The organism is Polaribacter pacificus (assembly GCF_038024035.1).
In the GTDB taxonomy this organism is placed as follows: domain Bacteria; phylum Bacteroidota; class Bacteroidia; order Flavobacteriales; family Flavobacteriaceae; genus Polaribacter; species Polaribacter pacificus.
The window spans coordinates 1440577-1498247 of sequence record NZ_CP150664.1 but is presented as its reverse complement, the minus strand read 5'-3'; the positions used below and the strand labels follow the sequence as shown (position 1 = coordinate 1498247).

General features: G+C 35.1%; 49 protein-coding genes (2 of these 49 only partly in view). 24 read left to right on the top strand and 25 right to left on the bottom strand.

All coding sequences use genetic code 11. The features are described 5' to 3' along the window. On the bottom strand, positions 1 to 441 hold the 5' portion of the coding sequence (locus tag WHC90_RS06770; protein WP_229664883.1) for a glycosyltransferase family 9 protein. It extends 594 nt beyond the left edge of the window; 441 of the gene's 1035 nt are visible here — the first part of the coding sequence; it begins with the start codon at positions 439 to 441; its stop codon lies beyond the left edge, outside the window. 127 nt (positions 442 to 568) lie between these two features. Here WHC90_RS06770 and WHC90_RS06765 point away from each other — a divergent pair, with 127 nt between their 5' ends. From WHC90_RS06765 to WHC90_RS06740, 6 genes are read left to right on the top strand one after another with little or no spacing between them, the layout of a single operon-like run. Continuing rightward, positions 569 to 1435 (top strand): YicC/YloC family endoribonuclease, encoded by an 867-nt coding sequence (locus WHC90_RS06765; RefSeq protein WP_188597722.1) that lies wholly within the window; start codon positions 569 to 571, stop codon positions 1433 to 1435. A gap of 51 nt (positions 1436 to 1486) precedes the next feature. Further along, the gene (gmk, locus tag WHC90_RS06760; protein WP_188597721.1) at positions 1487 to 2068 is read left to right on the top strand and encodes a guanylate kinase; all 582 of its coding nucleotides are present in this window, start codon (positions 1487 to 1489) and stop codon (positions 2066 to 2068) included. Between the two features lie 2 nt (positions 2069 to 2070). Further along, positions 2071 to 2652 carry a nicotinate (nicotinamide) nucleotide adenylyltransferase gene (gene nadD, locus WHC90_RS06755; RefSeq protein WP_188597720.1) on the top strand — a complete coding sequence of 194 codons (582 nt, stop codon included), beginning with the start codon at positions 2071 to 2073 and terminating at the stop codon, positions 2650 to 2652. Positions 2653 to 2700: 48 nt separating this feature from the next. Beyond that, positions 2701 to 3573 (top strand): M23 family metallopeptidase, encoded by an 873-nt coding sequence (locus WHC90_RS06750; RefSeq protein WP_188597719.1) that lies wholly within the window; start codon positions 2701 to 2703, stop codon positions 3571 to 3573. Further along, entirely contained in the window at positions 3573 to 5069 is a 1497-nt protein-coding gene (locus tag WHC90_RS06745) for a GH3 auxin-responsive promoter family protein (RefSeq protein ID WP_188597718.1), read from the top strand. The genes WHC90_RS06750 and WHC90_RS06745 overlap by 1 nt, the downstream gene beginning before the upstream one ends. Before the next feature lie 50 nt (positions 5070 to 5119). Further along, a complete protein-coding gene (locus WHC90_RS06740; RefSeq protein WP_188597717.1) occupies positions 5120 to 5680 on the top strand; it encodes an MOSC domain-containing protein in 561 nt (186 codons plus the stop codon). On the opposite strand, the gene WHC90_RS06735 is transcribed toward WHC90_RS06740, so the two are convergent. The 6 genes from WHC90_RS06735 to WHC90_RS06710 form a co-directional block, all read right to left on the bottom strand. Beyond that, a complete protein-coding gene (locus WHC90_RS06735) occupies positions 5673 to 6908 on the bottom strand; it encodes an RNA polymerase sigma factor (RefSeq protein WP_188597716.1) in 1236 nt (411 codons plus the stop codon). The two genes, WHC90_RS06740 and WHC90_RS06735, sit on opposite strands and share 8 nt — an antisense overlap. Further along, positions 6908 to 7255, bottom strand: a complete 348-nt coding sequence (locus WHC90_RS06730; protein ID WP_188597715.1) for a YciI family protein — start codon at positions 7253 to 7255, stop codon at positions 6908 to 6910. Before WHC90_RS06730 ends, WHC90_RS06735 begins: the two co-directional genes overlap by 1 nt. A gap of 87 nt (positions 7256 to 7342) precedes the next feature. Beyond that, a complete protein-coding gene (locus WHC90_RS06725) occupies positions 7343 to 7618 on the bottom strand; it encodes a hypothetical protein (RefSeq protein ID WP_188597714.1) in 276 nt (91 codons plus the stop codon). Between the two features lie 73 nt (positions 7619 to 7691). After that, entirely contained in the window at positions 7692 to 8099 is a 408-nt protein-coding gene (mscL, locus tag WHC90_RS06720) for a large-conductance mechanosensitive channel protein MscL (protein ID WP_188598577.1), read from the bottom strand. Positions 8100 to 8151: 52 nt separating this feature from the next. After that, positions 8152 to 9252, bottom strand: coding sequence for an alanine racemase (gene alr, locus WHC90_RS06715; protein WP_188597713.1), 1101 nt, complete (start codon positions 9250 to 9252; stop codon positions 8152 to 8154). Next, entirely contained in the window at positions 9245 to 9868 is a 624-nt protein-coding gene (locus WHC90_RS06710; protein ID WP_188597712.1) for a thymidine kinase, read from the bottom strand. The genes alr and WHC90_RS06710 overlap by 8 nt, the downstream gene beginning before the upstream one ends. Before the next feature lie 108 nt (positions 9869 to 9976). On the opposite strand from WHC90_RS06710, the gene WHC90_RS06705 reads away from it, so the two are divergent. Together WHC90_RS06705 and WHC90_RS06700 are read left to right on the top strand one after the other, a co-directional pair. Further along, complete coding sequence (locus WHC90_RS06705; RefSeq protein ID WP_188597711.1) at positions 9977 to 10804, top strand: hypothetical protein; 828 nt, start codon at positions 9977 to 9979, stop codon at positions 10802 to 10804. Positions 10805 to 10815: 11 nt separating this feature from the next. After that, positions 10816 to 11214, top strand: a complete 399-nt coding sequence (locus WHC90_RS06700; RefSeq protein ID WP_188597710.1) for a DUF6165 family protein — start codon at positions 10816 to 10818, stop codon at positions 11212 to 11214. A gap of 27 nt (positions 11215 to 11241) precedes the next feature. Here WHC90_RS06700 and WHC90_RS06695 read toward each other — a convergent pair whose 3' ends face one another. After that, positions 11242 to 11592 carry an arsenate reductase family protein gene (locus WHC90_RS06695; protein ID WP_188597709.1) on the bottom strand — a complete coding sequence of 117 codons (351 nt, stop codon included), beginning with the start codon at positions 11590 to 11592 and terminating at the stop codon, positions 11242 to 11244. A 109-nt stretch (positions 11593 to 11701) separates the two neighbouring features. Here WHC90_RS06695 and WHC90_RS06690 point away from each other — a divergent pair, with 109 nt between their 5' ends. Both WHC90_RS06690 and WHC90_RS06685 read left to right on the top strand, forming a co-directional pair. Further along, on the top strand, positions 11702 to 12157 hold the full coding sequence (locus WHC90_RS06690; RefSeq protein ID WP_188597708.1) for a DinB family protein: 456 nt from the start codon (positions 11702 to 11704) through the stop codon (positions 12155 to 12157). A 16-nt stretch (positions 12158 to 12173) separates the two neighbouring features. Continuing rightward, positions 12174 to 13322 carry a cystathionine gamma-synthase gene (locus WHC90_RS06685; protein ID WP_188597707.1) on the top strand — a complete coding sequence of 383 codons (1149 nt, stop codon included), beginning with the start codon at positions 12174 to 12176 and terminating at the stop codon, positions 13320 to 13322. A gap of 3 nt (positions 13323 to 13325) precedes the next feature. Here WHC90_RS06685 and WHC90_RS06680 read toward each other — a convergent pair whose 3' ends face one another. The 3 genes from WHC90_RS06680 to WHC90_RS06670 all read right to left on the bottom strand — a co-directional run bounded on the left by WHC90_RS06680 (position 13326) and on the right by WHC90_RS06670 (position 16520). Next, positions 13326 to 14108 (bottom strand): THC0290_0291 family protein, encoded by a 783-nt coding sequence (locus tag WHC90_RS06680; RefSeq protein ID WP_188597706.1) that lies wholly within the window; start codon positions 14106 to 14108, stop codon positions 13326 to 13328. A 53-nt stretch (positions 14109 to 14161) separates the two neighbouring features. Next, on the bottom strand, positions 14162 to 15766 hold the full coding sequence (locus WHC90_RS06675; protein WP_188597705.1) for an Ig-like domain-containing protein: 1605 nt from the start codon (positions 15764 to 15766) through the stop codon (positions 14162 to 14164). A gap of 64 nt (positions 15767 to 15830) precedes the next feature. Further along, entirely contained in the window at positions 15831 to 16520 is a 690-nt protein-coding gene (locus WHC90_RS06670; protein WP_188597704.1) for a ComF family protein, read from the bottom strand. 51 nt (positions 16521 to 16571) lie between these two features. On the opposite strand from WHC90_RS06670, the gene WHC90_RS06665 reads away from it, so the two are divergent. Then, positions 16572 to 17135 carry a class I SAM-dependent methyltransferase gene (locus WHC90_RS06665; RefSeq protein ID WP_188597703.1) on the top strand — a complete coding sequence of 188 codons (564 nt, stop codon included), beginning with the start codon at positions 16572 to 16574 and terminating at the stop codon, positions 17133 to 17135. Positions 17136 to 17180: 45 nt separating this feature from the next. Next, positions 17181 to 18722, top strand: a complete 1542-nt coding sequence (locus WHC90_RS06660; RefSeq protein WP_188597702.1) for a glycine--tRNA ligase — start codon at positions 17181 to 17183, stop codon at positions 18720 to 18722. Between the two features lie 91 nt (positions 18723 to 18813). Here the strand turns inward: WHC90_RS06660 and WHC90_RS06655 are convergent, their stop codons facing one another. The 5 genes from WHC90_RS06655 to WHC90_RS06635 all read right to left on the bottom strand — a co-directional run bounded on the left by WHC90_RS06655 (position 18814) and on the right by WHC90_RS06635 (position 24361). Continuing rightward, on the bottom strand, positions 18814 to 19029 hold the full coding sequence (locus tag WHC90_RS06655; protein WP_188597701.1) for a YgaP family membrane protein: 216 nt from the start codon (positions 19027 to 19029) through the stop codon (positions 18814 to 18816). Positions 19030 to 19101: 72 nt separating this feature from the next. After that, a complete protein-coding gene (locus WHC90_RS06650) occupies positions 19102 to 19605 on the bottom strand; it encodes a DUF3575 domain-containing protein (RefSeq protein ID WP_188597700.1) in 504 nt (167 codons plus the stop codon). Positions 19606 to 19702: 97 nt separating this feature from the next. Continuing rightward, positions 19703 to 23077 carry a hypothetical protein gene (locus WHC90_RS06645; protein ID WP_188597699.1) on the bottom strand — a complete coding sequence of 1125 codons (3375 nt, stop codon included), beginning with the start codon at positions 23075 to 23077 and terminating at the stop codon, positions 19703 to 19705. A 32-nt stretch (positions 23078 to 23109) separates the two neighbouring features. Continuing rightward, a complete protein-coding gene (locus WHC90_RS06640; RefSeq protein ID WP_188597698.1) occupies positions 23110 to 23604 on the bottom strand; it encodes a methylated-DNA--[protein]-cysteine S-methyltransferase in 495 nt (164 codons plus the stop codon). Then, positions 23597 to 24361 carry a TatD family hydrolase gene (locus WHC90_RS06635; RefSeq protein ID WP_188597697.1) on the bottom strand — a complete coding sequence of 255 codons (765 nt, stop codon included), beginning with the start codon at positions 24359 to 24361 and terminating at the stop codon, positions 23597 to 23599. Before WHC90_RS06635 ends, WHC90_RS06640 begins: the two co-directional genes overlap by 8 nt. Positions 24362 to 24451: 90 nt before the next feature. Here WHC90_RS06635 and WHC90_RS06630 point away from each other — a divergent pair, with 90 nt between their 5' ends. Continuing rightward, positions 24452 to 24955, top strand: coding sequence for a retropepsin-like aspartic protease (locus WHC90_RS06630; protein ID WP_188597696.1), 504 nt, complete (start codon positions 24452 to 24454; stop codon positions 24953 to 24955). Between the two features lie 167 nt (positions 24956 to 25122). Further along, entirely contained in the window at positions 25123 to 25344 is a 222-nt protein-coding gene (locus WHC90_RS06625) for a hypothetical protein (RefSeq protein ID WP_188597695.1), read from the top strand. Between the two features lie 89 nt (positions 25345 to 25433). On the opposite strand, the gene WHC90_RS06620 is transcribed toward WHC90_RS06625, so the two are convergent. Together WHC90_RS06620 and WHC90_RS06615 are read right to left on the bottom strand one after the other, a co-directional pair. Then, positions 25434 to 26621 carry a pyridoxal phosphate-dependent aminotransferase gene (locus WHC90_RS06620; protein ID WP_188597694.1) on the bottom strand — a complete coding sequence of 396 codons (1188 nt, stop codon included), beginning with the start codon at positions 26619 to 26621 and terminating at the stop codon, positions 25434 to 25436. Positions 26622 to 26654: 33 nt separating this feature from the next. Further along, positions 26655 to 27749: a fatty acid desaturase family protein gene (locus WHC90_RS06615; RefSeq protein WP_188597693.1), complete on the bottom strand. Its 1095-nt coding sequence runs from the start codon at positions 27747 to 27749 to the stop codon at positions 26655 to 26657. A gap of 126 nt (positions 27750 to 27875) precedes the next feature. Here WHC90_RS06615 and rsmG point away from each other — a divergent pair, with 126 nt between their 5' ends. After that, complete coding sequence (gene rsmG / locus WHC90_RS06610; RefSeq protein WP_188597692.1) at positions 27876 to 28505, top strand: 16S rRNA (guanine(527)-N(7))-methyltransferase RsmG; 630 nt, start codon at positions 27876 to 27878, stop codon at positions 28503 to 28505. 71 nt (positions 28506 to 28576) lie between these two features. On the opposite strand, the gene WHC90_RS06605 is transcribed toward rsmG, so the two are convergent. The 4 genes from WHC90_RS06605 to pruA form a co-directional block, all read right to left on the bottom strand. Further along, positions 28577 to 29104 carry a thioredoxin family protein gene (locus tag WHC90_RS06605; protein WP_188597691.1) on the bottom strand — a complete coding sequence of 176 codons (528 nt, stop codon included), beginning with the start codon at positions 29102 to 29104 and terminating at the stop codon, positions 28577 to 28579. A gap of 23 nt (positions 29105 to 29127) precedes the next feature. Further along, positions 29128 to 32349 carry a S41 family peptidase gene (locus WHC90_RS06600; RefSeq protein WP_188597690.1) on the bottom strand — a complete coding sequence of 1074 codons (3222 nt, stop codon included), beginning with the start codon at positions 32347 to 32349 and terminating at the stop codon, positions 29128 to 29130. A 4-nt stretch (positions 32350 to 32353) separates the two neighbouring features. Then, positions 32354 to 35179 (bottom strand): M16 family metallopeptidase, encoded by a 2826-nt coding sequence (locus WHC90_RS06595; RefSeq protein WP_188597689.1) that lies wholly within the window; start codon positions 35177 to 35179, stop codon positions 32354 to 32356. 173 nt (positions 35180 to 35352) lie between these two features. Continuing rightward, positions 35353 to 36978 carry an L-glutamate gamma-semialdehyde dehydrogenase gene (gene pruA / locus WHC90_RS06590; RefSeq protein ID WP_188597688.1) on the bottom strand — a complete coding sequence of 542 codons (1626 nt, stop codon included), beginning with the start codon at positions 36976 to 36978 and terminating at the stop codon, positions 35353 to 35355. Between the two features lie 115 nt (positions 36979 to 37093). Here pruA and WHC90_RS06585 point away from each other — a divergent pair, with 115 nt between their 5' ends. Beyond that, positions 37094 to 37774: an NRDE family protein gene (locus WHC90_RS06585; protein WP_188597687.1), complete on the top strand. Its 681-nt coding sequence runs from the start codon at positions 37094 to 37096 to the stop codon at positions 37772 to 37774. Between the two features lie 24 nt (positions 37775 to 37798). On the opposite strand, the gene WHC90_RS06580 is transcribed toward WHC90_RS06585, so the two are convergent. The 3 genes from WHC90_RS06580 to WHC90_RS06570 all read right to left on the bottom strand — a co-directional run bounded on the left by WHC90_RS06580 (position 37799) and on the right by WHC90_RS06570 (position 40586). Beyond that, complete coding sequence (locus WHC90_RS06580; protein WP_188597686.1) at positions 37799 to 38899, bottom strand: DUF3667 domain-containing protein; 1101 nt, start codon at positions 38897 to 38899, stop codon at positions 37799 to 37801. Beyond that, complete coding sequence (gene apaG, locus WHC90_RS06575; RefSeq protein WP_188597685.1) at positions 38899 to 39285, bottom strand: Co2+/Mg2+ efflux protein ApaG; 387 nt, start codon at positions 39283 to 39285, stop codon at positions 38899 to 38901. Before apaG ends, WHC90_RS06580 begins: the two co-directional genes overlap by 1 nt. 71 nt (positions 39286 to 39356) lie before the next feature. Next, positions 39357 to 40586, bottom strand: a complete 1230-nt coding sequence (locus tag WHC90_RS06570; protein ID WP_188597684.1) for a DUF5103 domain-containing protein — start codon at positions 40584 to 40586, stop codon at positions 39357 to 39359. A gap of 203 nt (positions 40587 to 40789) precedes the next feature. Between WHC90_RS06570 and WHC90_RS06565 the strand changes: the two genes are divergently transcribed. The 8 genes from WHC90_RS06565 to WHC90_RS06530 all read left to right on the top strand — a co-directional run. Further along, entirely contained in the window at positions 40790 to 42142 is a 1353-nt protein-coding gene (locus WHC90_RS06565) for a Na(+)-translocating NADH-quinone reductase subunit A (protein WP_188597683.1), read from the top strand. 4 nt (positions 42143 to 42146) lie between these two features. Next, positions 42147 to 43355, top strand: a complete 1209-nt coding sequence (locus WHC90_RS06560; protein WP_188597682.1) for an NADH:ubiquinone reductase (Na(+)-transporting) subunit B — start codon at positions 42147 to 42149, stop codon at positions 43353 to 43355. Between the two features lie 2 nt (positions 43356 to 43357). Further along, a complete protein-coding gene (locus WHC90_RS06555; protein WP_188597681.1) occupies positions 43358 to 44104 on the top strand; it encodes a Na(+)-translocating NADH-quinone reductase subunit C in 747 nt (248 codons plus the stop codon). A gap of 1 nt (position 44105) precedes the next feature. Next, positions 44106 to 44750: an NADH:ubiquinone reductase (Na(+)-transporting) subunit D gene (locus WHC90_RS06550; protein ID WP_188597680.1), complete on the top strand. Its 645-nt coding sequence runs from the start codon at positions 44106 to 44108 to the stop codon at positions 44748 to 44750. 72 nt (positions 44751 to 44822) lie between these two features. Further along, complete coding sequence (gene nqrE / locus WHC90_RS06545) at positions 44823 to 45563, top strand: NADH:ubiquinone reductase (Na(+)-transporting) subunit E (protein ID WP_188597679.1); 741 nt, start codon at positions 44823 to 44825, stop codon at positions 45561 to 45563. Next, a complete protein-coding gene (gene nqrF / locus WHC90_RS06540; protein WP_188597678.1) occupies positions 45563 to 46873 on the top strand; it encodes an NADH:ubiquinone reductase (Na(+)-transporting) subunit F in 1311 nt (436 codons plus the stop codon). Before nqrE ends, nqrF begins: the two co-directional genes overlap by 1 nt. Positions 46874 to 47404: 531 nt before the next feature. After that, positions 47405 to 55327 carry an MBG domain-containing protein gene (locus tag WHC90_RS06535; protein ID WP_188597677.1) on the top strand — a complete coding sequence of 2641 codons (7923 nt, stop codon included), beginning with the start codon at positions 47405 to 47407 and terminating at the stop codon, positions 55325 to 55327. A 254-nt stretch (positions 55328 to 55581) separates the two neighbouring features. Beyond that, on the top strand, positions 55582 to 57671 hold the 5' portion of the coding sequence (locus WHC90_RS06530) for an MBG domain-containing protein (protein ID WP_188597676.1). 4018 nt of this gene lie beyond the right edge of the window; the window shows 2090 of its 6108 coding nt (coding positions 1-2090); the start codon lies at positions 55582 to 55584; its stop codon lies beyond the right edge, outside the window.

The window sequence follows — 57671 nt, the reverse complement described above, 5'->3', positions numbered from 1 at the left end:
TTGCTTAAACACATCCGCATAGCGTTGGTGAGTGCTTTTTAGTTGCTTAAAAATTTTATTTTTAGACCTCGTCAATGCTTTTTTTTCTGCTCTTCCTTTGTCAATAGCAGCAACTTTTTTTAGAGAGAAGCGGAAAAATAAACGAAGGATTTTTGAGCGTAAAACATTGTGTAAGTCAGCAACATGTGTTATTTCTTCTTTTTGGAGTTGTCTAAACAGTCTCCATAGCCCAAGAATGCCTTTGTGTTTGTGCTTTACATCAACCTCAAAAAACCGGACCGTTTTTAATGATTCAAAAACAGGAGCAAGGTGGCCTTTTGAGATCATGGTAATTTGTGCATCAGGGTGCTGATCAATTAGGGCTCTTAATACAGGGACAGTCATGGCTACATCTCCCATGGCCGAAAGACGTATCACTACAATATGCTTTGTTTTGTTCAAAATATAACTGTTTTACAGATTGTAAAAATAAGAATTTCTTTAAGACGAATGACGTAGGATTCTAAAGGCTTCAAAAGAGAAAATCAGCAAATAATATGTACCTTTGTTGCTTTATAAAATATTGAGAATGATACAATCCATGACGGGATACGGTAAAGCAGTTTTGCAATTACCAACTAAAAAAGTAAGCATAGAAGTAAAATCTTTGAATAGCAAAAGCTTAGATTTAAATGTTCGAATCCCTTCTTATTACAAGGAGAAGGAGCTTGATGTTCGAAAAAGAATTGCGGCGAGTTTGGTTCGCGGGAAGGTTGATTTTTCTATCTATGTAGAAATGACTTCTGATGAAACCAGTACCAAAGTTAATGGCCGTATCGTTAAACAATACATGGATGACCTGCGAAGTGTTTTGCCAACCAATGAACTTTCAGAAATTGAATTGCTAAAGATGGCAGTTAAAATGCCTGATGCATTAAAAACTGAACGTGAAGAGTTGGATGAATCAGAATGGCAGTTAATTGATGCAGGTATTAATGAAGCACTTAAAGAGATCACCCAATATAGAACTGATGAAGCAGCCTCTTTAGAAGTTGATTTTAGAACGAGAATCCAAAATATTTACAGCTATCTAGAAGAAGTAAAAGCATTGGATGAAGAGCGAATAGAGCACGTAAAGCAGCGTTTGCAAAAAGCCATTTCAGATTTAAAGGTTGAGCTTGATGAAAATCGTTTTGAACAAGAGTTAATCTATTACTTAGAAAAGTTAGACATTAATGAAGAAAAAGTGCGTTTGGCAAATCATTTAGATTATTTTCTAAAAGAGCTTGATGGTACAACTTCTAATGGCAAAAAACTAGGTTTTATCGTTCAAGAAATGGGTCGTGAGATCAATACCACAGGGTCAAAAGCAAATTATGCTCCTATGCAAAAGGCCGTAATTCAAATGAAGAACGAATTAGAGCAGATTAAAGAGCAAATACTTAACGTATTGTAAGAAGAAACAACAAAAAGTAAAAGACAGTTTTGACTGTCTAAATTAAAGTATATGAAAGATTTTAAAGGAAAATTGTTTGTTTTTTCTGCACCTTCTGGATCGGGTAAAACAACCATAGTTCGCCATTTATTACAACAAGAACAGTTTCAGTTAGAGTTTTCTATTTCTGCAACTTCTAGAGAACCTAGAGGAGAAGAAATTGATGGAAAAGACTATTATTTTATCAGCTTACCAGAGTTTAAAAATCATATTAAGAATGATGATTTTTTAGAGTGGGAAGAAGTATATCGCGATAATTTTTACGGAACCTTAAAAAGTGAAGTAGCGCGTATTTGGGCCCAAGGAAAACACGTAATTTTTGATATTGACGTAGCTGGAGGCCTGCGAATCAAAAAGAAATTCCCAGATCAAACCTTGGCTGTTTTTGTAAAACCACCTAGTATTGATGAGTTGAAAATTCGTTTAAAAAAACGAAAAACAGAGAGTGAAGAAAAAATAAACATGCGGATAGCTAAGGCTTCTGTTGAGTTGGCAACCGCTCCGCAGTTTGATAAGATTATAAAAAACTACGATCTAGACGTTGCTTTGAAAGAAGCAGAGCAGCTTGTTGGAGATTTTTTAAATAAGGACTAAGTATGAAAGTTGGATTGTATTTTGGTAGTTTTAACCCTATTCATGTCGGGCATTTGATTATTGCTAATCACATGGTTGAATACTCTGATCTTGAAGAGGTTTGGATGGTTGTGACTCCTCATAATCCCTTTAAAAAGAAAAAAACCTTATTAGACAATCATCATCGTTATGAGTTGGTGTTTCGCGCTACAGAAAAGTATCCGCATTTAAAGCCTTCTGATATCGAGTTTAAGCTGGAACAGCCTAATTACACGGTTCACACCCTAGCTCATCTTACTGAACTCTATCCTCAGCATGAATTTTGCTTGATTATGGGTGAAGACAACCTGAAGAGTTTTCACAAATGGAAAAACTATGATACAATTCTAGCGCACCATAATGTGTATGTGTATCCAAGAATTTCAAATGGAAGTTTAGAGTCTTCATTGTTAAGTCATCCAAAAATTTTTAAAGTAGACGCTCCAATTATTGAAATTTCATCTACATCGATACGCAAAGGAATTCGCGAACAAAAAAATGTACAACCGCTTTTAACAGAGTCGGTATGGAGCTATATAGATCAAATGAATTTTTACAGAAAATAGATTCAGTAATATTTCGTTGTATATTTGTGTAATTCTAATAGTTGAACTGTGGCAAAAAAACCGAAGAAAAAAGGAAACTTCAGACAGAAAATAACCAACAAATACAGGATGGTTGTTTTAAACGAAGAAACGTTTGAAGAACGATTTTCTATAAAATTATCACGGCTAAATATTTTTGTAATCAGTGGTTTTTTCTCTATCTTATTAATTGCAGGAACAACAGTTCTTATTGCTTACACTCCTATTAGAGAATACATCCCAGGATACTCTTCTAGCCAGCTTAAAAAAGAAGCTTCGGATTTACTTTATGAGGCAGATTCATTAAAAATGCGTTTGCAAATTATAGAAAAATACACCCAATCAATTATTCCTGTTTTAAAAGGAGATCAAACAGTAGAAGACGTTAATTTTGATTCTATTAAACAGAATCCAGTTCCAAGTACTTTTGATCTTAAAAAACTAAATGCAACCAAAGAGGATTCTCTGTTTAGAGAAAAGATTGAGAGCAAAGACAGATTTCCTTTATTTGATAAGGCTTCCACTAAAATTGATGTCGTTTTTTTTGCGCCCATTACTGGAAACGTAACCCAAGGATTTGATCTAGATAATAAGCATTTTGCAATTGATATTGTAGCAGAAACTGGAACCCCAGTAAAAGTGATAGAAGACGGAACTGTTGTCTTCTCCGAGTGGACAGCAGAAACCGGTTATGTAATTATAGTCGATCATTCTAATGGTTTTATTTCTGTTTATAAACACAATGGAGCTTTGCTAAAACAACAGGGTGATTTTGTGAAATCAGGAGAAGCCATTTCTAGTGTTGGTTCTACAGGTGAGTTAAGTACAGGTCCTCATTTACATTTTGAATTATGGTATAATGGTTATCCTGTAAATCCGTCTAATTATATTGATTTTCAATAATGAGCCTAAAATCTATTTTTGCCATTCCCTTTGCAAAGTTGGCTACCAAAAAAGTCTATAAATGGGCTAATAAGCCCTTTCAAACTCAAGAAAAAGTTTTTCAAAAACTAATCGCTGATGCAAAACAAACAGCCTTTGGAAAGGACCATGATTTTGAAAATATAAAAACCTACGAAGATTTTAAGAAACGCGTTAAAGTTTCTGATTATGAGGGCTTAAAGCCCTATGTGGATCGAATTGTTTTAGGAGAACAGGATGTGTTATGGCCAGGAAAACCTTTGTATTTTGCAAAAACTTCTGGAACGACTTCTGGAGCTAAATACATTCCGATTACCAAAGAATCGATGCCTACACATATCAAAGCTGCAAGAAATGCCTTGTTGTTTTACATCTTAGAAAAAAAGGATGCAAGCTTTGTAGATGGTAAGATGATTTTCTTACAAGGGAACCCAGTTTTAGAAGATAAAAATGGTATTCAGCTAGGTAGACTTAGCGGAATCGTAGCTCATTTTGTTCCAAATTACTTGCTTAAGAATAGATTGCCAAGCTGGGAGACCAACTGCATAGAAGACTGGGATACCAAAGTCAATGCCATTGTAGATGAAACCATAGATGAGAACATGACCGTAATTAGCGGTATTCCATCTTGGGTGCAAATGTATTTTGAAAAGCTCATCGCTAAAACAGGGAAGCCTATTGCCGAGATTTTCCCAAACTTTAATTTCTTTGTGTATGGGGGTGTCAATTTTGAACCCTATAAAAACAAGTTTGAAAGTCTTATCGGTAAAAAGATTGATTATGTAGAGCTGTATCCTGCTTCTGAAGGATTTATTGCTTATCAAGATTCTCAAACAGCACCTGGCATGTTGTTGCAATTAAACTCTGGAATTTTTTATGAGTTTATACCTGCAACAGAGTTTTATGATGAAAACCCAACAAGGATTTCTATAAAAGAGGTACGGTTAGGTGTAAATTATGTGATTATTTTAAACACCAATGCTGGTCTTTGGGGCTATAATATTGGTGACACTGTTGAATTTACTTCATTACAACCTTACCGAATTAAGGTTACTGGAAGAATCAAGCATTTTATCTCTGCCTTTGGAGAGCACGTAATTGGAAAAGAAGTAGAAAAAGCTTTAAAAGATTCAATAAAAGATACCGCTATAAACATTAGTGAATTTACTGTTGCTCCTCAGGTGAATCCAGAGAGTGGTTTGCCCTATCATGAATGGTTTATCGAGTTTGAAAATGAACCTGAAAATTTAGATGATTTTACCCAAAAAGTTGATGACTCTATGCAAGCACAAAACATTTATTATCAAGATTTAATTGCAGGTAAAGTCTTGCGAACGCTGGTTATTAGAAAGGTTAAGAAAGGTGGGTTTCATGAGTATATGAAATCGATAGGTAAGTTTGGAGGGCAAAATAAGATTCCACAATTGTCTGATAACCGTAAAATAGCAGATGTTTTACAAAATTTCTTAATTGAATAAATAGCTTAAAAGAACTTCTTTATTTACCTTAAATTTTAGTAAACAAATAGATGAAAATCATTTCAACAAATACAGGAGAACAACGAGAGATCGAGTGGAAAGGAAAACAGGTAACTACCGGGATTTTTAAATTTTCTGTTGATGAACCCATTTTTCTAGATCTAGAAGATGTTAGAGGAGATGCTATTTGTAATCGAGAAAATCACGGAGGAATTGATCAGGCAATTTATGGGTATTCTTTAAAACACTACGAGTATTGGAAGACAAAATATCCTAATTTAGATTGGCAGTTTGGTATGTTTGGAGAAAATTTAACCATTGATGATCTTGATGAAACGAAGACTCATGTTGGCGACGTTTTTAAAGTAGGAGCTGCGATGTTAGAGGTGACAAAGGCTCGAAATCCCTGTATGAAACTAGGAGTTCGTTTTAACGATATGAGCATAGTAAAACAATTTTGGAATACAAGCATGTGTGGTGTCTATTTTAAAGTACTACAAACAGGTCTTGTAAAATCTGGAGAAGTGTTCGAGCAAATTAAAAGCTGTCCTGAAAACCCAACAATTGCAGAGGTTTATCAGGCAAAGAAAATAGAAAAAGGAATCAATTAATCGTGAGCTTCTTTTTTTCTAAAAATTCCTTTTCTAAACGGTTAGTTACTTTTTCTAAAGCAATATTTAGTTGAATGATTGCCTCCTTTTTGTTGTTTGTGGCAACAAAGTAATCTGCTTTTGCACTGTAAAATAAATACGAACGTTGTTCTAAATCTTCTGGGTTTAACTGCTCAAAATAATAGTTTGCTTTTATGTAATTTTTACTTTGTAAACAAACGACGCCCATAATTAACAAATGAGAAGCAGTTGGTTGTAGTTTGTGTAAACACTCATACCAAGTTAGTATCTTTTTCCAATTGGTTTGCTCAAAACTAGGAGCTTTTATATGTTCGGCTATAATTGCAGCCTCATAGTGATAAGTAGAAAATTCATTATTTTCTACAGCTTTATTCATCATTGTGTTTCCCATCTGAATTAAAGGAAAAGACCATTTGTTTCGATCTTGATTTTTTAAATCCATGAGTTCGTTTTCTGTATTTATTTTGGCATCCAACCTGGCTGCATGGAAACACATTAGGGCAAATAAAGCATAACTTGCTGGAATGTTTGTGTGCTTATTTTTTAGAAGGTATTTACACAATCGCATTGCTTCTCCGCAAAGCTCTTTTTGTATCAAGACTTCTTTTTTGTTTGAGTGAAACCCTTCGTTAAAAATAAGGTATATCACCTCTAAAACACTTTCGATACGATGGGGTAATTCTTGTCCTTGAGGAATTTTAAACGCTAAATCAGATTCCTGAATGAATTTCCTAGCTCTAAAAAGCCTTTTTTTAATAGTTTCTTCTTTGGTAAGTAAAGCAGATGCAATTTCTTTAGAGCTAAATCCAGATATGGTTCTTAAGGCAAAAGAGATGCGGTCTTTTGGATTAAGTTTTGGATGACAAGCCGTAAATATCATTCGCAATTGAGCATCTTCTATTTCGGCATCCAAAAAGAGCTCATTAACAGCTATGGATTCAAGTCCGCTTTTGAGTTCCGGCAAATGTTTTTTCTCTGCTTGAATTTTTCTAAAAATATCTAGAACTCTATTTTTTGCTGCTTTTGTTAACCAAGCCTCTGGATTGTCGGGTTGTTTTTTTCTCCAGTTTATACTAGCCTTCAGAAAGGTGTCTTGAACTGCATCTTCAATAATTTCTAGATTAGATAGTCCAAAAATTCGTGTTAAAACAGAGACCATCTTTCCGTGATGGTGTCTAAAAAGATGGTCTAAGTTTTTAGAGTTCATCAGTGATCAAAAACCATAATTTCACGAATTTCAACTGTGCCTCCTAGATCATAGTCAGGAAAATCTTGTGCTATTTCTTGTACAGCATCAAAATCAATGGCTTCAACTAAATAATACCCGCCTACAATTTCTTTAACTTCAGCCGAGCTAAGATCTGTTACCGTCCTGTTTTGTCCTACAATACGTCTTATTTGTGGAGTTAAAGCTTCGCCTCCTTTTAAAACACCAGCTTGTTCCATCTTATTGCCCCAAGCAAACCATTTTTCCATACGGCCTTGCATTTCTTCTTGAGAAAGCCCTAAGTCTGCATAATCAGCACCGATAAAAATCATCATAAAATTTTTCATAATTTAAAGTTTTAAGTTATTTATTATAAGACGTTTGTTAAAACCAAAAAGAGGACATTTTTTTTATTAATTTTAGTAGCTACTCATTTAAAAGAAACTTCCAATCGTAATAACAGCGCAAATTCCTAATGCCAGAAGGCTAAATAGCAGTAAGAAATTCTTGGAATTCTTTAAGGTGAATTTTATTCCAATTACTAAAAACACCACTTGCGCAATCAGAAATGGAATGGTGAGCATTTCTCTGAAAACGCCAAGGATTACAAGATCTATTTTGTAGTAATTAATCAGAAAAATTAGAGCAAAATACAGCACAATCATAAAATTTATAATTGTCAATTTTTTAGTTGTGAGTAAGCTTTTCATTTACATGTTTTTATAAATATAAAAAAACCGAAGCAATTTGCTTCGGTTTTCTGAATTCTTTAAAAAAGAAATTTTATTTCTTAGCTAATAAATCTCTAATTTCTGCCAATAAATCTTCTTGACTTGGCCCTGCCGGAGCTGCTGGAGCTGCTGGCTCTTCTTTTTTCTTAGTTGAATTGATTCCTTTTATGATCATGAACATCACAAAGGCAACAATAATAAAGTCGATTACGTTGGTTAAAAAATCACCATATAGTATGGCAACTTCACCAGTTACTTTCCCTGTTGCATCAGCAACACCTTCTGTAAGGACATATTTTAAATCTCTGAAATCAGCTTTAAAGATTAATCCAATTAAAGGAGAAACAATTCCTCCGGTAAATGAAGTTACTACTTGTTTAAAAGCGGCACCCATAACAAAACCAACTGCAATATCAACAAGGTTTCCCTTCATTGCAAACTCTTTAAATTCTTTTAGCATTCCCATTACTGTATCTGTTTAATAGTTAATTGGTTGTAAATTTAAGAAAATTTTAACATTTGAGCAATCTTTTTATTCTTGGAGACAGATTTGTGAGAAGCTCATAAGAGATTGTATTGGTTTTTTGAGCCAGTTCTTCTAGTTTTTCTTGAGAATCAAAAACGACAATTTCATCACCTTCATTACACTCAATATGAGTCACATCAACCATAATCATATCCATACAAACGTTTCCGACAACCGGAGCATATTCCTTGTTAATATAAATCCCGCCAACCCCATTGCCAAAAGTTCTAGGGAAACCATCAGCATGTCCAATTGGTATGGTTGCAGTTCTCATTGGCTTGGTCGCGATATAAGCTCTGTTGTATCCTACAGATTCATCTGGCTCAATTAGATGAATTTGAGAAATAACAGATTTTAATGTTAAAACATTTTTAAGCTGTCGGGTTGTTTCAGTGTCGTTAGCAAAGCCATATAAGCCAATTCCCAGTCGCACCATATCAAATTGTGCCTCAGGATAATTTATGATTCCAGAGGTGTTGAGGAGGTGTAAAAAAGGGCTGTCTGTTAAGTTTTCTTTTAGTTGTTTGGCGATAGATTTAAAATCATTGATCTGATTTTTAGTAAACTCCTTTTCTTGCAGATCTTCACTTGCAGCCAAATGAGAGAAGATCGAAGTAATTTTCAAACTAGCTGTTTCTTTAATTTTTGAAAGTAAAACAGGAATGTCTGTATGCCAAAAACCGATTCGGTTTAATCCTGTATTAAACTTTAAATGGATTGGATATTTGGTAAGGTTCTGCTGCTTGCAAAGGGCAACAAAAGCATCGAATATTTTAAAATTATAAAGATTAGGTTCTAGTTGATACTCTTGAACTTTTTTTAAATTTTGAATTTGTGGATGTAAGATCAAGATGGGTTTTGTAATGCCTGATTCTCTTAAATTGATCCCCTCATCAGTATAGGCTACGGCAAAATAATCGACCTCCTTTTCTATGCTGCCCGCAATTTTAACAGCATCACTACCATACCCAAAGGCCTTTACGACGACTAATATTTTTGTGGTAGGAAGTAATTTGTGTTTAAAAAAAGACAAATTATAACGTAGGGCACTTTTATCAATCTCTAAAACAGTTACATGATTATTCATCTTCTTTTGATGGATTTGGGAGTCCTTTTTCTTCTTGTTGTTTTCTAAGAGCTTTGTAATAAGCTGCACGGCTTAATGGTTCATATTGCTCAACTTCACCCAATAATACTAGCCTGTCATTGTTTGCTTTTCTAAAACTATAATGTGCTAGATTTCCTGTGTGGGTACAAACTGCATGTACTTTGGTTACATATTCTGCAGTGGCCATTAAAGCAGGCATCGGTCCAAAAGGATTGCCCTTAAAATCCATGTCTAATCCTGCAATAATTACTCGAATGCCTCGATTGGCTAAATCATTACAAACTGAGACAATCTCATCGTCAAAAAATTGAGCTTCATCAATCCCTATAACATCAACATCGTTTGCAAGCAATCGAATATTTGCGGCGGCTGGTACAGGTGTAGATCTTATTTCGTTGGAATCATGGGATACCACCATTTCATCATCGTAGCGCGTGTCTACGGTAGGTTTAAAAATTTCTACCCGTTGTTTTGCGAATTTTGCTCGTTTAAGTCTGCGGATAAGCTCTTCAGTTTTACCAGAGAACATCGACCCACAAATAACTTCTATCCAACCAAATTGTTCTGTATGATTTACTGTATTTTCGAGAAACATTTTGTAATTTTAAAACTTGAAAATCATCAATACAAATTTGACTGATAATTCAATTCGAACAAATTTATTAAAAAAAAGATGCGTTTCATTATTTAATCAATCAATCTTATGCACAAAAAATTAGCAGCAGACTTAACCAGTATAGCACACAGTATCTTACAGCTTAAAAATAAAGATGATATTTTTGTTTTAAAACAAAAAGCATATCAAGTTTATGAAAAACTTGCACTTCTTGCTTATGTAGAAGAATACATCAATACAACACCAAACGCAACTGAATCGAAAGAAGAACTGATTGCTAAAATAGAAGAAGCTGCAAAAGAAAAATTGATTACTTCAGTTATAGAAGAAGAGTCAGAAGTTGTACTAGAGGAAAATGAAGTCACTCTAGAGATAGAGAATACTAATTTGGAGGTAGAAATAGAGGTTGAGGAAGAGGAGCAGGAAACAGAAATACAATTAGAGATAGAAGAGACAGTTCTAGAACAGCCTTTTGATGAGTTAGAAGCCTTGTTTGATGAGGTTCCAGAACTAGAAGTAACCAATCTAGAGGAAGAAAAGGAAGATGAGCAGAAGGTAGAAGAAGAAAAGGTCGAAAAGAAGATTCCTACCTTAGATGAAGAATTATCAGATACGATTTCTATTGACGTTGCAGCGGACTTGTTTGGAAAACCAACAGAAGTCAACCCGTCTGCACCTCAAACGAGCCCAGCTTTACAAATTGGATTAAATGATCGAATTGCTTTTGTAAAACACCTTTTTGCTGGGAGTCAAGAAGATTTTAACAGGGTTATTTCTCAATTAAATACAGTAAAAACACAAAAAGAAGCTAAGAAGTTTGTTAATAAGATGGTCAAACCAGATTACGATTGGACCGATAAAGAAGAGTATGAAACCCGTTTTATGGAGATCGTAGAACGAACTTTTAACGATTAAAAACCTACTAGATGAAAATAGAAGTATCCAATGGAGAAATTTTAGATAAGTACAGCATTTTAGAGATAAAATTGGTTAAAATAGCAGATGCAAAAAAACGTATCAATATTCAAAATGAATACCAATCTTTAACCCCAGTAGTTGAGCAAATTTATAAAGAGGCAAAAGACCAAGAAGTTTTAAAAAAATTGTATGCTAATTTGTTGACTGTTAATAAAAAACTCTGGAAAATAGAAGACGATATTCGAGAGTGTGAGTTGGCTAAAGATTTTGGAGAGACTTTTATTGCGTTGGCTAGAGCCGTATATTACACCAACGATGATCGCTCTGTTGTGAAAAAAGAAATCAATGAGTATACGGGTTCAGCCTTGGTAGAAGAAAAATCATACGAAGACTACAAAGAATCATAAAAAGAGAAGCATTAATTAAATGCTATGTCATTGGCCGAGTTTTGCTTTTAGAAGCTCAATTTCCTTAGGACTATTGCCAATAAAAATTGTATCATCTACAACAAAAACAGGTCTTTTTAAAAAGGTATATTCATCTAATAGATACTGTCTGTAATCAGTTTCGGTTAGATCTTGATTTTTCAAATCCATAGATTTGTATAGCTTCGCTCTTTTGTTAAACAAGGCTTCATACGATTTTGATAACTGATGCAGTTCTTCAAGTTGTTTGACCGAGATAGGGTTGGCTTTTATTTCTTGTTTTTCGAATCCAGCCAAGTTGATTTCTTTTAAAATGCGTCTGCAGGTGTCACAAGTTTGTAAATAATATACTTTTTGCATGCTGATGAAGATTTATATTACAAAGAAAGTAAAAATCAATAGTCTTTGCTATTTTTACAAAAAATAACTGTGACCAAAATTTGGCATAGAACAGTATAAAACTCAATTTATGAAAACCCAATTTGAAATATTATCCGTATCAAGAACCTTGGTAGAAAAGGAAATAGACGGATTAAGTATAGAACAATTAAACCATATTCCAACTGGTTTTAAAAATAACATTACTTGGAATGTTGCACATCTGGTGGTTACTCAACAATTGCTTCATTATAAATTATCAGGAGTTAACTGTTTAGTGCCAGAAGAATTAATTGCAAATTATAGAAAGGGCACTTTTCCTACGACTCCTTTTTCTGATGAAGAGTTTGATGAGGTAAAAGATTTACTAATTGGATTGCCAGACACTTTAGTTGAAGATTACGAAGCTGGGATTTTTGATAATTATGAAAGTTATACAACCAGTACTGGTTTTGTTCTAAATTCACTTGATGATGCAATTACATTTAATAACTTTCATGAAGGAATGCACTTAGGAATCATCAAGGCATTAAAGAAACTAGTTTAATAAAAACAGACCAGCAGTGAAGTTTAATACCAAAACCATACACGGTGGGCAAAAGCACGAAGCTTCAACAGGGGCAATAATGCCGCCGATATTTCAAACGTCTACCTATGCACAGGCTAGTCCAGGTCAGCATAAAGGCTATGGGTATTCTAGATCTGCTAACCCAACAAGAACAGCATTAGAGGATAGTTTTGCTGCCATCGAAAATGGAACTCATGGTTTTGCTTTTTCTTCTGGTATGTCTGCTATTGATTGTGTATTGAGAAGATTGAAACCTGGGGATCATGTTATTGCAGGTGATGATCTCTATGGAGGTACGTATAGAATGTTTAAACAATTGTTTGAAAAATACGGATTGAAATTTCAATTTGTAGACATGGATTCTACAGACAATGTTCGTAAAGCAATCACAGAGAAGACCCAATTAATTTGGATAGAAACGCCTACAAATCCGTTGATGAAGATTGCTGATATTAAAGAAATTTGCAAGGCTACAAAAGCAATTAACTCAGCCATTACAATTGCTGTTGACAATACGTTCGCTACGCCTTATTTGCAAAGACCTCTTGATTTAGGAGCAGATATTGTAATGCATTCTGCTACAAAGTATTTAGGTGGTCACTCAGATCTTATAATGGGAGCTCTTATGGTGAAAGACGCAAGTTTAGCAGAAGAATTGCATTTTATTCAGTTTGCAGCAGGTGCTATTGCGGGCCCGATGGATTCTTTTTTGGCTTTAAGAGGTGTTAAAACATTGCATTTAAGGATGCAACGCCATTGTGAAAATGGAAAAGCAGTTGCAGCATTTTTATCCAGTCATCCTAAAGTTGAAACGGTTTATTATCCAGGCTTGGAAAGTCATCCTAATTATTCAATTGCAAAAAAACAAATGGATGATTTTGGAGGAATGGTTTCTTTTAAGTTAAAAGATCAAAGCAAAGCTGCAGCTTTTTTGTTTTTAGAAAACACGAAGGTTTTTGCTTTAGCAGAATCTTTAGGGGGTGTAGAAAGTTTGGTAAATCACCCAGTAACCATGAGTCATGCAAGTATCCCAGAAGCTGAAAGATTAAAGATTGGTATTACAGATTCTTTAATCCGGTTAAGTGTAGGTATTGAAGATATTGAAGACCTAATTGAAGATCTTGATTCTGCACTTTCTCAATAGTCCTTAAAAACAGTAGGCCTTGCTTTTAGCGCTTGATCTTAGATCGTAAATCAACCCAACTTGGATGTTTGTCATCCACTCATCATTTCTATTTTCCGGAACATCGGCTTGTAATCCATCTACAGTGTCTGAAAAGTAAATATGCCAGTTAAAAATACCTGCTAGGTCTAGGCGACTTGTTAATCGAAGCCTAGTTCCAGCACCTAAGGCAATTGTAGGTGTGCTTCCCCTTCCAACATTAAGAGCGTTTGGGGTTTGGTATTTACCAGGGAGTACAGTGATATCTGTTCTCCAATCACCAAGATCTGATTCCAAACCATTATTGTACCAAGAATATTTAAAACCTAGAGTTACAAATGGATTCCAGAGCACATCATTGTACAAGCTTCTAAGGTAGTATTCGGCAGAAACACCTATACTCATAACAGAAGCATGCCCTTTCATAGCACTTAATTTTTGTGCTGATACACTACTTCCTTCTGTATATTTTCCAAAATGCTCAAAATTTGCTCTCGTAAAAATATTGATTTCAGACTTTAGCATAAAATGCTTTTTCCAATGGTAGCGATCACTCACTTTAAGTTCTTGGCTGTAAAATTGGATGTAATGAGTGGCACTAAAAGAAATTACGTTATTTCCATAACTGCTAAAAAAATCATTTCGTTGTCCAAAATCTGTTTGTATTGCTCCTGTCCCGAGAAAAACACCGACTTCATGTATGGCCTCTTGGGCTTTTACAGAAATACTAAAAACACAAATAAAAAAAAGTGTTGTAAAAAATTTCATAATCGAATACTTCAATAATTAATAGATGTTTAAAAAAAATCAATTGTTCTTAATCATTGGAGGATAAATGTTTCAGAAAATTGGAAATTTTCCTTAATAGGAAAAATTTTGGGGGAGTATATAATTTTTTCGGGTTGTAATTTTTTTAGATAGTTTCCAGTATCCCAACGCTTGTTGTTGTTGCTGTCAATAATAGCTCTAAGTTTATATTTTCCCGGCTTTAAAAGTGCAAAACTAAGATTTGTTTGTTTAGAAACAAAATATCTTTGAACAAGTTTTCCCTTTTCTGTCAATAGCTCGATTATTGCTGGAAAATTACTTCCTTTAACAGCAAGTTCTATACTTCCGTAATCAGAGGTTTCTTTAGTAGAGAAGCGATACCTAAGACTGTCATTGTGAGTGTTAAAAACATCTGTCAATGCTTTTGGTAAGAGCTCTAGACGATAAGAACTGGTAGGTGTTTTTTCAAATAAAAACTGAAGTTTATTTGAGTCTTTAGACAACACAGGAGTAAATTCAACTGCAACTGAATCTTGTGTGCTTAGCTTAATTTTAGTAAGATCTAAAGTTACAATTGGGTTGTTGCTGGTTAGGGTTAACGTGTCTTTTAACTCAAGTGTTCTACTAGTATTTGAGTTTATTTTTAATGAGTCGATTACTTTCTTTCTTAATGGAAGTGTAAGTGTGTCGCTAAATTTTTTAGCAGTAATTTTTAATTGAATTGAGTCACTGCTGTAATTCGAAAACCAAAAATTTAAAGAATCCTTACCGGTTTCAAACCTTGAAAAACTTTTAAAATCAGAATTACCTGCCAATAGAGGTTCTATAGACAAGCCTTCTGCTTCGCCTTCAAAAGGAAAGAGCAAATGACCTTTGCTCACTTCTTTAGGGCTTAAAAGTCGGAAAGGCGGTATTTCTTTAAAGAGTACTATTGATTTAAGTAGTACGCTGTCTCTAGGCAAGCTAAGAGGTTGCTCTACAAAACCAATTTTATCACTTTTAGGGTTAAAAAGGTAATTGTTGGCAGCATCCTTCATGGCAATTAACTTATAGCTTCCTTTTTCTAAATTATTTAACCTAAAAAGAGATGAATCTAGCGTATTTGTAACGTAGTTGGGTTTCTTAAGATAAACGATAGAATCTTGATAGCTACTGTCAATTTTATACAGCAAAATGTTGATATTTTTACTTGTTGTACTCTCATAGGCATCTTTTACAGATCCTGATGTATATAATGAATCGATGTAGTTTCCTGTAGAAAAAATATAGTGAAAGCCCTTTAAAGGATTGTTCTCATTATTGTCTTCTATACTGTTCCCAAAATTAATCGTGTAGGTGGTGTTTGCTTGTAAGGTGTCTTTAAATTTAATAGTAATAGATTTACTTGCAGCTCCTTGAGGCTCTATAGTTGGTGTGTATTTTAAAGGAGGAGAAACAATAAATTGCTTGTTTACATCTTTGAGAATAATAAACTCATCGAAGTAAATTTTAATTTTATTCTCTTTAAAATTTAAGGTTTTATAAGGTGGGTTTGCAGTAACCATCATAGGGGCTATGCTGTCTTTTTTACCCCCACTAGGTCTTCCTTTTTTTGCACAATTACTTGTTAAAAAAATAAGAAGAATAATTACAAACAAAAGCGTACCCGTATGTCTCAAGAATGTCTATTTTAAATGCAAAATAACAAAAATTTTAACTGAACCAATCAAGATTTGACGTTAATTATTCTGTAAATGCAATGGTTGCAATACTAATTTTGATGTTTTCACTTTTTAACAGTGCCTTGCAACAAGATTCTAAGGTAGCTCCTGTTGTTAATACATCATCTATTAAAAGAACATGCTTGTTTTTAAAGCTTGTGGTGTTCTTTAATTTAAAAATGGTATGGGTGTTTTCAAAACGTTCAAAACGCTCTTTAAACGTTTGGGTTTTTCTTGATGATGTCCTTATTAAAATATCAGGTGTATAAGGGATATTTAGTTGTTTTTCTAGTGCTAATCCAAATTTTGTCAATTGGTTGTAGCCGCGTTGTTTTCTTTTTTTTGGATGTAGTGGAACTGGCACAATGCAATCAATTGTATCTAATTGATTTGAAGCTTTTAGTTGTGAGCCAAACCATTCTCCAATAAAACTTCCAATTTCTTGACGATCTTTATATTTTAAATGATGTATTAATTGTTGAGATTTGCCATCTTTGTGAAAATATAAAAATGAGATAGCCATTTCTAAAGGAATTTTCCCAGCAAAAACATTAGTGATTTTATTTTTTTTAAAATCTTTGTAACAAATAATGGGTAAATCATGTCTACAAGTAGAACAAAGTATTTGTTCGTTGTTAAATAGTTCTAATTGACAACAAACACATAAATTAGGGTAAAACAACTGGAAAAACCCTTTTAGAGATTTTTTCATACTATATTTCTTAACAATTTGAAGTTAAGATACATAAATTAAAATAGGATTATGCATACGAAAATTGATTTTTTAAAAGAGGCGGTTAAAACTTATAAGACTTCTGGGACCTTGATCCCGAGTTCACGATTCTTAGCAGCCAGGATGTTAAAAAGTATCGATTTTAAAAATGCAGACGTTATTGTAGAGCTTGGACCAGGAAATGGAGCCATCACAAAGTATATCTTAAAAAACATTCAACCCAACACCCAGTTAATTTGTTTTGAAATTAATGAAAATTTTCACAAACAAATGCAACGAATTTCACATCCGCAATTAACGCTTTTAAATACCTCGGCAGAAAATATTTGTGAGGAGTTAGAAAAGTTAAAAATTTCTAAGGCCTGTCATATTATTTCTAGCCTGCCACTAACCATTATTCCAAACGAGGTTACAAAGGCAATCTTAGAGAACTCATATAAAGTCTTGGCTGTCAATGGAGATTTTATTCAATACCAATACAGTTTAAGTTATTTTAAAAAATTAAAAGCGGTGTTTCACAAAGACATATCACTAACTTTTGAAGCTTTAAATTTTCCACCTGCTTTTGTGTATCGATGTAAAAAACTAGCTTAAGTTTTTCTTGTTCACTTTTTAGTTTGATGTATCTTTGTAGTCATTATGGCAAAACAAGAAGATCAATTTAAAAAAGTACTCTCGCACGCTAAAGAATACGGATATGTATTTCAGTCAAGTGAAATCTATGACGGTCTAAGCGCAGTGTATGATTATGCTCAAAACGGAGTTGAGCTTAAAAAAAATATTAGAGAATATTGGTGGAAAGCAATGGTGCAGATGCATGAAAACATTGTCGGTATTGACGCCTCTATTTTAATGCACCCAACCACTTGGAAGGCCTCTGGTCATGTTGATGCATTTAATGATCCATTAATTGATAATAAAGATTCAAAAAAGCGCTATAGAGCAGATGTCTTGGTAGAAGACTACTGTGCTAAAATAGAAGCAAAAATAGATAAAGAAGTAGCCAAAGCTGAGAAGCGTTTTGGTGAAGCTTTTAACAAAGAAGAGTTTGTAAGCACCAACCCAAGAGTGCTTGGGTACCACGAGAAAATTAAAAGTATCTTAACTAGAATGGCAAAATCTTTAGAAAATGAAGATCTTGCTGATGTTAAGGCCTTGATAGAAGAGCTAGAAATTGCCGATCCATTAACTGGATCTAAAAACTGGACTGATGTCAAGCAATTTAATTTAATGTTTGGTACACAAATCGGTGCTTCTGCAGAAAATTCTATGCAAGTATATCTTAGACCTGAAACAGCTCAAGGTATTTTTGTGAACTTTCTAAATGTGCAAAAAACAGGACGTATGAAAATTCCATTTGGGATTGCACAAACTGGTAAAGCGTTTAGAAATGAGATTGTTGCTAGACAATTTATTTTTAGAATGAGAGAGTTTGAGCAGATGGAGATGCAGTTTTTTGTAAAACCAGGAACTCAAAAAGAATGGTACGAAAAATGGAAAGAAACCCGTATGAGATGGCATTTGTCTTTGGGTATGGGAGCAGAAAACTATCGTTTCCACGATCATGAAAAATTGGCTCATTATGCAGATGCAGCTTCTGATATAGAGTTTAAGTTTCCATTTGGATTTAAAGAATTAGAGGGGATACACTCTAGAACTGATTTTGATTTAAAAGCGCATGAAGAATTTTCTGGAAAGAAGCTTCAGTATTTTGATCACGAAGAAAATAAAAGCTATGTTCCTTATGTGGTAGAAACATCCATAGGTTTGGACAGAATGTTTTTAGCTGTATTTTCTAGAGCTTTGCAAGAAGAAGAGTTAGACAATAACACGACCAGAACAGTTTTAAAATTGCCAGCAGTTTTAGCACCATACAAAGCAGCTATCTTACCATTGGTTAAAAAAGATGGTTTGCCAGAAATTGCCCGTGAGATTATGGATGATCTAAAATGGGATTTCAATGTATTTTACGATGAAAAAGATGCGGTTGGAAAACGTTATAGAAGACAGGATGCAGCGGGAACTCCATTTTGTATTACTGTAGATCACGAAACCTTAACAGACCACAGTGTTACTGTTAGAGATAGAGATACCATGGAGCAAAAGAGAGTTGCAATTTCAGAACTTAAAGAGCTTATAAGAGCTGCAGTCGATATGAAAACTTGGTTGCAAAAAATATAATCAACTAAAAAAAGCCTCATCAATTTTGATGAGGCTTTTTTAATAAAATAAAAGTATTTAAAGTGGTGTATAGACAGGTCTTTACAGTACGTTATTCTTTTTCTTTTTTTACAGCGCAGGTATTAAAACCAAAAGGTTTGTATAATGGACAAAAACTTACCAAACTTGTCAGTAAAAAAATAATCCCTAATACCATCAATACAATTGCTACCGTACCACTAATGATTTCTGTATAATATAAAACAGCGATCAAAGCAGCAATTAAGACTCTGATCATTTTATCTGTAGATCCCATATTTTTTTTCATACGCTAAAATTTAATTAAATTTGGTTGTTTGTAATGACTTATTAAACAGCAAGATACGGTTTTTTCGGTAAATTAAAATCGCCAACCCAAATTAACTCCAGTACGTGGTACAATTACAGGAGAGTCTTCTGTAAATAAATTTCTTCCAGCTCCTCCATAGATGTCAATTACAAAACCATTGTCTGTTGTGTATTTTAATCCAACGGCAACACCTAGTGCCCCATCGGTATAATCTACAGTTAATGGACCTCCACCACCATAAGCAATTACATCTTTTTCGCCATAGTTTAAACTAAAAAAAGCTTCTCCAAAGAAATTCCAATTGTATTCTGTTGTAAAATAATGACGAAAATACGGTGTAAGACTTCTTTTTTCATTGTATCTAAAATCGGCACTTTGCTTTTCAAAATTAAATAGAGCAGAGACTCCTACAGATGATTGCTCATTCAAATAGTGCTCATAAGACACTTCGACAGTTTTTAATGCAAGTGCATCAAAAATATCCAATTTAAGTTCATCTTGTGCATTTGCAAATGAGCTAATAAGAATGGCTCCGGCTAACAATAGTTTTTTCATAATAAGAATCTTAATTAATATGCAATAGTTTTTTATATTCTAATTCAACTTCATACAAACTTACAGCAATTTTTAGAGTTAATAAGTCAAAAAAGCCTTAAAAATCTGCTCTAAGTTGAATTGATCCCGTATGAATTACAGAAGATCTTTCACTTTTTCTTCCTAGATAATTAATGTTTAAGTTTAAAAATGAATTGAGTTTTTGTTGATACAATAGGCTCCAAGTATAGTTTTTCCCCACCTGAAGACCTTCTAACATTTGATAAGCGACTGGACTGTTTGCGTTCCCTGAAAAATTATTAGAATACAAATTAAGATCAACGCTTAATTGATTGTTTTTTTTGCTGCTATACAGATAAGAGGCTCCTATATTTTGCTGTTCCATTTTTTCAAAATCTTGAACTGTATTTTTTTTATCCTTATAAAGATAGCTTAGAGAAAAGCGATGATTTTTATTGTATAAAAAAGTAAATTTCGGACCAAACTCTTTGTTGTTTAGTAGGTAATTTCGATTTGAAAAATTTTCAGTATTCACTTCTTCTTTTAGGAAGCTGGTCTTTAGCTCTAATAACCAAAACTTAGTAAGCATATGCTCAAAATCTAGTTGATGTAGGGTATTCTTACTTTCTTGATTTCCGATGCTGTAAAACTGCTTTATTTTAGAATCTTGATAGGTATAGATAAAACTATAGTGTTGGTTGTTTTTATTAAAGTAAAACTGATTTCTAAGACTCAAATTAAGTCCTATTAATTTGGTTTCATCAAGGTGAAAAGGGTTGAGGTTAAAAAGAGAACCACTTCTTTCTTGCTCATTGTCTATGAGAAAAGCCGATTGATTGTAAAAGTGAGAAATAATTTTTCTAAGCCCTTTTTTAGTTGACCAAGCTGATGGATTTAATTGGATTGATTGAGACCATTTGGCTCTTTGGGTATTTACATAATTGATATTTGGCAGGGCAATCCTAAGGTAGTTTGCCTGATCTTGAAAGATTGCAATTTCAAACTCATTAAATTCTTTGATGCCATTGTTATTGTAATCTATCCAAGTATAATAGCCTAAGCCAGGTTCTGTTTGAACGTAAATATATTCCTGTCGAGGTACATTTCCTGATGAGGTTTCGTATACTGTAGCGCTATTGATAAAATTTCCAAAGAGTTTTTGGTTGTATACTACTTTGGCATTCAACGATTTTTCATTGGCTACAAAGCTATTTTTACTGTTCATATAATTTGCAAAAACTGCAAGATTTGTCTTGCTGTTTTCAATCAATTTGCTTTCCAGGTAAAATGTACTCCTAGTATTAATTTTAGCAAATTCAGCATTTCTAACACTGTCGTTTACTCGGTAGTTTACCCCAAATTTCACATACACTTTGGTACTATCTCCAGCTCCAATATAGGTGTCAAAGGCACTGTAACGATGACTTAATTTTTGCAATTGATTGTTTTGGAGATCTCTCTTTTGATTGCTTTCAAAATCAGCAAATGCTCCTATCCATTTTTTTGTAAACGATTGCTCTAGTTTGGCTTTGGTTCTAATAAATGAGTTCTTTTCAAGAGAGCTTGTGCTGTTTAAATAGCTTGCATCCAAAGCAAGAGCAGTTTTATTAATAAGACTATTGGCTTTTAAAAGTTGTTTATAGCCTTTGTAGTCTTGGCCATAAGACAATTGTTGAAAACCATAATCAACTGTAATGTTTTTTGCTTTTTTAAACTGTAGTCCAATGCCTATTTGCTGCTTATCGCCAATAGGATTGGACAAGTTCCAATCCCGCTGAAATTCTACTGTTTCAAAACGCTGCTCCATTTTAAAGTTTTGTTGTACAAACTCATAACTTACTTCTGAAGCGATGCGCCAATTAGAATCTACGAGCAATTGGGTCCAATCGATTTTGCTTGCGACTCCTTTGTTTTGCTGATTGTCAATACTAGAGAACAGATTCAAATCGTTGTTACTCATTGCCCATTCTGCAAAAACCTGTGTTTTTTTACTGGGGTGATAGGCGGTGTTGATTGCAAAAATTTGAGATTTACTCGGTGCAATCAACCGAATAACTGGGCTATAATCTCCTGCATTTAAACCAACATATTCATAGATATTTCCCAAGGCAGTTGTTTTGCTTAGTCTATATGCTCCTTGTAAATTACCTACCAAACTAAAACTTACATAATACAATTCATCAGTTGGATCTTCTGAGTATTCAAAGATTTCGCTAGTGCTGTTTAGGGTTTTTTTATAAAGAATTTTACTGTCAGAATAGGCTTCTCTATAGGCACTTTCACTGATCATTTTATCTGGATTATTTCCAGCTTCTGACAAGATTAGTTTCTGTGCATCACTAAGGTCTTGCTGTAGAGGTTGATTTTTCGCATCGATTTCATTATAAAAGAAACTTTGAATATACCAGTTTTCAGTGCTGTATTTGGCCTTGTTATAGCTTACAAACCGGGTGTAATTTCTCTCTGAATATTGAAACTCTAAACGGAAACGCATATCGCTATTAATAGGGAAACTCGTATTAAATCTAATTTCTGCTGTATTGTAGTCTATTGTATAATCTTTGTCTTCACCTCGTGTTAAAAGTTGGCCATTCATAAACAAAGCATCAGAACCTCCAACGATGATTAGAAATGATTCTGAATTTGGCCCTGTAATTTTATAAGGCCCTTGATTTCCTTCGCGACCATTAAAATTAAAAACAGAAAACCGACCTCTAACAATGGCGCCAGAAGCAAGAACGTTAAGGTTTTCGTTTTTGGCTTCAAGCTCAAGACCACTTACTTTTTTTGAAAATTTTAAAAAATAACTATCGGTGTTTTTGAGATCTAAATCACCGGCTTTTACACGCCAGTTTTTATGGGTTAACTCTATAAAAATCCGATCAAAATCGGTAATATTTTGTGAGTAGCCATTGTCTTGTAGAGGGATGTTTGTGTCAAAAATATTGGCCCTAATTTTCACTTCTTTTGATAAATAGCCTTCAATATTCAAATCTAAGGATGAGTTGACTACGGAGTTTTGATTGTTTCCGATAGTCAGACCTCTATTAATAGATCCATTTGTAGTCAGTCCATCAAAAATAGGTTGATTGGTCTTGTTTTTATTAGACGTTAAGCTATATAATTTTTGTGTGTTATTTGTGTTGGGTACAACAACACTGTCATTATACGATTGGTAGGTTTTTGTAATAAATTCAGGGAATATAAAATAACGAAGCTGTATTATTGGGTACTTTTTTGCACTTATAATTAGTAGAGCTTTGCTAAAGTCAATCTGGTAGGCAGATTTAGGTATTTGTACACCGCTACTGTCTAAGATTTTAAAACGCAGCGGATTGATAGCCTCTTTTTCTAAGTATATGGTGTCTTTTTTTAGCTGAATTTTTTTACTGCGAAACTCTTTTGAATTGATTTGTGCTTGGGCGATAAATCCCAAGAACAGACAGAACCCTAAGAGCACTTTTTTAATCATATAAGTACGAACGCAAAAAACATGAAAATAGTTTAAAAGAGCGATCCTTGTTTTACGGGGTTTTCATGAGCTAATAGCCACTTTTTACGCCACAAACCTCCAGCATAACCAGTTAATGATCCGTCAGTACCGATGACCCGATGACAAGGAATCAAGATCCAAAGAGGGTTTTTTCCGTTGGCAGAAGCCACAGCTCTAATGGCTTTTACATCCCCTAAAACTTTAGCCTGTTCTAAATAACTGCGCGTTTTTCCAAATGGAATTTCTAGTAAGGATTTCCAAACTTTTTTTTGAAAATCGGTGCCTTTTAAATTGAATTGTAAATCGAAGGTTTTTCTTGTACCTTCAAAGTATTCGTTAAGTTGAGTAATACAAGGTTTTAAATAGGGAGCAATCTCAGTATTGTTTTCTATTGAGGTAGAAGCAGCTTCGTCTAAAATGCTAACTGATTCAATTCCTTGAGTGCTACCAGTAATTTTAGCAAAACCAATGGGTGATTTATAATATGCAACAGCTTCTTTAAGCACCAAATATTTCTTTAGAATTTTGAGTTGTAATTTCGGCAATTTCTTTGAATGAAACCTTATAGATGTCAACCAATTTATCAATTACATTTGTAATATAACTACTTTCATTTCGCTTTCCTCTATAAGGAGTAGGAGCCAAATATGGTGCATCTGTCTCTAAAACGATGTGTTGAAGTTCTATTTGATCTAAAAACTGATCAATTTTTCCATTTTTAAAGGTTGCTACACCTCCAATTCCTAATTTCATATTGTATGAAATCGCTTTTTGGGCTTGGTCTAAGGTTCCAGTAAAACAGTGAAAAATGCCATACAAATCAGGTCCTTTTTCTGTTTCTAAAATTTCAAAAATTTCATCAAAAGCATCTCGACAATGAATTACGATGGGTAGTTTTTTTTCTTTGGCCCATTGAATTTGAGTTCTAAAGGCTTCTTGCTGTTGTTTTAAAAAGCTGCGATCCCAATACAAATCAATCCCTATTTCACCGATTGCATAAAAGGGACGTTGATCAATCCAATTTTTAACGGCAGCCAGCTCTTCTTTATAATTTTCTTTTACAGATGTTGGATGTAAGCCCATCATTAAATACACATCATTTGGATATGCTTTCTCCAAGTCTAGCATTGCTTCTGTATAACTGCTGTCTATTGCAGGAATAAAAAAACGAGTTACACCCGCTTCCTTTGCTCGTTGCATCATTTGGGCTTGATCGTCTTTAAATTGCTCTGAGTATAAATGCGTATGTGTATCTGTAATCATTCTGTTTCTAATTTATTTAGCTGCTTTTAAAAACCTTAATTCATTGCTATATGAAAACATTGTATTTTAGCTATTACAAAAATACATTAAATGACCAGTCTTAAAAAAGTATTGACTAAAAAGAAATATATCCGCATTAAGTTAAAAAAAATGATCACCAATCATTTGGAGTTAAAGGCTAAAATTAATGGTGTAAGTGGGCGTTTTATTTTGGATACTGGCGCATCAAACTCATGCGTAGGTCTTAATTTGATAGATCATTTTATTTTGACTGCAGAAGATTCAGAAGCCAAAGCAGCAGGAGCAGGAGCCACAGATATGGAAACGCAAAAGTCTGATAACAATATCTTACAAATTGGTAGGTGGCATACAAAAGAAAGTCATTTAGTCTTGTTTGATCTTACGCATGTTAATACAGCTTTAACCCAACATGATGAGCAAGAAGTTCACGGTATTATTGGGGCAGATGTTTTAGAAAAAGGCAAGGCAATTATTGATTATGACAAGCTAGTTTTGTATTTAAAAAAGCCAAAGAAAAAGAATAAAAATAGCGCCTTGATTTTTGATGATGAATCAAATTCAGTGCCTTTTTAAGGATCTTTTTTAAGTTTTTTTCGCTGTGTTTTTTTAATTGAAACCCCTAGAATTTATTAGGTGTTCACTATATTTTTATGCAATTATAAATTTTTGAATTCCAAGAGGTTGATGTAACATCTTTTTGTATTGCTCGTCTATATAGTATACACAAAACAAAAGAAATCATGGAAATAACAACATCAAAACCAAGTAGTTTATTTAGTAGAGGATTGCTAAATTCAGCATATAAAGAAGATATCGCTTATAGTTTTAGACATTTAAGAAATAAGTCAATTTTTAAGTCAAAAGAACGCGCATTTAGAAATCACGATCAATTGTGTTGTTCCGTTGGAGCTGTATTAAAAGTTTCAATTTTTATCATTGCTCTACTACTAATTCTTTTCTAACAAAAAACCTCATTGATTCTGAAAATATCAGCATTCAAATGAGGTTTTACTGTTGGGTGTTCCTTTTTACTTAAAACGGATTTACATCCTTACACCAATGCTTCTTTAATTCTTTTTATCGCTTCTGTTAATTGCTCTCTAGAAGCTGCGTAAGACAAACGGATACAGTTTGGAGCGCCAAAGGCTGCACCTGTTACTGTTGCTACATTGGCTTCTTCTAATAAAAACATAGAGAAATCATTTGCGTCTTCAATTTTTTTGCCTTTTATGGTTTTGCCGAAAAATGCAGAAACATCCGGAAAAACATAAAAAGCTCCATCTGGGGTGTTTAGTTTAAAGCCATCAATTTCTTTTAGTAAGTTTAAGACCATATCTCTACGAGCCTTAAATTCATCGACCATATATTTTACACTACTTGGGTCGGCCAATACAGCTGTTATAGCTGCTCTTTGAGCAATGCTGTTTGTTCCGGAGGTAATCTGACCTTGCATCTTTGTACAGGCTTTAGCGATCCACTCTGGGCCTCCAAGATAACCGATTCTCCAACCTGTCATGGCAAATGCTTTTGCAAGCCCATTTACCGTAATGGTTCTGTCATACATACTCTCAATGGCAGCAAAACTAAATGGAGTTTCACCATAGTTAATATGCTCGTAAATTTCATCAGAGAGTATAAAAATATTCGGGTATTTTTCTAAAACTACTGCCAAAGCTCTGTATTCTGCCTCACTGTACATAGTTCCGCTTGGGTTGTTCGGAGAATTGAAAAACACCATTTTGGTCTTTGGAGTGATTGCAGCTTCTAATTGAGCTGGGCTAATTTTAAAATCCGTTTCGATAGTCGAAGGAATTTCTTTAAAAGTAGCTTCACACAAGGTAGCGATCGCAGAATAACTAACCCAATATGGAGCTGGTAATAAGACTTCGTCTCCAGGGTTTAAGAGTACTTGTGCTATGTTTGCAATAGATTGTTTAGCTCCTGTAGAAACTACAATTTGATTGGGCTTATAATCTAAGTTGTTATCTCGTTTAAACTTGGTGCAGATGGCTTCTTTTAATTCTAAATAACCATCAACGGGTGTGTATGAGCTGTAATTTTGGTTGATCGCTTCAATTGCAGCGTCTTTGATAAAATCAGGCGTATTAAAGTCTGGCTCTCCCAAACTTAAACTAATGATATCTTTTCCAGCTAATTTTAATTCTCTTGCTTTTGCAGCCATTGCCAAAGTTTCCGAAACTGGCAAACTGTTTATTCTGTCTGATAATGGATATGACATTGTATAGGTACTTTATCTTTTTTTATAGCGGTTTTATGAAGCTAAATTTGGGTGTTTTCCAAGGTTTCCTAAATGCCTAAAGTGTTCTATGATTGCACGCCTTGTGGTTTCATACTCATTGTATGGCAAATTAAACTCTTGAGCAGTTTCTTTTACAATTTTAGCTAATTTGTTATAGTGTACATGAGAAACATGTGGAAAAATATGGTGTTCTACTTGATGGTTTAAACCACCGGTATAAAAGTTTACGATCCAGTTTGTAGGAGCAAAATTAGAAGTGGTATACAGTTGATGTACCGCCCAAGTATGCTCTAAGTTACCGTCCTTATCAGGAATAGGCATGGTTGTTTTTGGAACAATATGTGCCAATTGAAATACCAAACTTAAAATCATTCCTGCGGTATAGTGCATTACAAAAAAGCCGATAAAAACCTTCCACCATGCAATGTCTAATACTAAAATAGGCAATACGATCCAAAGCGCGTAATACACTATTTTAGAAATAATTAATTTAGTCCATTCAACTTTTGGGTTAGGAAACTTACCGTACGATAATTTTCTTTTCAAATAGTTGTGCATTTGTTTAATATCTGTGGTAATAGCCCAGTTGATGGTTAAAAGACCATATAAAAATATTGAATAATATTTTTGAAACTGATGAACTTTTAGCCACTTAGCGTGTTTTGAGAAACGAATGATTCTACCGGCATCAATATCTTCATCATGGTCTTTTACATTGGTAAAGGTATGGTGCAATACATTGTGCTGTACTTTCCAGTTATACACATTTCCTGCTAAGATATAGATGCTACTACCCATTAGTTTGTTCACCCACTTTTTACTTGAAAAAGATTCGTGATTACTATCGTGCATAACATTCATACCAACACCAGCCATGCCAATACCTGTTACGACCATTAAAAGAGCCATGACCCATTGAGGCATAGCTATGGTTAAAATCAAAATAAAAGGAACTAAAAATAACCCAAACATTATAATTGCCTTGGTGTAGAGTTTCCAGTTACCTGTTTTCTTTAAATTATTTTCTTTAAAATACGAATTAACGCGTTTGTTTAAAGTCTTGAAAAACTTTGCTTTATCTATTCTTGAAAAATTTATGGTCTTCATATATACTAATATCGTTCTGATGTTACAAAAATATACTTTTTGTTTTTGGTTTATACAATAAACGTCAGTTTTTGTTAAGAATTGTTTCTAAACATTTAACTATTTTTGCAACTCATTAAGATGATTATGGAGTTAATACAAAAATATTTTCAAAACCTAACTGACCAACAGCTTACTCAGTTTGCTAAATTACAAGAACTATACCACGATTGGAATTTAAAAATTAATGTTGTTTCTAGAAAAGATATCGATGAGTTATATCTTAGACATGTGCTTCATTCATTAGGAATTGCAAAAGTGATTCAGTTTGTGCCTGGATCTAAAGTGATGGATGTTGGAACAGGTGGTGGTTTCCCAGGAATTCCATTGGCAATCTTATTTCCAGAAACCCAGTTTCATTTGGTGGATAGCATCGGAAAAAAAATAAAAGTTGTTAATGAAGTTGCTCAGGGCTTGGGTTTACAAAATGTAAAGACCACACATGGTAGAGTAGAAGAAGTTAAAGATACCTATGATTTTATCGTCAGTAGAGCAGTAGCCCAAATGGAAACCTTTGTTCATTGGACCAAAGGGAAAATTGCGAAAACGCAAAATCACCCAATTAAAAATGGCATCTTATATTTAAAAGGAGGTGATCTTACAGAAGAATTGGCCTTGTACACTTCTGCTAAAATTTATGATTTACCCAATTATTTTGAAGAAGACTTTTTTGAAACCAAAAAAGTGGTTCACCTTCCTATGAAATACAAGGGGTAGTATTCAGGCTTTAAGAAGAATACATATATTATAAAAAAAACCTGTAAAGAAGTCTATACAGGTTTTTTTAGTTATTCTTTAATTATAAAAGCTTTGGAGACCGCTGCACGTTCTTTGGCAGAAATTCTTGTGGTTTTTCTTAATTTTTTTAAGAATGCGCTAACCTCTTTTTCACTAGCAGGGCAACCTAAGTTTTGACCAGCATCATCTCTAGAATCAGCAAGTAATTTGCCTTTGCTATTAAAGATAAGCCAATACGGTATTCCAGAATTCCCTCCTTTATATTTTTCCATCATTTGCATAGCACCAGGATTCTCTAGGTGCTTTTTATCCTTAGCTTCTAGAACGGTTAAATGGGTAATGACAAAATTTTTATCAAAATATGGTTTGACCTCAGGTTTTTCCATATTAGCATCCATCCTTTTACACCATCCACACCACGAAGCATGAAACATTAGGAGTACTTTTTTATTTTCTTTTTTAGCCTGTGCATAGGCTTTGCTCATCACAGCATCTGCTGTTTCTTGTGTGTTTGTTTGTGCATTTACGCTTATAAAGAAAAAACATAAACATACAATTAATACAGATTTAGTTTTCATTGAATTCTTATTTAGGGTTCTTGTTAATTGCCTTTTGTTGGTCTAGGAAAAGCCGGTGGCTTAATGGCTTGTACTTTTATGCTTTTTAATTGTTTTAAAAGCTCTTGAACAGCTCTTTCTAGTTGAGGGTCTCTACCCATTTCCAAAGCTTTTGCATCTTGCCTTACAGCAATATCTGGTGCAACACCTTTATTTTCTGCTACCCAGGTATTGGTTGCAGGATCAAACACGGCATTGTCTGGAGCAGTTAATGATCCACCGTCAATTAATGAATAGTGCGTAGAAGATTTTACCAAACCTCCCCAGGTAGTTGCTCCGATTAGGAGACCAGCCTTTTGCTGTCTAAACACCCAAGGGAAAAAATCTCCCCCAGATCCAGCAAGCTCATTAATCAGTAAAACTTTAGGGCCCATGATTCCGGCAGGTAAACGCAATGGTTTTCCATTTGGAACCTCATTGGTTAAAGCTGCTCTAGGTTTTCTGGTCATCAAATCAACCATATAATCATCTAATAATCCACCGCCATTAAAACGTTCATCAATCACAGCACCTTCTTTGTCTTGTTGTGCAAAGTAGTATCTATTAAACGAGACAAAACCAGGGCCACTTGTGTTGGGTACCCAAATATATCCAAGTTTACCACCTGATAATTTATCGACCATTCTTCTGTTGTCTTCTACCCAAGTGCGTTGTCTTAAAGAGTTTTCACTGCGGATAGGTGATACTACTTCTTTCCAGGCTCCTTTAAAGCTTGGAGAAGAATTGATGTGTAAAACAGTTTGCTTTCCAGCTGTGCCGTCTAAGTGCTTGTAAATATTGTCTTTATCAGTGATTTCTTCATTGTTAATACCAACCAAATAATAACCTGTTTTAATTTTCATTCCAGGTTGATCTAAAGGTCCGTCTAATCCAGGGTTCCAGCTTTCAGAAGTGTAAATTCGTTGAATTTGCCATCTTCCTTGTCTCGCTGTAAAATCAGCCCCAAGCAAACCTCCAGAAGATCGATCTATACTTGGAAAATCACCACCTCTAACAAAGCTGTGTCCAACAGATAACTCTCCGTTAACTTGATCTAAAATATAATTTAAATCAGCTCTGTGCTTAACGAATGGAATTAAAGGAGCATAGCGTTTGTATACTTTATCCCAGTCTCTTCCATGCAAGTTTGGATCGTAAAAGTAGTCGCGTTCATAACGCCACGCTTCTTCAAACATTTGATTCCATTCACTAATTCTATCTAGTTTCATGTTGAAATCAATTTTCAAGGTTTTTGCTGCCTTTGCATTTGGAGCGGCTGCACTACCTACCTTCCAAGCTCTTCCGGCTCTTAATAGCAAGTGTTTGCCGTTTGAAGAAATTGCAGCGATGCTCATTCCTTTTCCAAACTCTACAGCTTTCATTTTCTTTAAGTCAAATTTTTTCAAGGTACCTCCATCGCTAATAAAAACAGATCCTTCAGGCCCTGATACCATGCTTCTAAATGCACCTCTAATTGGCAAGGCCATAATTCTTCGATTTAAACCATTAAAATCTATTTTAACAGCTTTATCTTTTTTGGCAGCAGGTTTCTTGTCTTTGCTTTTGTCCTCTTTTTTATCTTCTTTGATAGGTTCTTCATCACTTTTAAGCTTAAATGGAGACTCATCATCTTTTGATAAATTGATCACATAAGCCGCATAATTTGGACTCGAAGTCATAGAGCTGGTGTTTGCCCAACCTGATCCTAAGGCAACATCGGTACTTGCTAAAAAGTATAAGTGTTTATGGTCTAAATCCCATGCAGGAGAAAAAGAATCAGCAAACGGATCTGTGATTGCAGTTACGCTATTTGTATCCAATGACCACACTTTAATTTGTTTCATACTGTTGTCACCAGATTTGGTGTAGGCCAACCATTTAGAATCAGGAGACCAGGTAATTCCCATACGCCCTCTTTCTAAATTAGTACCAGCATTGTCTACCGTTTGTATGCTTTTTTTAGCCAAGTTTACCACTCTAATTCGAGTGTCATCATCAACAAAAGCAATGTGTTTTCCGTCTGGAGACCAAGTTGGCTCCCAAGCCATTTTAGAAACACCTATAGAAATTACTTGAGTTTTAGCTGTAGCGTCTTGATTGGTTAAATGCAAAGCATACCCTTTACCATTGGCGTCAGAAAACCAAGCAATCTGATCACCATTTGGAGACCAAATAGGTTCTCTATCTGCAACTCCAGAACTTTGAGTTAGGTTTCTAGAATCTCCAAATTCTACTGGAGCCGTAAAGATATCACCACGTGATCCCATAACAACTCTTTTTCCGTTAGGAGAGATGCTTGCTGTGCGAACGTTGTTGGTTACATTTTCCCATTTGGTAGCAGTCCAAGGAAAATCTCCAACAACTGATATTTTTAGTTGTTTGGTTTTGTTATTGTTAAGGTCTAAAGTGTGTAAATACCCGTCCTGCTCAAAAATCAGGGTATTGTTGTTTCCACTCAATGATTTTACCGCAGTTCCTTTAAACTTAGTAACTTGTTTTAATGCTTTTGTTTTGGTGTTGTATGACCAAACGTTTGATGTATGTGTACTATCAGATAAGAAATAAACGGTATTGCCAATCCAGACAGGATGTTTGTCTGTAGTTTTGTTATTTGGCAACAGTGTTTCTTCTAGTGTTTTTAAGTTGATTATAATTAATGGGGTGTTTTGACCACCTCTATAATCTCTCCATTCTACATCCCAGCGTCTCATTTTATCAATCACCATTTCATTACCATTTGGTGAATAAGAGCCAGCATTTGCCCATTGCTCAAAAAGTTTTGTAGCAGGGCCTCCGTTTACAGAAACCGTATACAAACGATTAAAAGCGCTTGGAGCCGTGTCTCTGCTTGAAGCAAATAAAACAGATTTTCCGTCATTGGTCCATCCTCTAGCTTCTGATGAACTAGGGTGCCAAGTTAGTCTTTTAGCTTCTCCACCATTTGCAGAAACTACATACACTGCAGGGCTTCCGGTTCTGTTAGAGGTAAATGCAATCCATTTTCCATCTGGAGAAAAATGTGGGTCACTTTCTACCGCTGCCGTACTTGTTATTCTTACAGTTTTGTTAGTGCTTAAGTTGGTTGCCCAAATATCACTACCGTAAGTAAAAGCAACATGAGTTTTGCTAATGGTTGGTTGCCTTAATAAGCGGGTTTCTTGTGCAATACTAGTTATTGTAGCAAAGAATAAAGCTACAAGAACAAATTTTTTGATAAAGCCATTCATAGTTTTAGTTTTTGATTTTTACTCTGGTATTGTTTAATAAAGTAGGTTTTCCGTAACCCAATTCATTTAATCGATCTAATTGCGTTTCTGCATCTCCCACAAATAACCAAATCATTTTGGTAGGGTCAGCGTATTTATTAGCCAATTCTTGGATCTTTTCTACTGTCATTTCATTGACGATTTTCTCGCGATCTTTAATATAATCAGCTTTTAAGTTATAGGCGCTAATACTTTGTAACATGTTTAGTTTAGCTCCCATGGTTTCAAAAGCTCTTGCATTACTCTTAATTAAAAAGCCTTTGGTTGTTGCCAAATCTTTTTCGGAATAATTTTTTGGATACTCATTAAGAATCTTTTTTACCAATAGAGCAGACTCTAGCGTAACATTGGTTCTTACTTGACTTGATATGGTAAAGGTCCCAACTGCTTTTGATCCTGAGAATCGTGAAGATATTCCGTAAGTGTATCCTTTACCTTCTCTTAATTCTTGAGTTAATTGAGAAGCAAATCCACCACCACCTAGAATATAATTCATCACATTAGCAGGGTAAAAATCTTTATCTGTAGCCGCTAAAGCCGCAGCTCCAAAATTAATAACAGATTGTTTTGCTTTTGGCACATCATAAAAATATACTGCTGGCTCTGTTGGGGCTTTTGGAGTTTCAAAAGTTGGAATAACAACTTCTTTTGAAGCCCAATTTGTATTGATGTCTTGCAGCGATGAAATTACGGATGCTTGATCAATACTACCAACTACATGCATTTTAGTGATGGATGGTGAAATGAAATTAGCATAATATTCTTTTAAATCAGCTAAGCTAATATCGCTCACAGAACTCATGGTTCCGAGTGTGTTTTTAGCATAGATATTGTCCTTTCCATAAATCAACTGTCTATAAGCGTTTTGAGCAATAGCATTTGGATTTGCTTCCTGCTGACGCAAACTATTGATGGTCGATTTTTTTAACAATTCAAATTCACTTTCATCCCAACGAGGCTCTAAAAGAATTTCTTCTACCAGCTTTAAGGTTTTTGTGTAGTTTTTTGTTAGCGTATTACCACTAATAGTAATATTTTCTTTAGAAGCAGATACATATATAGAAGCTCCTAAATCTTGAATTGCTTCTTCTAGTTCTGCAGTCGTTTTGTTTTTAGTTCCTCGATTCATCAATCTAGCCGTTAAATTAGCAACACCTAACTTGTTCATTTTTTCTAACAATTGACCTCCTTCTATTACTAAATTGAATCGAACTAAAGGCACTTCGTCATTTTTGATTCCGTAAACTTTAATACCGTTAGACAGTTCATCTTCCCATACTTTAGGCACAGCTAATTCTGGAGCTTTGCCGTATGGAGGCTCTACAGATCTGTCAAAAGTAGAAGGTGTTTTTGTATAGCTAGCTGCAATTTTTGGGTCAAAACTCTTTTCGGCTCCTTGAACAATCAACTCTTCTTTGATGATGGCCTCAGTAGAATTTGCTAAAGCAAGATCAGACATGCCTTTTGGCACAAAACTGGTAGCGATAAAGTTTTTGTCTTTTATATATGCGTTGTATACGCGCATAACATCTTCTTTGGTAACATTAAGCATGTATTGACTTTCTTTGTTAATGAAACCAGGATCACCCGCATAGGTATTGTAAGAGGCTAGATTGGTTCCCTTTCCTAAAACGCTTGAGAGTCCATTGTAAAATTGTGTTTCAATTCCTGCTTTTATTCTGTTTAAATCTTTGCTAGAAATACCTTCTTTTTCAAACATTTTAAAAGCTTGTTGAACTCCAGAGAACACTTCGTTTAAGTTAATGTTGGCATAACTTCTTACACCCAACTGTACCTGTCCAGCCAATTCTGATGAGCGGTTATACATACCTGCGCCCGGAGCTAATTTTAATTGATCTACCAGTACTTTGTTAAGTGGTGCATTTTTACCACTAGATAAATATTGGGTTAAAATATCCAAAGCGTATGAATCTTTGTGGTATAACTCTACTGATGGCCAGGCCAATGTAAGCATTGGTAATCTAGCAAAATTGTCTTCGTAGTATAAAAATTTTGTTTCTTTTACTACGCCTGGTCTTTTTTCTAAAGGAGTAATTTCTTCTCCTCTAGGGATTTCATCAAAATACTTTTTTACCCATTTTGTAGCTTGGTCGATATCAAAATCTCCCGATAGTACCAAAGTGGCATTGTTAGGAACATACCATTTCTTAAAAAAGTTCTTTACATCATTAAGGGTTGCATTTTGTAAATCTTCTAAAGAACCAATTACTTGCCAGTTATATGGATGGTCTTTTGGATAGAGATTACGGTCAATAATCTGCTGATTAAACCCGTAAGGAGCATTGTCTACACGCTGTCTTTTTTCATTTTTAACAACTTCTTTTTCTTTTGCTAAAACTGGTTCTGTTACGGTGTTGATAAACCAGCCCAGTTTGTCTGCCTCAGCCCAAATCATTTTTTCTAAAGCATCACTTGGAACGGTCTGTAAATAGTTGGTTCGATCTCTAGAGGTTGATCCATTAGCACCAGATCCTCCAATACGTGCGCTCATTTTATCCAATCCTCCCTTTCCTAAATTTTCAGATTCTAAAAACAATAAGTGTTCAAAAAGGTGAGCAAAACCTGTTCTTCCAGAAATTTCTCTTGCAGAACCAACATGCGCCATTAACTCAACGGCAACCACTGGATCAGACTTGTCTACATGGAAAACTACTTCGAGTCCATTGTCTAAAACGATCTTTTTAAACGGAACCTCAAGCGTACTCTCTTTATTGGTTTGACATGAAATAATGGAAAAAATAAAAGCAAAAATGTAAAGTCTTTTAGTCATTGTATAAAAATTAAATTGCTGTTTGTAAGCTTTAAAAGGATAAATATACAAATTAATGACTGTCATTTTTGTATTTATGTTACAGTTAATGCTGTTTATTTTTTCAATTTCTTTGGGCAATAAAAAAGCCTCATCAAAAAATGATGAGGCTTTTTAGTATGTTAAACTTTAATTTATCCTAAAAAAGGATATCTGTAATCTACTGGAGTTACAAAAGTTTCTTTGATCATTCTTGGAGATACCCAACGCATTAAGTTTTGTGCAGATCCAGCTTTGTCATTAGTTCCAGAAGCTCTTGCTCCACCAAATGGTTGTTGTCCAACAACAGCACCTGTAGGTTTGTCGTTTACATAGAAGTTTCCAGCAGCATTTTCTAAAACTCTAGTCGCTTCTTCAATAGCATAACGACAGGTAGATAATACAGCTCCAGTTAATGCATATTCACTTGTTTCATCAACTAATTTTAAAGTTTCAGAAAACTTGTTTTCATCGTATACAAAGATTGTCATTACAGGTCCAAATAATTCAGTACACATGGTGCTGTATTTTGGATTGCTTGTTACAATAATTGTTGGCTCAATAAAATATCCTTTCGATTTATCATATCCTCCACCAACAATAATTTCTGCATCAGCATCTTTCTTCGCTGCTTCTATATAAGTAGCTAACTTATCAAAAGAACCTTCGTTAATCACTGCAGTAATAAAATTGTTAGTATCTTCTGGAGATCCCATTTTGAAAGATTTTACATCTTTAATTACATGGTTTTTTACATCTTCCCAAAGGTTAGTAGGAACATAAGCTCTAGATGCCGCTGAACATTTTTGTCCTTGGAACTCAAATGCTCCTCTAGAAATGGCAGTAGCAACTTGTTCTGCAACTGCAGATTTATGAGCAACAATAAAATCTTTACCTCCAGTTTCACCAACAATTCTTGGATATGTTCTGTAGTTTTCTATGTTGTTTGCAATTTGTTTCCACAAGCTCTGAAAAACAGGTGTAGATCCAGTATAGTGTAATCCTGCAAAATTAGGATCAGCCATAATAGTATCAGTAATCATTCCTGCATTTCCAAATACAACATTGATAACACCATCAGGAACTCCTGCTTCTTTAAATACATCCATAATGACTTTTGCAGAATAGATTTGGTTGTTACTTGGTTTCCAAACAACAACATTACCCATTAAAGCCATACAAGAAGGTAAGTTTCCTGCAATTGCAGTAAAGTTAAACGGAGTCACTGCGTAGGTAAACCCTTCTAAAGGTCTGTATTCTACTCGGTTCCAAGCATCACTAGTGCTTTCTGGTTGCTCCATATAAATGTCTGTCATAAACTGAACATTAAAACGCAAGAAATCAATCAATTCACAGGCTGCATCTATTTCTGCTTGGTGCACTGTTTTTGACTGCGCCATCATGGTAGCAGCATTGATTTTTGCTCTGTAAGGTCCTGCAATCAACTCTGCAGCTTTTAAAAAGATACCCGCACGTTGTTCCCATGGCATTTGAGACCATGATTTTCTTGCTTCTAAAGCAGTAGCAATTGCTTCTTCTACATGCGATTTTTCTGCAAGGTGATAAGTCCCTACAATATGTTTGTGGTCATGAGGGGGAGACATGGTTCTGGTATTACCCGTTGTTACGTCTTTTCCATTAATGTACATAGGTACATCAATCGTACTATTATACATTTCTTTATATGCTTTTATTACAGCTTCTCTTTCAGGTGAATTAGGAGCGTATCCTTTCACTGGTTCATTAACTGCTACTGGAACATTAAAAAATCCTCTTGCCATTTTGTTGTGTTTTTAAATTTTAATCGACTAATTTTGAAGTGCAAAGTTACAATTTTTTAATAGAAACAAAGCTTGCTTCGCATCAAAACTCATTACAAACTATACGAATCAATTTATGTGTACAGTCACCTATCTACCTTTGGGAAATGAGGATTTTATTTTAACGTCTAATCGCGATGAAAGTCCTTTGCGAAAAACACTTCAGCCTAAAAAATACTTAGAAAATGGCGTTGCCTTAACCTATCCTAAAGATCAATTGGCTGGGGGTACTTGGATTGGTTTAAGCGAGCAAAAAAGATTAATCTGTTTGTTAAATGGAGGTTTTACAAGTTATAAAAGAGCGGCAACTTATCGCATGAGCCGAGGGGTCATCGTCAAAGAATTGTTGAGTACTAGTAACTTTACTTCCTCTATTAAAAGCTATGATTTAGAGGGTGTAGAGCCCTTTACCATTGTACTTATCGATTGGCAAAAAACACTTCAGGTTTTTGAGTTGGTTTGGGATGGAAGTCAAAAACACTTTAAAAAATTAGCTCAAGAGCCAGCTATTTGGTCTTCATCAACCTTGTATAATGAAGAAGAAAAATTACTTAGAAAAACATGGTTTGCTAATTGGTTGTCAGCACATAAAGAGTATACTCAAGCACAAATACTAGACTTTCATCAAAGTACCCAAATAGGATCTCCAGAAGTTTCCATAAAAATGAAACGCAATTTTGTTGAAACAGTTAGTACTACATCTGTTCTAAAAAAAGGTCCAAAAGCGGCAATGAAGTACCTGGATTATTTACCTTGATTTTCTCATCAGTAAACACTGACCTTAGTACAATAAAAATGCTGCGACTGAGGTAAGCATGATACCGATAGAGCCTAAAATAAAATAGACCGTATTAAGCATGCAGAATTTGATAAAAGTCTTCACGGTTCCTTGTTGGTAAAAATGTTTCATTGCTAAGAATAAATAGATTAAAAACAAGAGGATAAAAATAGGAATTACAAATCCAGGATGGAGTATGAAATTGACCAGGTAAAACAGCGTTAATAATAAAAAGAAAACGGTTTGCGTATGAAAAACAAAAACCAAATGCTCTACATAGGTGTATTCTCTACGGATGTAAAAGAATTTTAAAAATAAAGTAAAAAAAGGTAAAAGCACAAAAAGTGAGATGGATGCGTAAGAAAGTAGTTGTTTTAGGAAGTCGTTTAATCCATCGTCCTTTTTAAAAATTGCTGAAATTTTTTCAGACCTATCATAGGCAAAACGATTAAAAAAGGTTTTCTCAGTACCTAAACTATCCAATGCTTCATCAATGGGCATGTAAGGATGTTTTTCTTGAAAGTCCATAAACCGGTTTAGTTTTAGGTCTCCTAATTGAAAGGTGGGTCCTGTGTTGCTTCTGGCCTTTAATGAGTCACTAGCAATTTGAATCACATTAAACAATTCTTTTTTTTGGGTAGAATCAGTGTCCTTTAGTGCACTTTCCATGTTCTTTGTGGCCTCTTCTTGAATGCTGTCAATAGAAATACCTTTTAAATTATCGCTAATCGATTTCTTTTGACTCCCGTCTCTAAAATCATTAAAACGCTCGTAGCTATCAGTTACTCCAAGCATTACAAAAAACAAGATTGAGATGGTTAGGTAAAACCGAAAAGGATTTGTGTAGCGCTCTCTTTTTCCTTCAATATAATCCTTAGATACTTTGCCTGGTTTTGTTAATAATGGAACAATCGTGTTCCAAAATTTGGCATCCCAAGAAAAGAAACCATTAAAGATTTCATAAATAAATTCCTTAAATGTAACTTGTTTGTCCTTGTTAGATTGGCCACATTCTGGGCAAAATTTTTCATCATTCTGAAAAGGATAGCCACAATTTAAACAGGATGGCTCTCTAACGATATTTACTTTCTTACTCTTTCTCATTAATTTAAAACTGGTGCGGCTGTTAGTTGAAAGGAAGGAATACTTACTTTAAATTTTTGTGAAGTATTTAATTGCAGCATGGTAAAGCTGCCTTTCATAGCGCCAGTAGACCCAATGAGTAAACAATGTGATCTGTAGGTGTAGACTTCATCTGGTTTTAGTGTTGGTTTTTGTCCAACAACACCTTCGCCCTCTACATACTCTGTAGTGTTTAAAGCATCTGAAATTTCCCAAAAACGATCGAGTAGCTGAACCGTTTCTTTGGTGGTGTTTTCTATCGATATATAATAACTAAAGGCATGATGCAATGCATTGTTTCTGTAAACAGTACCATCATAGGTTGTTTTTACAGCGATTTTAATACCTTTTGTAATTTTTTGTACCATGCAATTTTGGGTCAGCTTGTGTACTCAAATATAACAACTTTCCTAAGAAATAAGAAAGCTTGCTCTAATTTTTATTGAGTTTGTTTAAAAAAAAATGTCTGCCCGCCTATGACTCTGTCAAAATCTGAGTTCATTGGGCGGTAGTAAACTAGTAAGGTATAACTGTTTTCGGTTTGGTAGAAAGAGCCGCTAAACGCTGTTAGATTGGGCTTGTTTTTATTGTCAAGGCTGATGTAGTTATAGTTGTAAAATCCTTGTTTAAGTAACAAGCTTGCGGTATAACTATCCGTTTCTTTGTTGTAGTGCATTTCATTTTCTAGGCCTGTTGCATAATTGTTAAAAGCACCATATACATATATCTTTTGATCTTTTAAGTCTTGGGTTTTTAAAGAGAAATAGATGCGTGCATAATCTGCTTCTGTAGCGCTGCTGCTGTTTAAGGCTCTAACTAAAAAGGCTCCATTAATGTCTGGACTGTAGGTGTAGGGCTTGTTAGCTCTTGGCTCATCTTGGTGTAAAATATGATGATAGATTTGTTTTTTTTCTACTTTTTGAATTTTTAAGTTGGTGGCAGAAATTGCCTTGTTGTCAAAATTTAAAAATTCGTTTCCCCCTTTAAAGTTGCCGCCAGAGTTTGCATTGTAAACTAATTGATTTCTCTTGTAATAAGGTTCATCAAATTGGGTAATTACTGTTTGCCAATTATTGTTTTGGACTAAGGCTATTTTAAGTTCTTCGCTTGGATTGTTAAAGCGAAGTTGTGGGTGGTTAATGGTAAACTCTACGGCCTGATCTGTTAAACTCTGACCTGAAATTTTACTCCTTAGGGCCTTGGCTGCTATTTGCACAAGGTTTTCGTAATAGGTAAAACGCCTCTTTAAGACAATGTTTCCAAGAGGGTCAATGATAGAGATTTGATAATTTCCGCTTTTTTTAATTTTTAAGGTGCTGTTTGGTATTTCTATTTTGTAATGTGTGTAATCCTGAAGGGTGTTAAATGAGTTTTCATATTCTTGGATTGTTTGTTGTTGGAAGCCATCAATGTATTCATTCGAGAAAAGTGAGCTGGGTTTCCAATCAAAGCTCATATGCTCAATTTTGTATTCATACGTTTTTTGATCGGCTTCTAGGTCATCAAAGCTAAAAACCAATGGAGTGCCTAATGGAACAAATGTTGTGTTTAGGGCTTTGTTAGTACCTTCAAAAGCAGCTGATTTAATATAGGAGGCTTGTTCCTTTTGAGCAAAAGAAATCCCTGTAAAAAAAATAAAAGCAACGAAACAAATAGGTGTTTTTCTCATACAAATCTACGGCTATTTTTGAGGGAGTTTTTAGTAGTATTGATTGCAAACCTACTAAATAAAATAAAAAGAAAATTTTATTTTATTTAGAATAATTATAAATAAGTGAATCTTAAAAAGATATCAGTTGTTTTATTCGAGTAAGGTTTGCAAAATTTTTAAATTTGCATGTTTTTTTAAGATAATTAAAAGTCATATTTACTATGTCAAAAGACATCCGTATAAAAAAAGGTTTGGATATCAAACTTGTTGGCGAAGCAGAACAAACGACCACTGAGTTACCAATTGGTGGGGTTTATGCGATACAGCCAAAGAATTTTCACGGAATTATTCCTAAACTTGTAGCAAAAGTCGGTGCAGAAGTCAAAGCAGGAGATTCGCTTTTTTATTCAAAAAGTGATGAACGCATGATCTTCCCATCTCCGGTAAGTGGTACGATAGAAGAAATAGTTCGTGGCGAACGACGTAAAGTATTAGCAATTAAAATACTTGCGAATTCAAAAAATGAACACAAAGACTTTGGATCAAAAGATGCTTCAAGCATGTCTTCAGAAGAGGTAAAAGCACATTTGCTAGCCTCAGGATGTTGGCCCTTTGTAAAACAACGTCCGTATGACGTAATTGCAAATCCCAATCAAACGCCAAAAGCGATTTTTATTTCGGGATATGCAAGTGCACCTATTGCTGCTGATTACGACTTCATTTTAAAAGGTAAACAAGCTGAGTTGCAAGCTGCACTTACTGCTGTTGGGAAGCTAACAGAAGGAAAGGTTCATGTTTCTGTTTCTAAAAATTCAACCTTATCACCATTTAATGAGTTAAAAGGATTTGAGTTGCACAAGCTATACGGGCCTCACCCGGTTGGAAACATAAGCACGCAGATCGCTCAAATAAATCCAATCAACAAAGGAGAAGTGGTTTGGACAATAACACCTCAAGACCTTTTGGTTATTGGAGAGTTGTTGTTAACAGGGAAATTTAATCCAAAAAGAACCATCGCTTTAGCAGGGTCTAAATTTAACAAACCATCTTATGTTACTGCCTATCCAGGTGCTATGATTCAAGATGTTGTAAAAGATAATTTGGATGCAGATAATACACGTATTATTAGCGGAAATGTACTTTCAGGAACTCAAGTTTCTTTAGAGGATGCATTAGGGTATTACGATGCCGAGATTACTGCAATCCCAGAAGGAGATGATTACGAACTTTTTGGATGGAACAAACCTGTCTTTAATAAAGTGTCTACTTCTAGAGCATTAACTTTTTCTTGGTTAAATCCAAAGAAAAAATACGATTTGAATACCAATACAAACGGTGAGCATAGAGCATTTGTAGTTACAGGTTCTTATGAAGAAGTTTTTCCGTTAGATATATATCCAATGCAATTGTTAAAAGCATGTATGTATAAAGATCTAGATGAATTGGAAGCTTTAGGTGCTTATGAGATTGCGCCAGAAGATTTTGCTTTGACAGAATTTATTTGTGTATCAAAACAACCTCATCAGAAAATTGTTCGTGAAGGGTTGGATTTAATGAGAGAAGAATTAGGATAAGATTATGGGCTTAAAACAAAATTTACATAATTTAAAAGAAAAATATAAAGGGACAAAAATGGCTCCTGCATTTAATGCAATCCATACCTTTTTGTATTTGCCAAATGAGACGACTCACGGAGGAACTCATATTAAAGCGGCTGATGATTTAAAACGTACGATGAATATAGTAATTATGGCATTAATTCCATGTTTACTTTTCGGTATGTTTAATGCAGGTTTTCAACACAATATTGCTGTTAATGGAAACTTTACTTCTGGAATGTCTTTCTTTAGTGGAGACTTTTGGAATTTAGATAACTTTTTTATTGGTGCAATTAAGATTTTACCATTGGTAGTCGTTTCTTACGGAATTGGACTTTTGGTTGAATTTATTTTTGCGGTGATTAAAGGGCATGAAGTTGAAGAAGGCTATTTAGTAACAGGAATGTTAGTGCCTTTAATTGTTCCTATTGATATTCCACTTTGGATGTTAGCAGTAGCTGTCGTTTTTGGTGTTGTTATCGGAAAAGAAGTTTTTGGAGGAACAGGAATGAATATTTTAAATCCAGCCTTAACCATTAGAGCCTTTTTATTTTTTGCTTATCCAACATGGATGTCAGGAGATAAAGTTTGGGTAACCGGAGCTGTAGAAAATGCAGGAACGCCTGATGCGATTTCTGGAGAAACTATTCTAGGAAGTTTGGCACAAGGAAAAGAAGTTGTGTATTCTGCTTGGGATATGTTTGCAGGATTTATTCCGGGATCAGTCGGAGAAACTTCTACATTGATGATCCTTCTTGGCGCACTGTTTTTGATTTTTGCAAAAATAGGAAGCTGGAGAATCATGCTTAGTGCAACTTTAGGTGCCTTGGCAATGGGATTAATTTTTAATGCTGTTGTTGATCAAGGATGGATTGGAGAAAGCAGTAAGTTTTACAGCTTAATGACCACTCCTTTTTGGCATCACTTATTAATTGGTGGTTTTGCTTTTGGAGCCGTGTATATGGCTACTGATCCAGTAACTGCATCACAAACAAACAAAGGAAAATGGATTTACGGTTTCTTGATTGGTTTTATTTCAATCATGATACGTGTGTTTAATCCAGCATATCCAGAAGGAGTTATGTTAGCAATTCTATTAATGAATGTGTTTGCTCCAACAATTGACCATTATGTGGTTCAAGGAAATGTAAAAAGAAGAAAGAAACGTTTAAAAGCTAAAACTGCATAGTTATGTCTAAAAAAACAGATAGTAATTTATATACAGTATTATTTGCAGCCGGAATGGTGTTGATAGTAGGGGCCTTATTAGCGTTTTTTGCATCGGCGTTGAAACCAACAATCGATGAAAACAAGCGTATTGAAAAGCAGCAAAATATATTATACGCCATGGGCGTAAATGAAAATGATGAAACCAATGCTATTTTTATTTCTAAAGATAAAGTAGCTGAAGTTTTTTCAAAATACATCACAAAGCAATTGGTTATTCAAGGAGATAAAATCACTGAAGACCCTAAAGCGTATTTGATCGATATTAAAAAAGAACAAACTGCAGAAAAAGAAGGTAAAGAAAGAAGATTGCCTCTATTTATTGGAGAGAAAGATGGAAAGAAATTTTACATCGCTCCAATTAGAGGGAAAGGTCTTTGGGATGCCGTTTGGGCTTATGTTGGAATGGATGAGAATATGGTTGTTCAAGGAGCATATTTTGATCATAAAGGAGAAACAGCAGGTTTGGGAGCAAACATCAAGCAACGTTTCTTTATGGATGATTTTATTGGCGAACACCTATTGAAAGATGATAGTTTTAAAGGAATCAACATTTCAAAATCAAACAACGATCCAAAGAACGAAGATAAAACAGATAACGAAGTAGATGCAATAGCAGGTGCCACTATTACTGGTGACGGTGTTTCAGCAATGATCAAATCTGAGTTGAAAAAATATGTATCATTCTTTAACACTTTAAAAACAAATTAATATGGGACTTTTATCAAAAAAAGACGCAGCATTAATCACAGATCCATTTGCAGATAATAATCCAATTACGATTCAAGTTTTAGGAATCTGTTCTGCATTGGCAATTACAGCAGAGCTTAAAGCTTCTATTGTAATGGCGGTATCTGTATTGTTTGTGTTAGGTGTAGGAAACGTGGTTATTTCTTTAATGAGAAATATCATTCCTTCAAAAATTAGAATTATTGTACAACTTATTGTTGTTGCAACCTTGGTGATTATTGTTGATCAAGTATTAAAAGCTTTTGCTTATGAACTAAGTAAAACTTTAGGTGCATTTATTGGTTTGATTATTACCAACTGTATTATTATGGGACGTTTTGAAGCTTTTGCTTTGGCCAACGGTCCTTGGAGATCTTTCTTAGATGGAATCGGAAATGCATTAGGATATGGAGTTATCTTAATCATTGTTGGTTTCTTTAGAGAATTACTTGGTTCTGGAACCTTATTAGGGTTTAAAGTATTAGGAGACCCTATTGAAAAAACAGGCTTGTATGCTTTTGGATATGAAAACAACGGTTTTATGTTGTTAGCGCCAATGGCATTGATTGTTGTAGGAATTATCATCTGGATCCAACGTAGTAGAAACGAAGCATTAATAGAAGAATAAACAGTAAGCAATTATCAAAACTCAATGTTTAAAATTGATAACTGATAATTGATAACTGAAAATTGAAATAATATGGAACATATAGAATTATTTTTCAAATCGATATTTATAGACAACATGGTGTTTGCAACCTTCTTAGGAATGTGTTCATACCTAGCTGTTTCTAAAAAGGTATCTACAGCGGTTGGTTTAGGAGCTGCGGTTATATTTGTATTAGCCGTTACTGTACCCTTAAACTGGTTGTTAGATCAATATATATTAAAAGAAGGCGCATTGGTTTGGTTAGGTCCAGAATATGCAGAATATGATTTAAGTTTCTTATCATTTATCCTGTTTATTGCAACCATTGCAACCATGGTACAATTGGTAGAAATTATTGTAGAAAAATTTTCTCCTTCACTATACAACTCTTTGGGTATTTTCTTACCCTTAATTGCTGTAAACTGTGCAATTTTAGGAGGATCTTTATTTATGCAATCTCGTGAGATCGCTACTTTAGGTTTAGCAACTACCTATGGAATTGGATCTGGTATTGGATGGTTTTTAGCCATTTTAGCGATTGCGGCAATTAGAGAAAAAATTAGATACTCAAGCATTCCAGCACCTTTAAGAGGATTGGGAATTACTTTTATTGTAACAGGTTTGATGGCTATTGGATTTATGAGTTTTGGAGGGATGTTAACCGGAGGCGATGAAGAAGCGAAAGAAACTCCAAAAACAGAAGCTGTACAAGTCAACAAAGACCAGGTAAAAGCTAAAGAAGAGATGAAGAAAAAAGAATTAGCGAACAACACTAAAGAAATACTAAAATAATGATATTAGCAGCAAGTACATTAGGAACAATAGCGGCTACAGTAGCTGCATTCTTAGTAATAACTTTGTTATTGGTTGCATTGTTATTATTTGTAAAACAAAAATTATCTCCGTCAGGGCCTGTAAAAATCACGATCAATGGAGAACGCGTTATCGAAGTAGGTTCAGGAGGATCTCTTTTGTCTACTTTAGGAAACGAAAAAATATTTTTACCATCTGCCTGTGGTGGAGGAGGTACTTGTATTCAATGTGAGTGTCATGTAAACTCTGGTGGAGGTGAAGCCTTGCCAACAGAAACACCTCACTTTACTCGTAAAGAATTAGCACATGGTGCTCGTTTGGCTTGTCAGGTAAAAGTAAAACAAGACATGGATATTTCTATTCCAGAAGAAATTTTTGGAATCAAGAAATGGGATGCAGTTGTAGTTAGAAATTACAATGTTGCTACTTTTATTAAAGAGTTTGTTGTAGAGATTCCAGAAGATATGGGTTACAAAGCAGGAGGGTATATTCAAATTGAAATTCCACCTTGTGAAATCAAATATTCTGATATGGATATCACAGCGCATCCAGAAGAGCACGATGCGCCAGATAAGTTTGAAGCTGAATGGGATAAATTTAATTTAAGACCATTAGTTATGAAAAACTCAGAAGTTGTAGAAAGAGCTTATTCTATGGCTTCTTACCCTGCAGAAGGAAGAGAAATTATGTTAAATGTACGTATTGCTACACCTCCTTTTGATAGAGTAAAAGGCGGATGGATGGATGTCAATCCTGGGATTGCATCTTCGTATATCTTTAACCTAAAGAAAGGTGATAAATGTACAATTTCTGGTCCTTATGGTGAGTTCTTTATCAATGAGTCTGATGCAGAAATGTTATATGTTGGTGGAGGAGCTGGAATGGCACCTATGCGATCGCATTTGTATCACTTATTCAGAACCTTAAAGACAGGTAGAAAAGTTACGTATTGGTATGGAGGACGTTCTAAGGCTGAATTGTTTTATATAGAACACTTTAGAGCTTTGGAAAAAGATTTTCCAAATTTCAAATTCTATATCGCTTTGTCTGATCCATTAGAATCAGATAATTGGAAGGTAAAGAAAGACATTAATGATACAGAAGGTGACGGGTTTTTAGGATTTATACACAATTGTGTAATCGATAACTACTTAAGTCATCATGAAACTCCAGAAGATTTAGAATTGTACTTCTGTGGACCTCCTTTAATGAATCAAGCTGTTCAGAAAATGGGTGAAGATTTTGGTCTTGCCGATGAGAACATCAGATTTGATGACTTTGGAGGATAATCCAATATTAAAATAGTTAGTAAGAAACCGACACAGAATTGTGTCGGTTTTTTTATGTCTTTACTTCATTATAAAACGCAGAATCTCTCTTAAGAATCTATTCTTACAAGGGTTTTTATCTTTTTTTTACATCTTAAACCCTTTAATGTCAGTCTTTTTTGCTCAAAAAAGTGTTTAAATAATTGTTTAATAGGCTCTTGATATTGTAACGCTTTTGTAACGCTTAATTTAATAGATATGTAGGTTTTTTTATAAAACTTTGCCCTATGCTACTAAAAAATAAATTAAAGAAGAGAGGAATTCTTTTCATTCTGTTATTTGGGCTATTGCTGCTTATGTTGGTTTGGTGTTTTTATGAAACCCAACTAACACAAATAGACAATAGCATTAAGGAACTTAATAAAATATAGTGGCATCATTAAATACTTATTAATTATGTATCTCATGAAAAAAAATTACTTTTTAGTTTTGTTTACTCTCGTAAGCATTTTTTCGACATTACAGGCACAATTTATCCATAATCCTGAAAGGATGCCGGTCAATTTGCAACCTACCAGCCTTACACCGCAAGTTAATAGTCAATTTCAAGTACAGCGCAATAATTCTGTAGGGGTTACAAACAAAACTACTTCTATCTTTACTGCAGAGGCTTCAGCGCCACCAGTATTTGAAAACAGTACACCAGCAACAACTTCAATAACATCAACAAGTTTTAAGTTAGAAACAGACATCGATGAAGCAGGAACAATTTACTATGTAGTATTAGCAGACGGCGCAACTGCACCAACAGCAGCAGAAGTAAAAGCAGGTACAGGTAATGGGGGTGCAAGTGCAATTAGCAGTGGTAATACAGCCGTAACTTCAGGAGATTTTACAAATGATTTTAATATTACAGGCTTAACAGAAAATACAACCTATAATGTATATGTTGTAGCAGAAGATGATGAAACTACACCGCTTTTACAAGCAAGTGCAACATTGGTTTCTGTAAAAACATTTAAGCCTTTAGCAAAGATTGTAATTAGTGAAATAATGTACAATCCACCAGAATCAGGTGGAGATGAAAATGAATATATAGAGTTGTATAATGCAGGAACTGCTACAGTAGATCTTACAGGATATTCTTTTTCTAAAGGTGTTACACACACATTTACAACAGGTTCAATTGCTGCAGGAGCCTATTTTGTAATTGCAGTTAAGGTAGCTTCATTCGAGGCCGCGTTTGGAGCTGGTACAGCCGATGCAAGTTTGGTGGGTTCTCAAAGTTTAAGCAATGGAGGAGAAGAAATTGAATTAGTAGATGATGTAAATCGCATTGTAGATTATGTACATTATGATAATAGCTCTCCTTGGCCGACAGGCGTTAATGGTGATGGACCGTCCATGGAATTACGTGATATAACATCAGATAATAATGTTGGAGCTAATTGGTCAGCTTCTAACGATGTAAGAGATTTTAGAACAAGTATACCAGGTCCTGCTTATCTTAATAATTTGCCAATAAGAGGCACACCAGGTTTAGCTGCAAATTTTGATATTATTGCACCCGTTTTTGAAACCAGCAAGCCAGCAACAGCATCCATAACAACAACAGGTTTTACGTTAGAAACAGATATAGATGAAGCAGGTACTATTTATTATGTAGTTTTGGCAGATGGCGCAACTGCACCAACAGCAGCAGAAGTAAAAGCTGGAACAGGTAATGGTGGTGCAAGTGTAGTTGCTAGTGGCAATACAACTGTAACTTCAGGAGGTTTTACCCATAATTTTAGTGTTACAGGTTTAACAGAAGGCACAGCTTATGATGTGTATGTGGTTGCACAAGATGATGAAGGAACTCCTAATTTGCAGACGAATCCAACAAAAATAGAAGTTACAACATTAACATTGTTACCAACAAACAACATTCTCTACGTTAAGAAAAATATAAGTGGTGGTAATGGAAACGGAAGCTCTTGGGCAAACGCCATTCCAGAATTAGCAGATGCATTGGTTTGGGCAAACAAAAACAAAGCAAATTTTACCACAACGCCCTTACAAATTTGGGTAGCAAAAGGGACATATAAACCACTATACAGCCCAGAAAATGGGGCTAATTTTGGTACAGACCAAACTAGAGACAATGCCTTTTTAATGGTAAACAACGTGCAATTGTACGGTGGTTTTGCAGGTACAGAAACTTTGTTAACAGATAGAGATTTAAGTTTAAGCGTTAATAAAACAATTTTAAGCGGAGATATAGGTACAGTTAATGATACTGCAGATAATACCTACCACGTAGTAATTAGCACTGACGCTGTTGGTACCGCTCGTTTAGATGGATTTACCATTACTGGGGGGGGTGCAGGTGGAAGTTCGAATTTAACAGTCAATACTCAATATGTTCTTAAAATTAGAGGTGGAGGGATGTATAATAACAACTCTTCTCCAACAATCACCAATTCTACTTTTAGCGGAAATACTGCTACAAATTATGGTGGGGGTATGTATAACGATAATAACTCTTCTCCAACAATTACCAATACCACTTTTATCGGAAATACTTCAGCTAAAAGTGGTGGAGGGATGTATAATAAGAATAACTCTTCACCAACAATCACCAATTCTACTTTTAGCGGAAATACTGCTACAAATGATGGTGGGGGTATGTATAATGATACTTTTTCAACAAAAGTTTACAATTCCATCATTACAGGAACTGTTTATGATGCTAGTTCTTCTCCAGTATATAAAAACAGTATCATAGCAGACAAAAGTTATGACAATACTGGTACTGCAACTACTACAAATTTAACAGCTACAGACCTTTTTAAAGACTCCGCAAACGGGGATTACAGTTTAAATGCTTTTAGTCCAGCAATCAATGCAGGAGATAATACTTTATACACAGGTACAATTGCTACAGACAAAGATTTAGCGGGTAATGCCCGTTTATTTGCAGGAATACCAGACCCAGATGTTATAGATCTTGGTGCTTATGAATTTCAGGCAGAACCTTTAAAAATTACCCCTACAAATGGTATTTTATATGTAAACAAAACAGCAACAGGTAATAAAACAGGAGATTCTTGGGCAAACGCCATTCCAGAATTAGCAGATGCACTTTTATGGGCACATGAAAATAAAGCTGATTTTACAACAACGTCTTTACAAATATGGGTCGCAAAAGGGACCTATAAACCAATGTATAGTCCAGAAGATGGTAAGAACTTTGTAGATTCAGGACGAAAAAACGCCTTTCTATTAATTAATAATGTAGCGCTGTATGGTGGTTTTGCAGGGACTGAGACAGCCGTTGCCAATAGAGATTTAAGCAATACGGCAAATAAAACTATTTTAAGTGGTGATTTTAATGGAGATGACACCATTACAGGCTCTGGTAGTACTTTAAGTATTGGTAATAATACAGAAAATGCCTACCATGTTGTATATAGTGTAGGTAATGTAGGGACTGCTCGATTAGATGGTTTTACTGTTTCTGGAGGGAATGCTACTTACGCAACTTATATGTATGTAAATACAGTTCGGACTAATACTGGATACGGTGGAGGTCTTTTCAATGAAAATTCTTCTCCTGCCATTGCCAATAGTACCTTTAGTCGAAATAAATCAGAACATAGCGGTGGTGGAATACATAATAAAGGAGGATCTCCATCAATTACCAATGTTGTTTTTAGCGAGAATATAGCAGTTACCGGAGGAGGATTGTTTAGTGATGGCAGTACCTCCCAAAAAATTAGCAATTCTTTTTTTACTAAAAATAGCGCCATTAGTTCTGGTAGTACAACAAGTTATGGAGGAGGGTTAACCTTTGCCGGTTCAACCCCTACCATTATAAATAATGTCTTTATAGATAATTTTTCAGATTTAGGGGGTGCTCTCTTTACAACTTCAAATATTACCATAATAAATTCTACATTTAATGCCAATACAACAAGTTCAAATAATGCTATTAAAGGAGGTTCCAATGATATTACATTGGTTAACAGCATAGTTTGGAATTCAGTTTTAGGAGCTAGTGGGAGCAATATTACTTTTAAAAATAGCATATACCAAGGTACACTTTATAATAAAGACAATACTGCAACTAGCAACACAACAACAAAAGAAGAGCTATTTAAAGACCCGGCTAATGGCGATTTTAGTTTAAATAAAAAAGGATTAGCGGTAAATAGCGGAAACAATGATTTATATACAGGTACGCTATCAACCGACAAAGATATAGCAGGCAATACACGTTTGTTTGCAGGTGAACAAAATTTAGACAACATTGATATAGGTGCTTATGAATTGCAGTCAGAGGCTTATGAAATGTTACCAACAAACAATATTCTCTACGTTAAGAAAAATGTAAGTGGTGGTAATGGAAACGGAAGCTCTTGGGCAAACGCAGTCCCAGAATTAGCAGAGGCCTTGGCTTGGGCCCATCTTTATAAGTCAAAATTCACAAATTCAACTTTGCAAATATGGGTAGCAGGCGGCACGTATCAACCAAAGCACAGTCCAGAAGATGGTAAAAATATGTTAAGTGATGGCAAGAATAATACTTTTTTGATGGTTAAAAATGTACAGCTTTACGGCGGTTTTGCAGGTACAGAAACTTTGTTATCGGAAAGAGATTTAAGTATAGCAACAAACAAAACTATTTTAAGTGGTGATTTTAATGGCGATGATCTGATAACGGGATCTGGAAGTACTTTAAGTATTACAAACAATTCAGAAAATGCATATCAAGTGGTTTTGAGTGCCGGTGATGTAGGGGCCGGACGTTTGGATGGTTTTACGATTACTGGAGGTAATGCTAGTATTAATAAATTAGTTACTGTAAACGAAAAAGTAACTTGGAAAGGATATGGGGGAGGAATGTATAATTACGCTTCATCTCCTACCATTGTCAATTGCACTTTTAGTGCTAATAATGCTCGAGTTGGTGGCGGAATGGACAATAATAACAGTGCTTCACCTACGATTATTAACTGTCTTTTTACAGGAAATACGGCATCTGATACAAATGGCTATGGTGGTGGAATGTCTAATACTAAAGGGTTACCTAAAATTATAAACAGTGTGTTTAAGGGTAATAGAGCTCAGAGATATGGAGGTGGATTATCAAACTCATCCAGTTCTAATACAACGATTATAAACAGCACTCTAACCGGAAATGCCGCGAATAGTTCTGGAGATGAATTGTTTAATGGTTCATCTACACTAAATATTTACAATACGATTGTTTGGGGTACCATTTTTAGTTATTCGACATTAATCAGTAAAAATAGCATTATAAAAGAACGAACTGATACCACCAATGGAAACATTGATGTTACAGGGCTAGCTCCGGAAGCTGTTTTTAAGGATGCAGCTAATGGTGATTACACCTTACACAAATACAGTCTAGCGGTCAATGCCGGAAATAATTCTTTATACACAGGTACATTAGCTTCAGACAAGGATTTTGCAGACAAGACCCGTTTGTATGATGGTGATCTTGCTACAGATATAATAGATTTAGGAGCTTATGAGTTGCAAGAAAAATCTTTTTCATTGTTAACTGATACAAACAATGTACTGTATGTGAAAAAGGGAGCGACGGGAAATAACAAGGGAGATTCTTGGGCAAACGCAGTTCCAGAATTAGCAGATGCCTTGGTTTGGGCAAATGCTAAAAAAGCAAATTTTAGCACAACACCTTTACAGATTTGGGTTGCAAAAGGCACCTACAAACCAAAATATACGCCAGAAGATGGCAAAAATTTTGCTGTAGGAACTGATGCAAAAGACAATTCATTTTTAATGGTTAAAAATGTTCAGCTCTACGGCGGTTTTGCAGGCGCAGAAACCACTTTAGCAGAAAGAGATTTAAGTCTTACGGCAAATAAAACAACTTTGAGTGGTGATTTTAATGATGATGATTCGGTTTCAGGGTCAGCAAGCACCTTGAGTATTGGCAATAACACAGACAATGCATATCATATTGTTATAAGTGCTGATGATGTGGGTACTGCGCGTTTGGATGGCTTTACAATTATCGGAGCAAATGCATCCGGATCCGGGACCATACTTGTCAACACCAAATCATTTTTAAGAAATTATGGAGGTGGAATGTATTTAGACGCCTCTTCACCTACTATTGAGAACAGTACTTTTATCAATAATTATTCAAGTGATTATGGAAGTGGAATTTTTAATAATCATTCTTCATCACCAAAGGTAACGGCGAGTATTTTTAAAGATAATAAAGTTGGTTCATGTGGAGCTGCTATCTATAATTATAACAGTTCTAAGCCTGTTATCACCAGTAGTTTTTTTACAGGAAATAATGCTCATGAATATGGAGGCGCTATTTACGATAGTGCAAGTTCTGGATCAAAAATTATCAACTCAACGATTGTTGGTAATTCTGCGACTGCAGCTGGCGCAGGAATCTATATACATACCTCAACAGCATCAATATATAATAGTATTGTTTGGAATGAAATTACAAGTTACGGAACAGGTTCATATACTCTAAAAAAGACCATTGTACAAGGCAAGTTATATGATCAAAGCGGAACAGAAACAACAACAGGATTAACTCAAGAAAAGATATTTAAAGATTCTAGCAACGGCGATTACAGTTTAAACACAAGTGTGCTAAACCCAGCAATTAATGGAGGAGATAATACCTTTTATACAGGTACTATTGCTTCAGAAAAAGATGCAGCAGGTAAGACACGTTTGTTTGATGGAGTTGCAACTACTGATGTTCTTGATTTAGGAGCGTATGAGTTACAAGCAGAGCCAATCCCAGAAGCACCAACCGGCGAGGCTACACAAAGTTATGCAGGTTCAGCAACCGTTAGTAGTTTAGTAGCAACAGGTAGCACCATAAAATGGTACGCGGCAGCAACAGGAGGAGTTGCTATAGAAGGTACTACAACATTAATAAATGACACTGTTTATTATGCAAGTCAGACGGTAAACGGATCAGAAAGTACAGCAAGATTTGCTGTAACTGCCAAAAAAGTCAGTGAATCAAGCCAAAGTTTTTTAAGTAGTGCCAACCCAACGGTAGCTAATTTAGTTGCAACACCAGGTTCAGGAGCAACTGTAAAATGGTATACTGCTGCTACAGGCGGTACTGCTTTAGAGAACACAGTAGTTTTAACTACAGCTACTTATTATGCAGAGCTAATTATAACAGGTACCCCAAATTATACTACCAATAGAGTTGCGGTAACAGTGGTTGTAAAAGCAACACCAACCATTACGTTTTCAAATTTATCAAAAACTTACGGAGATGCAGCCTTTGATTTAACGGCAACCTCAACTTCATCAGCACCAGTTACCTTTAGCGTTGTTACAGGAGGTACAGGAGCAGTTACTTTATCAGGAAAAAATGTGACCATCACAAAAGCAGGTACTGTAAAATTCAAAGCAAGTGTTGCAGCAAATGCCAATTATGAAGCTGCAGCAAAAGAGATTACGCTTACCATCACCAAAGTAGCATTAACTGTAACAGCAGATGTACAGAGCAAAGTATATGGAGGAACAGAACCTATATTAACCTATACCATTACTGGGTTTGTTAATGGAGATACCGAAGCCAATTTAGATACAGAAGTAAGTATCTCTAGGGTAGCAGGAGAAAATGCAGGTACGTATACCATTACACCATCTGGAGCTTCAGGTTCAAATTACAACATTGCCTTTGTTTCTAAAGATTTCACCATCACCAAAGCAGCTTTAACAGTAACAGCAGATGCACAGAGCAAAGTGTATGGAGCAACAGAGCCTACTTTAACCTATACCATTACTGGATTTGTTAATGAAGATGCCGAATCCAGTTTAGATACAGGAGTGAGTATCTCTAGAGTAGCAGGAGAAAATGCAGGTACGTATACCATAACACCATCTGGTGCTTCAGGTTCAAATTACAACATTGCGTTTGTTTCTAAAGATTTTACGATCACCAAAGCCACGCAAACAATTACTTTTGGAGCGTTGAGCCATACACAAGATGTTTTTGATTTAACAGCGACCAGTTCATCAGGATTGGCCGTAGATTATAGCAGTTCAAACACAGCTGTTGCAACCATATCTGGTAAAACAGTAACAGTGCTTTCGGGAGGTGTGACCAACATTACAGCTACGCAATCTGGAGATGCAAATTACCATCCAGCCACAGCAGTTGTTCAGGTGCTAACGGTTATTCGATTAGGCGTTGATGAAGATGTCTTATTGTCTAAGACAGTTCAGGTATATCCAAACCCAGCAACTAATTTTATCCGTGTAGATTTAGGGAATATAAACAAAGCCCATATCAAGATCTATAGCATCACCGGAAAACAGCTTCTAGAGGTACAAGACTATACTTCAAAAGAGGTTTTAAACATCGCAAGCTTACAATCAGGGATGTATTTGTTAAAAATAGAAAGTGATACTGCTAGTACGATGAAGAAGTTTATAAAAAAATAATAATTAATTGTCTGATATTCAATAGTTAAAAAGCCTACGCAATACTGCGTAGGCTTTTTTTATGAAGTATAAATTGTAACGCTTTTGTAACGCTTTTCTTACCGGTTTTTTTCATTTTTTTATCAATCTTAGCCTTTAATTAAGAAAAAGGGATGCTCTTTTGAGAATTCATCTCTTTTGTTTTTTATCTCGATGCATATAATTTTATAAAAGTTATTTCAAAATCAACTAAATCAATATTAAAGAATTGTACCATGACTAAAACTACTTATTCTTTCTCTTTTCTTTTTTTAATGCTATTTGTCAATAGTCTTATTTTTGGGCAAAGTCCTAATCCTGGTATTATGGAGTTTGCACCAATAGTAAATATAGATGAAACTGTATCTGTTTCTGATACGGATATTCATAAAGAACCTAAAATAGATACTAGAAAATTTGGAGGAGCAAAAAGTGCTTCACCGGTTTTTGAATCCTCAAATTCAGTAGTACAAGAAGAAGGTGTTGCTACCACAACCACCATTTTAGATGTCAATGCAACAGATGGTAGTGGCGGAAGCACTGATGCCAATGTAACCTATGCGTTAAGTGGCACAGATGCATCTGATTTTACTATAGATGCAAATTCTGGTGTAATTACTTTTGCAGCAATTCCAGATTGGAGCAATCCTGCAGATGCAGATACAAACAATATATATAGTTTTAAAGTTACAGCAACTAATAATTTAAGCACAACAAAAGATCAAGATATTACAGTTTATGTGTTTCCAAAAAATGGGCTCACAGGAACAGAAATAGCCCAACAAGTAGGCGGAGATATTGATGGAGAGGCTGCAGGTAATCTATCTGGGAAATCATTGAGTTTTAGTTCAGATGGCAAAACCGTTGCCATTGGAGCTCACCTTAACGCAGGAGTGAATGGATCTGCTTCAGGGCACGTGCGCGTTTATGCTTACAATGGCAGTGTTTGGACCCAGTTAGGAACGGATATTGATGGAGAGACTGCTGGTGATTACTCAGGGACTTCAGTGAGTTTGAGTGCTGATGGCAAAACGGTTGCCATTGGAGCAACTCAAAACGATGGAAATGGATCTAATTCAGGTCAGGTGCGTGTTTATTGGTATAATGGTAGTGACTGGACTCAGTTAGGCGGGGATATTGATGGAGAGGCTGCGAGTGATAAAGCAGGCTATTCCGTTAGTTTAAGTTCAGATGGCAAAACGGTTGCTATTGGAGCTCACCCTAACGCAGGAGTGAATGGATCTAATTCAGGACACGTGCGCGTTTATGCCTACAATGGCAGTGCCTGGACTCAGTTAGGAACTGATATTGATGGAGAGGCTGCAAATGATGAGTTAGGGTATTCAGTAAGCATAAGTACTGATGGTAAAACGGTTGCTATTGGAGCACGTAAAAACGATGGAAATGGATCTGATTCAGGTCATGTACAGATTTATAATTACAATGGCAGTGCATGGGTACAGTTAGGTGGGGATATTGATGGAGAGGCTGCTGGTGATTACTTAGGATACTCAGTGAGTTTAAGTGCCGATGGTAAAACGGTTGCCATTGGAGCTACTAATAACGCAGGAGTGAATGGATCTAATTCTGGGCACGTGCGCGTTTATGCTTACAATGGCAGTGCCTGGACCCAGTTAGGAACTGATATTGATGGTGAAGCTGCAAATGATGAATTAGGGTATTCAGTAAGCTTAAGTTCAGATGGAACTACGGTTGCCATTGGAGCTCGCTCTAACGCAGGAGTGAATGGGTCAGGTTCAGGTCATGTACGCATTTATAGGTTAACAAGTAATACATGGACACAAGTAGGAGCAGATATTGATGGAGAGGCTGCAAGTGATCAATCAGGACGTTCAGTGAGTTTAAGTGCTGATGGAACTACGGTTGCCATCGGAGCTCCCTATAACGCAGGAGTGAATGGAACTAATTCAGGTCATGTACGCATTTATAAATTAATTGTACCGACACCAGTTTTTGAATCCTCAAATTCAGTAGTACAAGAAGAAGGGACAGCAATTGCAACCACCATTTTGGATGTCAATGCAACAGATGGTAGTGGCGGAAGCACTGACACCAATGTAACCTATGCGTTAAGTGGTACAGATGCATCTGATTTTACTATAGATGCAAATTCGGGTGCAATTGCTTTTGCAGCAATTCCAGATTGGAGCAATCCGGCAGATGCAGATACAAACAATATATATAGTTTTAAAGTTACAGCAACTAATCATTTAAGCAAGACAAAAGATCAAGATATTACAGTTTATGTGTTTCCAAAAAATGGACTCACAGGAACAGAAATTGCCCAACAAGTAGGCGGTGATAT

Coding starts and splice junctions, on each gene's coding strand:
- WHC90_RS06620 (WP_188597694.1), bottom strand. CDS start 26,621: ATGTCATATCCATTATCAGACAGAATAAACAGTTTGCCAGTTTCGGAA.
- WHC90_RS06650 (WP_188597700.1), bottom strand. CDS start 19,605: ATGAAAAAACTATTGTTAGCCGGAGCCATTCTTATTAGCTCATTTGCA.
- WHC90_RS06600 (WP_188597690.1), bottom strand. CDS start 32,349: ATGAATGGCTTTATCAAAAAATTTGTTCTTGTAGCTTTATTCTTTGCT.
- nqrE (WP_188597679.1), top strand. CDS start 44,823: ATGGAACATATAGAATTATTTTTCAAATCGATATTTATAGACAACATG.
- WHC90_RS06555 (WP_188597681.1), top strand. CDS start 43,358: ATGTCTAAAAAAACAGATAGTAATTTATATACAGTATTATTTGCAGCC.
- WHC90_RS06645 (WP_188597699.1), bottom strand. CDS start 23,077: ATGATTAAAAAAGTGCTCTTAGGGTTCTGTCTGTTCTTGGGATTTATC.
- WHC90_RS06615 (WP_188597693.1), bottom strand. CDS start 27,749: ATGAAGACCATAAATTTTTCAAGAATAGATAAAGCAAAGTTTTTCAAG.
- WHC90_RS06740 (WP_188597717.1), top strand. CDS start 5,120: ATGAAAATCATTTCAACAAATACAGGAGAACAACGAGAGATCGAGTGG.
- WHC90_RS06680 (WP_188597706.1), bottom strand. CDS start 14,108: ATGAAATTTTTTACAACACTTTTTTTTATTTGTGTTTTTAGTATTTCT.
- alr (WP_188597713.1), bottom strand. CDS start 9,252: ATGAATAATCATGTAACTGTTTTAGAGATTGATAAAAGTGCCCTACGT.
- WHC90_RS06595 (WP_188597689.1), bottom strand. CDS start 35,179: ATGACTAAAAGACTTTACATTTTTGCTTTTATTTTTTCCATTATTTCA.
- WHC90_RS06665 (WP_188597703.1), top strand. CDS start 16,572: ATGCATACGAAAATTGATTTTTTAAAAGAGGCGGTTAAAACTTATAAG.
- WHC90_RS06765 (WP_188597722.1), top strand. CDS start 569: ATGATACAATCCATGACGGGATACGGTAAAGCAGTTTTGCAATTACCA.
- WHC90_RS06695 (WP_188597709.1), bottom strand. CDS start 11,592: ATGCAAAAAGTATATTATTTACAAACTTGTGACACCTGCAGACGCATT.
- WHC90_RS06725 (WP_188597714.1), bottom strand. CDS start 7,618: ATGAAAAGCTTACTCACAACTAAAAAATTGACAATTATAAATTTTATG.
- WHC90_RS06660 (WP_188597702.1), top strand. CDS start 17,181: ATGGCAAAACAAGAAGATCAATTTAAAAAAGTACTCTCGCACGCTAAA.
- WHC90_RS06535 (WP_188597677.1), top strand. CDS start 47,405: ATGCCGGTCAATTTGCAACCTACCAGCCTTACACCGCAAGTTAATAGT.
- nqrF (WP_188597678.1), top strand. CDS start 45,563: ATGATATTAGCAGCAAGTACATTAGGAACAATAGCGGCTACAGTAGCT.
- gmk (WP_188597721.1), top strand. CDS start 1,487: ATGAAAGATTTTAAAGGAAAATTGTTTGTTTTTTCTGCACCTTCTGGA.
- WHC90_RS06630 (WP_188597696.1), top strand. CDS start 24,452: ATGACCAGTCTTAAAAAAGTATTGACTAAAAAGAAATATATCCGCATT.
- WHC90_RS06670 (WP_188597704.1), bottom strand. CDS start 16,520: ATGAAAAAATCTCTAAAAGGGTTTTTCCAGTTGTTTTACCCTAATTTA.
- WHC90_RS06700 (WP_188597710.1), top strand. CDS start 10,816: ATGAAAATAGAAGTATCCAATGGAGAAATTTTAGATAAGTACAGCATT.
- pruA (WP_188597688.1), bottom strand. CDS start 36,978: ATGGCAAGAGGATTTTTTAATGTTCCAGTAGCAGTTAATGAACCAGTG.
- WHC90_RS06705 (WP_188597711.1), top strand. CDS start 9,977: ATGCACAAAAAATTAGCAGCAGACTTAACCAGTATAGCACACAGTATC.
- WHC90_RS06565 (WP_188597683.1), top strand. CDS start 40,790: ATGTCAAAAGACATCCGTATAAAAAAAGGTTTGGATATCAAACTTGTT.
- WHC90_RS06735 (WP_188597716.1), bottom strand. CDS start 6,908: ATGAACTCTAAAAACTTAGACCATCTTTTTAGACACCATCACGGAAAG.
- WHC90_RS06710 (WP_188597712.1), bottom strand. CDS start 9,868: ATGTTTCTCGAAAATACAGTAAATCATACAGAACAATTTGGTTGGATA.
- mscL (WP_188598577.1), bottom strand. CDS start 8,099: ATGCTAAAAGAATTTAAAGAGTTTGCAATGAAGGGAAACCTTGTTGAT.
- WHC90_RS06605 (WP_188597691.1), bottom strand. CDS start 29,104: ATGAAAACTAAATCTGTATTAATTGTATGTTTATGTTTTTTCTTTATA.
- nadD (WP_188597720.1), top strand. CDS start 2,071: ATGAAAGTTGGATTGTATTTTGGTAGTTTTAACCCTATTCATGTCGGG.
- WHC90_RS06580 (WP_188597686.1), bottom strand. CDS start 38,899: ATGAGAAAGAGTAAGAAAGTAAATATCGTTAGAGAGCCATCCTGTTTA.
- WHC90_RS06625 (WP_188597695.1), top strand. CDS start 25,123: ATGGAAATAACAACATCAAAACCAAGTAGTTTATTTAGTAGAGGATTG.
- WHC90_RS06655 (WP_188597701.1), bottom strand. CDS start 19,029: ATGAAAAAAAATATGGGATCTACAGATAAAATGATCAGAGTCTTAATT.
- WHC90_RS06570 (WP_188597684.1), bottom strand. CDS start 40,586: ATGAGAAAAACACCTATTTGTTTCGTTGCTTTTATTTTTTTTACAGGG.
- WHC90_RS06585 (WP_188597687.1), top strand. CDS start 37,094: ATGTGTACAGTCACCTATCTACCTTTGGGAAATGAGGATTTTATTTTA.
- WHC90_RS06550 (WP_188597680.1), top strand. CDS start 44,106: ATGGGACTTTTATCAAAAAAAGACGCAGCATTAATCACAGATCCATTT.
- rsmG (WP_188597692.1), top strand. CDS start 27,876: ATGGAGTTAATACAAAAATATTTTCAAAACCTAACTGACCAACAGCTT.
- apaG (WP_188597685.1), bottom strand. CDS start 39,285: ATGGTACAAAAAATTACAAAAGGTATTAAAATCGCTGTAAAAACAACC.
- WHC90_RS06560 (WP_188597682.1), top strand. CDS start 42,147: ATGGGCTTAAAACAAAATTTACATAATTTAAAAGAAAAATATAAAGGG.
- WHC90_RS06745 (WP_188597718.1), top strand. CDS start 3,573: ATGAGCCTAAAATCTATTTTTGCCATTCCCTTTGCAAAGTTGGCTACC.
- WHC90_RS06635 (WP_188597697.1), bottom strand. CDS start 24,361: ATGATTACAGATACACATACGCATTTATACTCAGAGCAATTTAAAGAC.
- WHC90_RS06690 (WP_188597708.1), top strand. CDS start 11,702: ATGAAAACCCAATTTGAAATATTATCCGTATCAAGAACCTTGGTAGAA.
- WHC90_RS06730 (WP_188597715.1), bottom strand. CDS start 7,255: ATGAAAAATTTTATGATGATTTTTATCGGTGCTGATTATGCAGACTTA.